Origin of the sequence: Faecalitalea cylindroides ATCC 27803 (genome assembly GCF_000469305.1) — a bacterium.
In the GTDB taxonomy this organism is placed as follows: Bacteria; Bacillota_I; Bacilli_A; order Erysipelotrichales; family Erysipelotrichaceae; genus Faecalitalea; species Faecalitalea cylindroides.
Genome location: NZ_KI270978.1, coordinates 1 through 56190, shown reverse-complemented (window position 1 = coordinate 56190; position 56190 = coordinate 1). Strand labels below are relative to the sequence as shown.

Below are 56190 nucleotides of genomic sequence, written 5' to 3'. Positions count from 1 at the left end.
AACTGGAAGAATTCGAATCGATATATCCATAGAAACCATCATTAGCTGCGGTTGTCTCATCTTCTGAGAATGCGGTTGCGGCATCCGCAAAGCTTCCGTCTTCTAGAGCCTGATCAATATTGTCTTTCTTTTTCTGTTCATCATCTGTTAATTCATCTGCGTCTGTTACACTCATAGAGATGATCGATACAGTTCGAGGACTGACACTTTCTACAGCTTTCTTATATTCGTCAAAATGTTCATCGACATAAGCTTTATTCATTTCTTTTTCTTTTACGCTGGTAAGGCAATAATCATCCAAGTCATCAATAGACTTATAGCCATAACTAGCTAATTCAGCTGCAAGACTTGCTTCATAATCGGTGCTGTTTGATTGTGCATTAGTACGAATTGTAGATTCAAGGGTGCTTGCGTCTTCTCTTAAGCTGTCTGTTGTTTCAATTGTCTGGTTAATAACAGCATTGCGATACATATTGTATAAAAGCGTACTGTCAAAACTTTCAAGTTCATTATAAAGATCGTCAGCCGTAACATCTGTACCATCAATGCTTGCGACAACTTCTTTACCATCCATTGTTTTACCAGATACGTTATAACGATTGGCATCAAAAATAAAGTATCCAATAAATGAAATTAGAATAACGGCAATTACGACAACAAACCAGTTATTCCTTAAAAATTCACCCATATTAGTTCCTCCTTTGAAAATCTTCTAAATTATACGAAAAATCGCTATAAATTGCAATGAAACCCCAAATCGTATTAATTGAGATTTAAAGGAAAGTTTGTTATTATAGTATAACGAAAAGAGGAATACATATGTCAGAATTAGTGATTAAAGATCTACATGTTTCTGTAGAAGATAAAGAAATATTAAAGGGCTTGGATCTAACGATCAAAAGCAAAGAAAGACACGCTCTAATGGGGCCAAACGGAAATGGGAAAAGTACTCTATTAGCTGCCATTATGGGAAATCCAAAATACACTGTCACAAAAGGATCAATTGAACTTGATGGACAGGATGTTTTAAACATGGAAGTGGATGAGCGCAGCAAGGCTGGTTTATTTTTGGGAATGCAGTACCCTAGTGTAGTTTCCGGGGTAACCAATTCAGATTTTTTAAGAAGTGCCATCAATGCTCGTCAGGAAAAACCTATCTCTTTATTCAAATTTATCAAAGAAATGGATAAAGCAATCGAACAGTTGCAGATGAAACCGGATTTGGCTCATCGCTTTTTAAATGATGGTTTCAGTGGTGGTGAAAAGAAACGTAATGAAATCGTTCAGATGATGATGTTAAAACCATCAATTGCGATGTTGGATGAAATTGATTCTGGTTTGGATGTGGATGCCTTGAGAATTGTAAGCGATGCGATCATCAAAACGCAGGAAGAAACAGATATGGGCTTATTGATCGTGAGTCATTATGCTCGCTTCTATGAATATTTAAAGCCAACTCATGCACATGTTTTATTGGATGGAAAAATTGTTGTGTCTGGACAAGCAGATCTTGTTGATAAAGTTGATCAGGAAGGCTATGAATGGATCGAAAAAGAATTTGGTGTTTTTGCTAATAAGGAAGATAAAAAACAACCAATTTCTCTTGGTTCATGCGCCGTTAAAAAGGTGGCGTAGTTATGGAAAGAACATTTCAGGATACATTTAAAGAACAATTAAGTTCTACAAATGAAAAAACAATTCTAAATGTCCTTTCTCAAGCTTCAGGATCTTTGTTTTATGAAATTACAGAAGCAACTGATATAGATTTAGAGATTTGTATTGAATCCTCTGCTAATCTAAAGCTTTTTGTATTGAATCAATCCAATGGGGATGTAAATCTGAACTTAACGATCCACGTTGATCAGGATGCAACTTGCCAGATGGGTCTATTGGATCTTCAAGATGGCAAATTCAATTGGAAACAATATGTGGATTTAAAGAAAGCAGGAGCAGAGTTTAGTATTTTATCTGGCCAGTTGTGTATGCCGGATACGACAAAGATCTGTTCAATGGAAGTATGCCATGAAGATGGCAATACATTTGGACAGATGCAGAACTTTGCGGTTCTTTTTGATCGTGCTCAATATGAAATGGTTGCCAATGGAAATATCAAAAAAGGATGTGCCCAGGCACAGTCTCATCAGACAACAAGAGTTTTAACATTAGGAAAAGACCATACTGCAAAAGTGATTCCTTTGTTGTTGATTGATGAAAATGAAGTAAAGGCAAGCCATGCTCTTTCAATTGGACAGCCAGATGAGGAACAACTTTATTACTTATGTTCAAGAGGTCTTTCTAAACAACAGGCGATGGGTCTGTTGAGCGTTGGGTATTTCTTGCCCGTTCTTGATCTTGTCGAAGATAAAGAACTTTACGAATCCTTAAGAACCTACATGGAAAGCAAGGTGGGATTATATGGACGTCAATAAGATCCGTGAAGATTTTCCCATCCTTTCAAGAAAGATGAATGATAAACCTTTGGTTTATCTTGATAATGGGGCAACTACACTTAAACCTCAATGCGTAATTGATGCAGTATGCAATTATTATACATACCTTGGAGCAAATGCTCATCGAGGCGATTATCAGATGAGTGCTCAAGTGGATGAAGCATTTGAGAATGCTCGTATCACAGCTCAAAAGTTCATTAATGCCAAATATAAAGAAGAAATCGCTTTTACATCAGGTTCTACGATGGGATTAAATGAAATTGCGATCATGTTGACACAACAGGTATTAAAGTCTAATGATGTTGTATTAACTTGTGAGAGTGAACATGCTTCAAATATCCTTCCCTGGCAGCAGGCTGGAATAGCTAAAAATATCCAAGTAGAATACATAGAACTTGATCATGAAGGTAAAGTTACGATCGAGGCGGTTCAAAACGCTATTCATGATGGTGTTAAGATCATTACTTTGGCACATGTTTCAAATGTATTAGGCTTTGAAGCTCCTATTGAAGAAATTTGTAAGTTAGCTCATGAAAAAGGCATTATCGTTGTGGTTGATGGAGCGCAGAGCACCCCTCATATCGACATTGATGTACAAAAGCTGGATTGTGATTTTTTTGTGTTCAGTGCACATAAATTGTGTGGTCCAACAGGTGTTGGTGTGATGTATGGAAAGAAAAAATGGATGGATATGCTTGAACCGGTTTTCTTTGGTGGAGAAAGCAATGCTCGTTTCAATAAATGTGGTGACTTGATTTTGAAAGAGAGTCCACTTAAATTTGAAAGTGGGACCCAGCCAATTGAAGGTGTGATTGGGATGGCTGCCGCTATGGATTACCTACAAAAAATTGGCAAGGATAATATCCATGCCCATGAAGTGATGTTAAAAGAGTATTTCTTGGAACAAGTCAAAGATTTAGACAAAGTAATCATATATAATGCGAATGCTAAAAGCGGAATATGTACCTTTAATATCATGGATAAAGGAAAGATGTTGTTTGCACAGGATGTAGCTGGATACTTAGATTCACTTGGAATTGCAGTACGATCAGGACAACACTGTGCTAAATTATTGCCGGATATATTACATACGCCGGGAACGTGTCGAGCCAGCTTCTATATCTACAACACAAAAGAAGATGTCGATAAGCTCGTTGAAGGATTAAAGAATGCCACAATTGAAAATTGTGTAAATATTTTCTTTTAAAGGAGGCAAAAGTTCTATGGCTTTAGATCCAACAATTTTAAGAGATATAATCATGGATCACTATGAATATCCTAGAAATAAAGAATTAACAGAAAAAGATGGATACATGTCTAGACACATGGCTAGTGATTCATGTATTGATGATATAACAGTACAGTCAAAGATTGAAAATGGGATTATTGAAGATGTACGTTTCGATGGAGTTGCCTGCACGATTTCGACTGCATCCACTTCTATCATGACGGAACTTGTCAAAGATAAGTCCATTGAGGAGGCCAAAGAAATCATCGATAACTATTTTAAGATGATCGATCAACAGGAATATGATGAAGATCTTCTAGAAGAAGCTGTTGCTTTTTCAGGAGTAGGAAAACAGGCAAATCGTATTAACTGTGCTACGATTGGTTGGAAAGCCTTACGTGATATGATCAATGAAAGTGAGGAGAAAGACCATGAGTGATTCAAAGAACCTGGATTTGAAGAATGAATACGAATATGGTTTTCATGACGAAGACGTCAGTGTCTATAAAACAGAAAAGGGATTAAATGAAGAAACTGTACGCATGATCTCTAAGATCAAAAATGAACCGGAATGGATGTTGGATCTAAGATTAAAGGCGTATCATTCTTTCGTGGAACAGAAAAATCCTAACTGGGGACCTGATTTAAGCCAGATCAATTTTGATGATTATACATATTACATCAAACCAAGTGATCGCCAGCAACAAAACTGGGAAGAAGTACCTGAAACAATTCGAAACACATTTGATCGTTTAGGAATCCCAGAAGCAGAACAGAAATATCTTGCCGGTGTTTCCACACAATACGAAAGTGAAGTCGTATATCACAATATGTTGGAAGAAGTGGAAGAAAAAGGGGTAATTTTCTTAGATACGGATACGGCTTTAAAAACCTGTCCAGATATTTTTAAAGAGTATTTTGGAAAAATCGTGCCATATACAGATAATAAGTATGCTGCCTTGAATACAGCTGTTTGGTCAGGTGGATCTTTTATCTATGTTCCTAAAGGCGTAAAACTAGAGAAACCACTACAGTCATATTTTAGAATCAATTCTATGCAGATGGGACAGTTTGAGAGAACTTTGATCATTGTCGATGAAGGAGCAGATGTACATTATGTTGAAGGCTGTACAGCGCCTATTTATTCAAAAGATTCTCTTCATGCTGCCGTTGTAGAAATCTATGTACATAAAAATGCGAAATGTCGTTATTCTACAGTTCAAAACTGGTCAAGCAATATCTTGAATCTAGTAACCAAAAGAGCAAAGGTATTTGAAAATGGGCATATGGAGTGGATTGATGGAAATGTTGGTAGTCATATCAATATGAAGTATCCAGCTTGTATTTTAGCAGAACCTTACGCAAAAGGAACGACGATTTCAATTGCGGTTGCCTCTAAAAACCAGATTCAGGATGCCGGCAGCAAGATGATCCATTTGGCAGATCATACGACTAGTACGATCGTATCTAAATCGATTGCACGCAATGGTGGGGAAGTTAACTATCGTGGATGGGTCAATCATTCACCTAAAGCAGCGCATGCTAAATCTAAAGTAGAGTGTGATACTTTGATCTTAGATAAAGTTTCTCGTTCGGATACAATTCCTTTAAATATCTTTAAGAATGACACTTCACAAATTGAACATGAAGCGACTGTATCGAACATTAGTGAGGAACAGTTATTCTATTTGATGAGCCGCGGTTTATCTAGAGAAAAAGCTACGGAAATGATCATTATGGGCTTCTTAGAACCATTTACACGTGAGCTTCCAATGGAATATGCAGTTGAGCTAAATCAATTGTTGAAATTAGATATGAGTGATTCTATTGGATAGAAAAGTATTGATTCAAAAAAGAAATCAAATTCAATCACCTATAAGAGAAGAAAAAGAAAAGGCCATAGTGGAAACACTGAAGCCTTTTTTAAAAGGAAATATAGGTTTATATGTACCTATAAAAGGCGAAGTGGATATCTTTAGACCATTTAAACATCTATCTGTGTATCTTCCGGTTGTGACATCTAATACAGATATGGAATTTGTTAAGTATGAGGATAACTTACAAAAAGGTTCTTTTGGTGTCCTAGAGCCTGTAGGAACTTTTATAGATAAGAATCTAATGGATGTAATCGTTGTACCTATGGTTGGATTCAATCATACAATTCGAATGGGTTACGGAAAAGGCTACTATGACCGATATCTGAAAGATTTTTGTGGCTTGAAGATCGGAGTTGCCTTTGATATACAGGAGGATCTATCGATCTTAAAAAAAGCGCATGATGTAGAGATGGATATGATCATTACCGAAACAAGGAGGATCTTAAAATGCGAATAATGTTTTTTGGCGACAGCAATACATGGGGATATGATCCAGAAACAAGTCTTCGATTTACAAATCGATATACACAGCTTATTCAAAGCGAGTTAAACGATGATGTGATCATAGAAGAAGGCCTAAATGGAAGAACGCTTTGTCAAAACGATCCCTATGATCCAGATCGTAACGGATGCTTGGATATTAAACGCTGTATAAAATCGCATTTGCCTTTAGATATTCTTGTCATTATGTTAGGTACCAATGATGCGAAAAGAATGTATAATACAAATGTATATTCTTTGGAAAAAGGAATGAATGCTCTTTTGGATAAAGTTTTTGATCCATCACTGTATAAAAAGGGATTTGATATTCCTAAGGTATTGATCGTATGTCCGCCACGAATGAATCCATCCTATATCAAGGATCCTAAAACATTTGCCAACTTTGGTAAAGAAGGATTTAACATGATAGAAGAGGCAAAGGATTATTTAGCTGAAGTGGCCAAATCATACGGTGTTGATTTTGTTGACACAAAGATCATGGCCGGCGATTATGATGGTTTACATCTACAAAGCAAAGAGCATAAAGAATTAGCTGAACAGTTAATCATTAAAATAAGAGGGATGAAATCATGAGCGCATATACGAACTCGATAAAATTTTGGGAAAGTTTTCAAAAGGTACAGGAAGAATTAAAGAAATGTCTTTCTTTAAAGAAATATGAACGATTAAATGAGCTTGTAGAAGGGTTGGATGAAGAAGTCTATAGTTATACAGGCGCTCATTTCTTCGTTGAGAATCTATACGATGAGTACGAAATGACTTTTGACACAGGTCCAAATAAAACAACACAATATCTTTGTTCCTTGTTTTCTAAAACGGCTCCAGAGTCTATTAAAAAGTCTTGGATCATTAATGCCTGTCTTCCACCACTTTCGCAAAAAGCTATACAGGCAGAAGTGCAAATCAAAGATCAGTCTTATACTCTGACAGATTTTCATGTGTTTTATAAAGTTGTAGAAAATACTCAGACCATTGCATGTCAATTATATTGTCCAGCCTATCAACAGATTAAGAATCCAGAAAATAAAAAAGAAATGAGCATGTATTTAATTGAGTTGGCAATTGGGCAATGTGCATATGAAGCTTACTTGTCTTCTGTGGATTTTTTAGATGTTCCACCTGAAGAAGATCAGCCTTTCTGTAATTTGGTGGATTTATTCGAAAAAATAATGGATATCGTAGAAAAGAACGAATGGAAAGAATATAACAGTCCATTGGAAATCTACTCTGTCTATCAGCCAATTCAGGATATTGGACATGATTCTTTACGTAAGGATATGAAATATATCTTTACTACACACCCTTTGTTGATTGAAGAGACAATTGAAAATAAAAAAGATGTGTTGTTGGATCTTTCCAGCAAAGATGGTGAATATGGATTTGTCTATTTTTCCAATATGTTCCACAATAAAGAAGATGCATTGTTTAGACAGAGTCTATCAAAACAATTAGATGATCAGATTTCTAAATTGAATGCAGGAAAGGTGATTGGCGGAGCAATTGGAAAAAGCTATTCTTATATTGACTGGATTGTTTATGACAAGACGAATTTCATAAAGGCTTTGGAAAGTGCAAAAAAACAGCTCAATAAATCTGTTGAGCTGCATTATGAATCATTTAATGATATCTTAGATTAGTTTTGAATATCAGCGCAGGCATCCAGCAGGCGCTGTTTTCTTATACCTTTTAATTCCATATCAGGATTTTCTAAAAAGCGTGCCAGCACATCGGCATCTTTTAATAGTTCACAAAGAGGGGAATCATAGATCTCTTTTTTAGAATGCTGACCAATCGCAAAACAGATATCATCAATTTCGTTGACCTTGAACATCTTTGTTTCACTTAAGTATTTATGGGCATAAATACTGGATAGTTTTGCGTGCTGACTATGAGGACAATTATCGATAAATTGCGCATAATCATGAAACAAGGCGGCAATTTTTGCCTTTTCCGGTTTGATTCCGCGGCTTATTGCCAAAAAGGTGATGCATGTATCGACACTTGCAGTGTGGCTGATAGCAGCTATGCGCAAGGGTTCATATTGAATTTCTGCAAATTTTGAGTATACGTAATCTTTAACTAGTTCATATCGTCTCATTTTGTTCACCTATACTATTATACGATGATTTCTTTTAAAGCGGGAATTTTTTCGTATAAAGTATGTGCGATACCATCGTTTTCATTGGATAACGTAATTTCATCTGCAATTTCCTTGAGTTCATCAACTGCATTTTCCATAGCAATCCCATGTCCGGAATAGGTAAGGATCGAAATGTCGTTTTGACCATCACCAAAGGCTATTACTTCTTCTGGTTTGATGTGGATAGGGCGTAAAATGGCATCAAGTGCTTTTGCCTTGTCGATACCTTTGGCCGTAAATTCAAAATAGAATGGACTGGTAAACATACAAGAAAATTCATCTTTAAAAGGTTCTTTCATCTTTTGATAGTTTTCCAGCAGATAGTCTGGATCAGCAAAGGTTAAGATCTTATTGAGGCGAAAATCTACAAATTCACTTAAATCATCAACTTCGCAGAGTTTATAGTTACCACCTCTAGATTCGTATTCCATGACATTAAATGGTTTGTTATCCAATGTGATCCAACCATCAAATACGTTGGTTACATACATATAATCATCTTTATCAATCATAGGTCGTACACGAACAAAATGTTTAAGATGATCCAATATTTTCTTTGCCTCTTCAATACTTAAAGATTGATTAAACAAGATTTCATCTGTTTGACAATCAAGACCGATGGCTCCATTATATGAGACAAAATATCCATGATTCTGGTCCATTTCTAATTCATGGGCCAATTTTCTCAACCCTTTAGTCGGCCTGCCAGAGGCTAGGATTAATTTGATTCCCATAGCCTGGGCTTTTAATAAGGCTTCTTTTGTCATTGGTGTTATTTCTTTTTTGTCATTTGTTAAAGTTCCGTCAATATCCAGTACGATAGCTTTAATGCTCATTTTTTTGCTCCTTTTAAATAAATAAAAAAGCACTTATGTGCTTTTTGTAGGTTTACTCAGTAACAACTGTTACGTTGTTAGCTTGCTGACCGCGATCGCTTTCAATTACATCGTAGGTAACAGTTTGTCCTTCTTCAAGAGTTTTGAACCCTTCTGCATTGATTGATGAATAATGAACAAACACGTCTTTGCCTTCTTCGTTAGTAATGAAACCATACCCCTTTTCGGCATTAAACCATTTTACTTTTCCTGTGCTCATACATTTACCTCCTGGATTATTGCCATGAATTATGATTGTTTTGATAGATAGGGGTGTATTGTTTATACATATATCTAGGCAATCTAATAAATACTGATAATCCTCTACACACTATTATTTTAGCATTCATAGTCCGTTTTGTCCATGTTTTATGCAGGGGCTTACAGGAATGAAAAGAGTGAGAAATGTTAATAATTTTTTAGAAAAAATAGATAGTCACTTGTGCTATTTTTTACTATAATTAAGATATATGAAGGAGGAATCATTATGTTAATTCCTGATGAAAATCTTGGGTATGTCGTTTCTAGAACTTTACGAGTTAAGCCGCATGAACTGACCCCTGAATTGATGACAAAAATTACACGTTTAGAAGCACCTAATCATGAGATTCGCTCACTAGAAGGACTGCAATTTGCAGAGAATCTTGAATATATGGATGTTTCAAATAATCAGATCGAAACTTTAGATCCTATTCGTGATCTAAGAAACCTTGAAATTCTTGATGTTTCCAGCAACCAGTTAAGAGATATTCAGGCACTTCATGGATTTAGACAATTAAGAAAGTTGAATATTTCCAGAAATAATTTATATACGATGGATGTTTCGTCAATTGCAGCCATGATTGATCTTGAATCTTTGAATCTTGAAAAGGCAAAGGTCGATTCATTAGAATATCTGGAAAGGTGTAAGAAACTTCAGGAAGTAAGTATCAATACGGAAAACGGTCCTTTTAGTTATGCAATCTTAGGAACGCTTAAACAGCTGAAAAAATTGAATATGCGAGGTATGCGATTATTCAATATCGAGGATTTGACATATTTATCAAGTGTAGAAGTATTGGATCTTTCAACAAATTTAATGAGCGATTTATCTCCGCTGTTGTCAATGGAGAGCTTAACAGAATTAAATCTTTCAAACTGTCCTTATATCAGTGACTATTCCGTTTTAACTCAATTTCCAAATCTTAAGAAATTAAATATTTCTTTTAATAAAACAAAAGACTTTAGTTTCTTAAAAAATTTATCTAGTCTGGAAGAACTGGCAATGGAACAAACTGGATTCAGTGATATGACTTTATTGAACCAAATGAGTAATCTAAGAAAACTTGATGTTTCAAAAAATGAATTAAGCAATGTTCATAAATTCAAAAATGCTTCAAATTTAGTTGAATTTAGGGCGAGATTCTGTCAGTTAACAGATATTGATTTTTTGAAGAAAGCTAAGAAACTAGTCACATTGGATTTGTTCTCAAACCGCATTCAAGATATTTCATTATTGAAAGGGGCAAATGAAATGGTGGAATTGAATGTAGGTAGAAACGCAATCAAAGATATCACTTGTCTAAAAGATATGAAACAATTGGAAATCCTTTCCTTAGAAAACAACAATGTTACCGATATTACACCATTAAAAGAATTAGAGAATTTATGTGATGTTGATCTTTACAATAATATCATTACAGATTTAAGACCGTTAACAAATTTGAAACTGATCTCTTATTTAAGATTGGACCATAACGCGATCACAGATTTGAGCCCTTTGGCTAATTTACGCTTTTTACGTTCATTGACATTGAAGGCAAACTACATAACGGATGTAAGTCCATTAAAAGATCTGACTTTGTTAGAGGCTCTTAGATTGGATGATAATCCTATCGAAGATACTTCTGTTCTCGAAAGCATGGAGTTCTATGAAAAGTATACAAAATAATTAAAAAGTCCTTTAAATAAAGGACTTTTTAATTATAAAAATTATTCAATATCTTATTTATGTCTTAAAAATCAGAAATTGCATTTAAAATGTCCCGCTCATCTGTGTCTAATAAATGCCCGTAAATATCTAAAGTTATTTGAATTGAAGAATGTCCTAATCGCTTGGAAATTTTATAAGGATTGATTCCGGCTTCTATCAAATTTGAGACATGACTATGTCTTAATGAATGTATTTTGAATCTATTTATATTTAATTGATCACAAATTATGTTTTTACTTCGCCTTAAAGATTCTGGTTCTAATTGCTTTAGACCGCCGAAAATAAACCACGAATCATCAAATCTTGGCATTACTGAATACTTATCATATTGTTCTTTAATAATATCAATCGTCTTTTGGTCGATAGCAATTTTACGAATTGAATTTTTTGTTTTTGGTGTCTGCCAAGATTTTAACTTTTGAAAATACTGTTTATTAATATGAATAAATTTTCCATCAAAATCTTTAAAAGTTATGGATAAAGCTTCTGAAATCCTGGTTCCAGTCATATATAAAAACCAAAATACATTTGCATATTCTTTCCATAAACCATTTCTATAATCACACATAGCTTTATAGAATAATTTAAATTCTTTAGGTGTTACTATTTCTAATCCAGTTGAAGGCTTTTCCTGTGGTTTTTGTAAAGGATACATTTTTTTAAAAGGATCGTTTTGAACATCCAATTGTTTTTGAGCGAAGTGAAATATAGTTTTGAAGTTTGTTAAGATTGTTTTTTTAGAACTGTAAGTTAGCTTTTGCTTTTTTTTGATTCGAAAAAGGTATCAACATCAACGCTCTTTATGTTTTCGATTTTTATATCATGAAAAGGAGACAACATGTTAATATACACTTTCTTTGTATAGCATGTTGTTGGTTTTAACCTTCTATAATTTTGTTCCATCCAAAGATCACATACTTCTTTGAATGTTAAATTACAATAAGGCTCATCTTTTTTTCTTTGAATAAAAACAGACTCTTCTAAAACAGCTTCTTTTTTTGTATCAAACCATTTAGAATTTTTCTGCTTACGAGACCCATCAATAGCTTTATAGTATGTTCTATATTGCCATTGTTTCTTTCCATTATGCATTCTTGAATAAATTGCCATAAGTACTCATCCTTTCTTTTTCTTGTATATTTTGTTAAAATGAGTACATAAAAAGATATATGGTTGGTACCCATTCTTTTTATGTACAAGGTGTATTGCCGTACACCTCTTTAACAACCTTCAGCATTGCCAGTGCTGGAGGTTTTTTTATTTTGATTTCATTTTTTTGTTAATATCAGGACTCCAGCAATAATGCACAGGATTAATTGAACTCCCACATTTAGAAATGCAGAAGGGAATAATATTATTGAAAGTAGATATAATCCTGCAGCGATGAAAGCTACGATCCAATTTTTTGATAGAGCACCAATAAAGTTTGCGACCGCAGCAATGACTTCACAAATGAAGAATGGTAGCATTGCTCTTAATGCGATATAAGTGCCGAGTTCCGCTCCTGCATCTGCCCATGCATTACCAGTGTCAACAGGCGTGGTCGCAGCGGTGTAGAATATATAGAACATATATACCGCATAACCAATGCTTAGAATTGCTGAAATAACTAGCAAGATAAATGCAGCAGTATGTTTTTCCTTGAAAACTTCTTTTTCCAGTTCTTCAACCGATTCATCATCCACTACAGGTGGAGGAGTTGTGTTGTTTAAAACATTCCTGTTTATAACTTTAATCAATGCTGATGCTTCTTTTTTGAATTGCTCATCAAACGGAATGGTATAAGTAGATACAGTCCCATTTTCATTAATAACACGAGCAATGATTTCTGTTCCGTCTATTTTGATACTTTTTAAATCAGTATAATTTATAGTGATTTGATCAAGGCTTTCTAAAGGAGTGAAAGTAAAACTATCGTCCCTAAAAATGTTTTCTATACCATCATTTAATATTATTCTTTTCATAATCAAATTCTTCTTTCCTTTATCCAAAATTCTTTATATGTTTTGTATGTTATAATCTTATTAGGCTTCGGTATCCCGCGTGGACCGAGGTTTTTTTATTTGCGATTAATATGCAGAAGCTCTGGACATATATGCATCTTGAATTTTGTTGGCTTCGCTCATATAAACATTCTGAAGTTGGTTTGCCCATTCTTCATACACTTCATATTCATCACCTTTGTCATACATGATTTCTGCCATTTCTGATACACCATCATTACAAATTTTAGCTAAATCTTGAACTTTGTTATTGGATATTTCAGCTAATGACTCAATACTGCCATCTGAAGCATCTGCTTCCGTATTAAATTCGTTAATCAAATTAGGTACTGCATTTTGAATCTGAAGTGTATAATCCGATAAAACACTTTCATACGTTTTTTCTACCTTTTCAGGTTCTTGCGTAACTACTTCTCCAGATGTTTCACTTGAATTAGATTCACCACACGCCACCAATGAGAAGGCCAATGGCACACACGTAACTACAATTAATAATTTTTTCATAATCTTATCCTCCTCCGCATTTTCGCGGTTAAAACCTTAGTAATACTCTGATATATCATCTGGGTTCATGCGGTTTATTTATTCATTGCTTTTCTGAGCATCAAAGATTCTCTGTATTGTTCAGCTTCAGGAACATCTTTAATTTCAATCATTTTTTCTTGATGTTTTTTTACTTCTTTTTTGATTTCTTCTAAAGTAACGTTAAAGAATTCTTTTCGGTTATTTACTAGGTTTACTTTTTTATCTTCAAAGGCTTTATGTAACGCATTTTCTAGTGCAGGAGCATCATCAGAAAAAATCATAGCATGAACATCAAAAGTAAACGGAACTGAAGCGTCCCCAAGTTCATCAACACGATCTTGAGGGTCTAAACGACGAGTCATTCCAATTTTATAGATGTTTTCTCCGAAAGATCCAATATTTGAAATAACGTATACATATCCAGCTCTTTGATTCGATTGTCTGTAATCGATATCTTGTAAATTCTTATTTATTTCTTCTAAGTGATTATCAATGTCTTTTATTTTGTTTACAATATCTTCTTTTTGCGAGTCTTCAGCTGTTGTTAATTCTTTTAGATATTTTTCTTTTGCAGTTTGATAATGAGTTTGTTCTTTTTGAATTTTTTTGCGTTCAGCCTCTATTTCTTTTTGAAGTTTTGCCTGTTCACGCTCTTCAGCCCTTTGTTCTCTGAGAATTTCTTTCTCTTCTTGTTTCTTTTGACGATACTCATGAACTAATTCAAGTTCTTGAATTTTTAAATTTATATATTCAGGTCGTATCTCAATTTTATTTCTAATATTTAATTTATTGATAGTATTAGCAGATTTATAGATTTGATCTTTAATTTTTTCAATGTTATTGTATTTTACTTTGTCAATAATTGAATCACATTCATAATTGAAAGCACGCATCACCATCTTCATGTTATCGTTGTTCATTGCACGGCCTTTTGATTTACTACCATCTAATGTCCAACCATCAAAATAATTCATAGCAGTTTTTTCTTTAATCATCTTTTTTTGTAATAATCGGTTACCGGTAATACGTTCTTTATATTGTTCAGATGAAAGACAATCATAGTGAGGTTTATAAATTCCAAAATCCTGTAAATTTATTTCTTCTGAAATGTCAAATAACTCACTTCTTTTTGAATTCACTTCTGAATTTAACGCGTTTATAGATTTTTTTAAATTTTCTATCTTTTTACTGTAATCCGCTAAATTATTTTCAAACTTACTTTTTTCTAATTCATATTCATTTTTTAATTCTGTAATATGATTTTTAATTTTTATAATATCTGATGCACCAAGATCATCAATTATTTTTTGTAATTTTGTATTTTGTTGTTCTAATTCAGAAATACGTTGTAATTCTTTTTTATTAAAAAGTCCCATTGTTTGTCCCTCTTCCTTAATACAAATCAGAAATATTATCTGGATTCATGTGCCAGATCACGCGGCCTAAAATATATATTTGATCTTCATCAGTGTTTATGATAATTGGTTGGTGACCTTTATCCGTACTATCCGGCATCAATGTCACTTGACTATCTCCGGGATATAACCTCTTCACTGTAGCATCTCCATTAAGCCAAGCCACAACGATAGTTCCTTCTTTTAGCACTGTATCTGGAACTTCTTCAGCTACTACGATAGATCCATCCTGAATAACATTGTTCATACTAGTTCCATTTACCTGAAAGGCATGGAGCCTTTTTTTACGATTCTGGAACTTGATTGGAACATACACCACAGCATCTGGTTCTGCTTCTAATAATTCAGTAGGTGATCCAGCTGATAGATTGGTACAGTAATGAAGAGGGAAGTAATCATCAAAGATGATATTTACTTTAGATAAAGTTTCGACTTGGTCCTTGTTTAAGGATTCTCTAGCTTTAGAAATTACATCCAAATAATCTAATCCTATTTGATCACAAATCATTTTTAAAACATCCATTTCGATTCGTGAATTGCCATCTTCATATCTTTTGAGAGTTGATTTTGTTTTAATTCCACCAATTAAATCAGATAGAGTGTCTAAGCTGATGCCTTTTCTTGTTCTGCCTTCTTTTATCTGCTTACCGATAGATACATAGAGCTCCATATCGATTATATTTTTTTCTGGCATTTTATCACTTCCTTATATCTCAATTTCATTGTACCAAAAAAATGGTAAATATCAACAAAATATTGTTGCATTTATTTGAAACAGAGTGTATATTATAAGTGTGCCAAATATATGGCACACAAAAAGAGAAAGGAGAGAATATGTAATGGACAAATATACTCCTGAGCAAGCAAGACGCTTAAGAGGTATTTCTCAAGCAAAAATGGCATCTTTATTAGGTATGTCTGAGAACACATACATAATATACAAAATAAGCTGCTTAGGCAGCTTTTTTTAGTGCTTGATTAAAAATAGTATTATTTTAAACTAGGTACTTGACAATGCAAAGTAGTATGTTTATTATAATAGTGTAAGAGGTGATACATATGAACCCAAGAGCTGTAATATATTGTTCAAAACATGGATCAACAAAACAAATTGCGAAAATGATTGCAGATAAATATAATCTGCCTTTGATCAACATCATGCACATTAATGGTTATTCGTTTCAAGAAGTGCCGGTTATCTTTTGTGGATGGATCAAAAAGGGAAAGATCCAAGGTCTTGTTAAAGCGGAGAATTTGTTCTCCTGCATTGAAATCGTAGCGGTTGGATCAATGCCATCTAACGAGAGCTCAAGACTAAAACTTAAATATGAAAACAATATTGATAAACAAATCTTTACATATGTTCAGTCAAAACCATACATTGAGCCAACATTAAAAGAAAAAATATGGATCTCATTATTTGAACCTACTTTGCAGAAACGATTCATCAGAAAGGAAATCAAGATAGAACATGAATACACAATTTAAAAAAGGTGTTCTAGAATTGATCGTTCTTCAATCAATATCTCATAAAGATCTATATGGATATCAGTTAGTTACTAAAATATCTGAAGTAGTCGATGTGAATGAAGGTACGATTTATCCTCTTTTAAAAAGACTGTTGAACGATCATCTACTAGAGTCATATCTAAAAGAATCAACGGAAGGACCTCCACGTAAGTATTATCATATTACGGCAGCAGGAATTTCCAAATATCAAGAACTTTTGAAGGAATGGAATGAATTCTCAAAACGAGTTAGTGACTTTTTGGAGGAAGAGAACAATGAATAAGCAGGAGTTTTTAAATCAATTAGAAAAGAAATTGGACCGTATCAATGAGACTGAAAGAAAAGATATTCTTATGGAATACGGAACATATATCGATGACAAAATGGCAACAGGTGTCTCGGAAGAAGATGCGGTTTCTGGTTTTGGAGATGTAGATGAATTGGCTGAGGAAATCCTAGATGCTTATAAGATCAATACGGATAATGTGCAAACAAAGGTTGATAAGACACTGGACAAAGTTTATGTTCGTTCAGAAAGTTTATTAAATCGTTTAGGGAATCTCTCAGTGAATGATTTCTTCCATATTGTATTTGATGCTTTCGTACTATTGATTATCTTATTTATAGGAAAAGTCTTGATCGTGGATCTTTTAGGAAATCTATTTATATCGTTATTATTTAGCTTTTCAGGAGGATATTTATATTTTATTGAAAACTTGTTAGAATTTTTATGGGCTGTTGTTTACTTTTTAGCGGGTGTCTTCTTCTTTTTCTCCGTTATGTCTAGACGAATCAATCGTTATAAAAATAAAGCCAGCATTCGTCAGGTCGGTGTTATGGAAGATATAAAGAATACTTGGAATCAGGAATCTCGTACATTAGTAAATGGTAATGATGATAATGAAGAAAAACTCCCACCTTTACCAAAAGATAGAGCTCCTCTTTATCATCAGCGTATGAAAACACCTCCAATTAATAATGAGGGAACTCATATTCTTGCCAAGATATTGATCGTCATGGTAGCTATTCCGGTTGTCATTGCCTTGATTTCATTTAGTGTGATATTCTTCGCAATGATTTTTGTCAGTATCACAGAACAGGCAACAAGCATTGGATTATATTTGATATTCTTAGGTTTGATTTGCGGTTCCATAAGCATACTTTGGTTTTTGATTCATGTATGGCCTAAAAAAAGAGGTGATGACTGATGCGTAAAATAATGATATTATTTGTGGCTTCTATAGTGATTGTATTAAGTGGATGTTTTGTATTCGCTGCTGAAGTAAGCCATATAGATGTAATCGAAACAGTGGAGAAAAGCAAATCTAAAACTGAATCAATTGTTATTAATGAAAAAACGAAGAATGTGGTCTTAGATACGTCGTTATATGACCAGTCCAATTATTCAATTGTCAATGACATCTATATTGTTGAGAGCCGTCAGGATTCAACACTTGCTCCAAATGAAGTAGTTCTAGAATATAATGATAAGTTTGCAACAGAAGTTAGTGAACTAGGAGATACGACCACTATTAAGTTTTCATCTGAACTTACTTGGATCGACATAAATGGTAATAGTATATCGAACTTTCAAGATTATCTAGATGTATGGAAAAACAAAACAGTAACACGAAAAAGTATCGATCCAGAATACTTTAATATTAAAGTTCGTTATGGATCAAATGTGCGAATACTTGACTCAGACAGTCAAGAGTATCAGAATGAATATTTAGATACAGGAGAACAATATTATTGATGATTTGTAGGAAAGAAGAGAAACTGTTAAATAGTTATCTCTTCTTTTTTTACATTCTGTGCTAAAATGTTTCTAGCGAGGTAGTTATGAAAAAACATTCAATGGAAAAGGATTGGCAAAATTTATTAGACAATATCTTGTTTTCTGGAACGAATGTGATTCGTGATGTTTTGGATGCCGGTAAGGATGTATATAAGACCTGGTTCAAAACAGATGCAATCAACAATACTCCTTTGCATAGAAAGAAGGAGAGGAATAGAGCAGATGGAACAGAAGATCTTATCAAGTAGAGCACGATTTGCTCAAATCTTATCCATTCTACATAAACATCATATTGAAAAAGGAATCGATCCTGTAAAGTTTCGTGAGATATTGGAAGACCTTGGTCCAACTTTTGTAAAAATTGGACAAATCATGTCAACGCGACAGGATATGTTTTCAGAGCGTTATTGTAAAGAGTTGATGAAACTTAGAAGTTCTGTTACACCTATGGATTTTGATACAGTACAAACAATCTTAAATGAGGCGTATCAAAAATCTTGGACAGAAATTTATGAAAGCATTGATATGGAACCTTTAGGCTCTGCTTCGATTGCACAGGTTCATTTCGCTCAATTGAAAAATGGACAGTCTGTTGTCTTGAAAATCCAGCGTCCTTATATCTATGAGCGAATGGAACGAGATGTAAGCTTATTACGAAAAGCTGTCAAGGTATTGAATCTTTCTGATATCGTAAGTTCAGTAATTGATCTAAATATGGTGATCGATGAATTTTGGACGGCGGCAAAGCAGGAAATGGATTTTACCAATGAGGCAATGTTTGCCAAACGATTTAAACGTCTTTTTAAAGATTGTAATTTTGTTTATGCACCCAAAATCTATGATGAGTATACAACACATCAAGTTTTGGTCATGGAATATATTGAAGGAATTGAGATATCAGATACAGAAAAGTTAGATAGTGAAGGGTATGATCGAGTAGAGATTGCTGACAAGCTTGCATACAACTATATTTCACAAGTCATTGAGTATGGTTTCTTTCATGCAGATCCACATTCAGGAAACTTGCGAATCCGCGATGATAAAATCGTATGGATCGATTTTGGAATGATGGGAATCTTGGAAAGAAGAGATCGTGAATTGATGAAAGACGCAGTTCGAGCTTTGGCTTTACGTGATACTACTAAATTAGTAGATACGATCTTAACGCTGGGTATTGTAAATCAGGAGATTGATTATCCGGCTTTTACCAATGAAATTGAAAGGTTTATGAATCAATATTTAAATCTTTCTTTTTCGGAAATGGATTTAGGTGTTATGGTTCAAGATGTCTTTACCATTTGTCATCATTATCACATTGCTTTACCAAAGGGGATCTCAATGTTGGCAAGAAGCATGATGACAATAGAGGCAACCTTGAATGATTTGGATCCTTCGTGTAATATGATGAAGATCATCGCAAATCACAAAGCAACCTTAACGCATGTAGATTTAGGAAAAGAAGCTAAAAAAATCGCATCAAAATCAATTGACGCATTTGTAAAAGGACTAGATTTAAGTGTACAATCCAGTGATGTATTAAAGATGGTACAGCGTGGTCAAGTGAAAGTGAACTTAAATCTTATGGGTTCAGAACAACCAATTGCCAAGATTGATAGAATGATCAATAGGCTTATCATCTGTATTTTGATTGCAGCTTTATTGATGGCATCATCTTTGATTTGTACAACGGATATGGATCCTAAGATTTTAGGCATACCGGCTTTGGGATTTGTTGGATTCATGAGTGCACTTGCAATGTCAATTTGGTTATTTTTCAAGATGTTGCAGCTTCATCGAAGAAATAAATCATTTTAAAGGGGAGTTTGAATGAAGAAAAAAATAGGAACTTATATTGTATCGCTGATCATCATTGTTCTTACATTAGGGTATGATCAATGGACAAAGCATATTGTAGAACAGAGCATTCAATTAAATGAGAGAATAGAAGTTATCAAAAACTTCTTTTATCTTACATATGTTCAAAATACAGGGGCAGGCTTTAGTTTATTCGAAGGCTTTGGTATGACGTTCTTTGCGATCGTAACAATCGTTGCCTTGATTTTGATTGGTTATATATACTTTATGGTAAATGACTATCGCTATCAGCTTGCCTTGGCGCTTGTCTTTTCCGGGGCAATAGGAAATTTTATAGATCGCTTAGTGCTGGGATATGTTCGAGATTTTTTTAGTTTTTACATTTTTGGATCGCCTTTTCCTGTCTTTAATGTTGCCGATATATGTATCACGATAGGGTTTGCGATACTGTTGATCATTTATATATATGATGAATATAAGGAGAAAAAAAGATGGAAACAAGGGAATTTATCATAGATGATGAAAATGCCAAGATCCGTGTTGATAAGGCAGTTGCATCGCTTTTAGATTTTTCAAGAAAGCGAGTTAAGGATATTTTGGATGAAGGAAATATTTTAGTGAATGGAAGTCCCTGCAAGGCAAGCTATATATTGCAGGAAGGGGATCATTTGTTAGTTAACATTCCAGAAGTTCAATCTCTGGAAGTGTTGCCGGAGAATATTCCTTTGAATATTGTATATGAAGATGACGATGTAATCGTGATCAATAAACCAAAAGGAATGGTCGTTCATCCTGCCTTTGGACATGTTTCTGGAACATTGGTCAATGCTTTGATGTATCATTGTATAGATCTAAGTGGTATAAATGGTGTTATGCGTCCAGGAATCGTTCATCGTATTGACAAGGATACATCCGGCCTTCTTGTTGTCTGTAAGAACGATAAAGCACATCTGGCTTTAAGTGAACAATTATCGAATAAAACTTGTCATCGAGAATACTTGGCTATCGTTCATCATCCATTCTCTCATGAACATGGAACGATCAATGCTCCAATTGGCCGCGATGAAAAAGACCGCCAGAAGATGGCAGTAACGGCCAATAATTCCAAGGAGGCAATCACGCATTTTACTGTGCTGGAAAACTTTAAAGACTATGCTTTGGTGCGTTGTCGTCTTGAAACAGGACGAACACACCAGATTCGTGTCCATATGCAGTATATAAAACATCCAATTGCCGGAGATCCTAAGTATGGTCACCGTAAGACAATTGATACCAACGGGCAGTTGCTTCATGCTTGTAAACTGGAGTTCATTCATCCAACAACAAAAGAATATATGAGTTTTGAGGCAGAACCAGATCAGACTTTTAAAAATATATTAGAAAAATTAAGGAAAGGAGATTCTGTATGAAACGAACCGATGTATTAAGCTGGGATGAATATTTTATGAGCATGGCTCATTTAAGTGCCAAAAGGTCAAAAGATCCTAGTACGCAGGTGGGAGCGTGTATAGTGAATTCACAAAAAAGAGTTGTCGGTCTTGGATACAATGGTTTTCCTAAAGGATGCGATGATAATGAATTCCCATGGGGTAGAGATGGCGAATTTTTAGATACGAAATATCCTTATGTCGTACATGCTGAATTAAATGCGATCCTTAACAGTATACAGGATCTAAATGGTTGTACGATTTATGTCTCTTTGTTTCCATGTAATGAATGTGCCAAGGCAATTATTCAATCAGGTATCAAATGTGTAGTATATGAAAGCGATAAGTATGCTGGAACTGAAGCTAATATTGCTTCTAAGAAAATGTTTCGAGATGCTGGGGTTGAACTAGTTCAATTAACATATGAAATTACAGTAGACGTAAATGTAAAAAAGAGTGTGCAAAACTTATAACCGCTTTCATAGGTTTTTGGGTAGTATATTTATAAAATCATGTTACAATATTATCATGATTTTTATTACAGGGGATACGCACAGGGAATTGGATATACATACGATAAATCCCAGGGAGTTTGTTGAGGGAAGAACGTTAACTAGAGATGATTATGTAATCATCTGTGGTGATTTTGGCTGTATCTGGGACGGAGGTTCTGGTGATCGATTTTGGTTGAACTGGTTAGAATCTGAAGGTTGGAACACTTTATTTATTGATGGAAATCACGAAAATTTTGATGTATTAAATCAGTATCCCGAAGAAACTTGGCATGGAGGAAAAGTTCATCGTATCCGTTCAAATATTTTTCACTTAATGCGAGGGGAAGTATTTGACATAGAAGGGAAAAGTTTCTTTACGTTTGGTGGTGCCAGTAGCCATGATGCTCAATATCGTACAGAACATCAAACTTGGTGGAAAGATGAATTACCAACAACTTCTGAAATTGAACATGCATATCAAACACTTGAGAAGCACGATTGGAAAGTGGATTATGTATTGACCCATGATATCTATCGTTCTCATCCTTTGGGAAATAAATATACATGTGATATGTCTTTATATGGGGACGGGTATCATAATGTACCCGATTTTTTGGAAAGCATAAAAAATAAGCTTGATTATTCATATTGGTTTAATGGTCATTATCATACCGATGAAGTGCATTTTACAAATCAAAAACCTTGTATAACATTGTTTGATCGAATCATAAATATAGAAAAAGTAGATGACTTTATAAATGAAAAAACAGGATATAAGCTAGATAATTAGACTTATGTCCTGTTTTTCTTAAAAATCAAATGTTAAAGGATTGTAGCTTGTTCTATGGTTTTCGTTCATGCTGTTTAGAATTTGCATATCCTTATCTTCTAATGTGAAATCAAAGACAAAAAAATTTTCTTCTAAACGAGCCGGATTTTTTGATTTTGGTATAGGAATTATATTTTGTTGAATGTTCCATCGCAATAATATTTGGGCTGGGCTCTTATTATATTTTTGTGCTATTTCTTTTATTTTTTGATTTTCCATGTTTCCTCTTAATAATGGCCCCCAAGCCATGGTTATTATATTGTTTTCTTTACAGAATGAAAGCAAGTCTTCATCATGCATCAGTGGTGTATGTTCGATCTGATTTATCATTGGTGCTATGGTACAGTGGGATAATAAATGTTGGAGTTGTTCTTTTTCAAAGTTGCATACTCCTATAGTTTTGACTTTATTTTGTTTATATAGATATTCTAAAGCACGCCATGTTTCCAGTGTTCGGCTTTTATTAAGTCCTGGTCAATGAATTAAAAATGCATCAAGATAATCTGTTTTTAACTTTGACAAAGAATCATAAAAACTTGTAATTGTGTTTTTATAGCCTTGGTTGCTGTTATCAACTTTGCTGATAAGAAAAATATCATTTCTATCTATTAGATTTGCTTGAATAGCATTGCCTAATGCATCTTCATTATGATACATTTGAGCAGTATCAAATAATCTATATCCAATATTATATGCATATTTTATAACGTCATTCATCTGTGCACCTGGTTCGATTTTAAAAACACCAAGGCCAATCTGAGGAATTGATATATTATTCTTTAATTTAATCATATGGATCACCCTTTTAATGAAATGAATTATATATTGTATCTTTTTGTAATTCAATGTTTAAAAAATACAAAAAAAGCTGTATCTTCATTAAAATGATACAGCAAATATTTTTATTATATAATTCCTTCTAGATTGTCATCTATCGTTTTCTTTAGTGTATCGAATGAGTTGTTGAATTTAGCCTGATCATTTTCGTTTAGTGGTAGACAAACAACTTTTTCGATTCCGTTTGAACCCACAACACTTGGTGTACCGATAAAGTATCCTTCACGACCATATTCACCATTTTGGTATGCCGAAACAGGTAAAATAGCACGTTCGTTATTCAATACACAAGTTACGATTCGTCTTAATGCCAAACCAATACCATAGTATGTAGCTTTTTTCTTTTCAATGATGTGATAAGCTTTATCACGTACGCTTACATAAATATCTTGAAGTTCAGCGAGTGAAATATCTTCTTCATCTAAGTATTCTAATAGATGTTTACATCCGATATAGCAATGAATCCAAGGGACGAAACTTGAATCTCCATGTTCACCCATGATATAAGCGTGGATGTTTGTAGAAGCAAAACCAAGTCTTTCAGATAAGGCAAAGCGTAAACGAGCTGAATCTAATACTGTACCAGATCCAATAACGTGGTTTTTAGGAAGTCCACTTGATTTCCATGCGACATAAGTCATGATATCAACAGGGTTGTTGGCAACGATCAAGATACCGTTGAAGTTATTATTTTTTAAAGATTCGCATACGTTCTTTGTGATACCAGCATTGATCTTAACTAATTCAAGACGAGATTGTCCTGGTTTTTGAGCAGCACCTGCTGTTAAAACAACGATATTTGTATCGTGTGAATCAGCTTCATAGGAACCTGCAGTAATTTTCATTTTACCTTGTGCATATAATAGCCCATCACTTAGGTCCATCTGTTCTCCTTCAGCTTTGTCAGTGTTGACATCGACTAAGACTAATTCATCGATTCCTTTTTCGTTCAGTAATGAGTAAGCAAAACTCATACCGACAAATCCGGTTCCTACCAGCATTACTTTACGTTTTGAAATTTTTTCTTGTTGCATAATTATACATATCCTCCTAACGTATTGAATTTAATTATATTATAGCGATTTCATAGTATTTTCACAACAAAAACGATTGGATAAATCGAATTAATTTAATAAAACTTAAATAAAATTCTTATCATATAATACGTTTAAATGAAGAAAAAAATAAAGAAAAATGCAAAAAAAAACAGTAAAACAATCCGTTTTACTGTTGCTGGCTCTGTGATTGAAGTGTAATATTTACTTCCTGTTGTTGACCATCACGTTCAATGACCATCGTTACGGTATCACCGATCTTGTGTTCATTTAAGATGGCTTTTACTTCACTTGAAGAGGTGATGTCCTGTCCATCAAATTTAACGATACGATCATTAACTTGAAGTCCTGCTTGATCAGCCGCTCCACCTTCAACTACTTGGACAATATAACATCCGGCTTCCATATTTCCTTGAGAATAATAGCTTTGTCCTGAGTAATCATATAAGCTGACATTCAGTGCCGGCCTTGAAGTGACAGAACCATGTTCAATCAATTCATTGATGATATCGATCGCTCCATTAATTGGAATAGCAAATCCTAGACCTTCAACACCGGTTGAACTTTCTTTGGCATTTACGATACCAATCAAGTTGCCTGAAGCATCAAATAATCCTCCTCCAGAGTTTCCAGGGTTGATAGCGGCATCGGTTTGCAGCAAGGTCATCGTTGTATCATCGATCGTGATTTGACGATCTAACGCGGAAATGATACCTGTTGTAACGGTTCCACCTAATTCGCCTAATGGATTACCAATAGCGATAGCTGCATCACCAACTTCAAGAGAATCGCTGTCACCGAATGTAGCAGGCGATAAGCCTGTAGCATTGATTTTTAAAACTGCTAAATCAGTTTGTGAATCTGAACCGATAATTTCAGCTGAATATTCTTGACCATCTGTGGTACGAACAGCGATGGCTGTTGCATTTTCAATTACATGGTGGTTAGTAATGATATAACCATCTTCACTCATGATCACACCGGATCCAGCACCTTGTGTGATGTATTGTTGTTGTAACAGTCCTCCGCTTGAAGCAACTCCCTGTGTCGTTATTTCTACAACGCTAGGTCCACATTTTGCAGCTATATCGCTCACATCATTGATAGCGGCTGCAGAAGAGTTTCCGGATTGTTGGTTAATAGTGACTCCAGAAGGTCCTGTCATATTGTTGGCGAGCATGGCTCCACCAAAACCAAAGGCGCCAGCGGCTACAACAAAGGCAGCAGCACCAGCTATATATTTAGGATTGATAGAGTTCTTTTTCTTTTGGAACTCTGGTGGCGTTTGAGAATTTTGATTCATAAAATACTCCTCCTTATTTAATACAACGTTAGTATACGCCAAAAATATGGATTTTTCTTTTCAGATACGTGTGAAATTTTGTTTTTTTTATTAAAAAATCGGTAAAAAAATGGTCTAAATGTAGTTATAAAACGTAAAAAAGTGCTATAATGTGCCTGTTAACAGAAGGAGGTATTTGTTCTATGCCTGTTAAGAAAACAACACAAGTAACGAAAGAAGATAAAACTGTGAAGGCTCCTGCAAAGAAGGCAGCTACCAAAACAACTACAGTTAAGAAGACTGCAGCTAAAAAGAAGGAGACATCTGTTGAAAAAGAAACAAAAACGGTTAAACAAACACCAACTGCGAAAACAACAAAAACAAGCAAAAAAACTGCAGCGGCAAACAAAGAAGTTAAAGCGCCTGCAAAGAAAACAGCTTCTAAAAAGGCTTCTGAAGTGGTATCTAAGAAAGTAGAACAAAAGAAGGAAATGCCTAAAAAAGAAGCACCAAAAAAAGAAACAGTTAAAAAAGCGAATCCAAAGAAAACTTCAAAGGCTGTAAAGCTTGCTCAATATAACAACTTTGCGATTGATACATGTATTGATATGGCAAGAGCTATGGGCGTTGACATGGGCTATGATCAATATGCAAATATGTTGTTGGAAATTACGGATCTAAAGACCATTGCCAACAATATTATTGATAAATATGATTTAAAGACGAAAAAGTTTAGTTTTGATGAAGATGGATATGATATTGATTTGATCGAAGTATTAGTATCAAAAATTGCTGATACAGTTGATATCAAAGCACAGGATTTCATTGAATTAGGTGGTATCGCTAAAGAATGTCTGGCTTATGAACTATCGGATGATGCTAGTGCAAACAATGATGAATATCATAAAGAATTTGATCTAGTCAAGAAGATCTTAATGATTGCTCAAAGAAAGGATCTTCATACAATGGAAGAACTAGCTTCATTGTTGAAGATGGATATGACAGATACTATCCTGCACTATATGGATGTTGCCTATAATGTATTAAAGAACTGGCAGTATGATGATGTTAAGTATTATGAAAACTTTATTTATGCTGTGTTATCTCACTTTACAGATTTACACGATAAATATGCAAATCGTGCAATGATGGATGTCGCTGATCTTTACATTGAACATGGAGATTATGGCTTGGGAGATGCCAACTATGGATACATCATTCGCGAAAATCAAATCAAAGACTATATCTATTATCGTTATGCCAATGTATACGTAGACATTGATCGTGAAAAAGCTCGATCAATTGCTCAGTCAGCATTACAATATGTTGATTCTCGTTATACATACTATCCAAATATTATGAGCATTTTGGAAGACTAAGTCTTCCTTTTTTTTTTAGATATCTTGTTGAATGGTAGTTTTTATCTTGATTTTTATAAAATGATTGGTATTATATTTCTTGCGAATATTATTGAGGAGGTAATTATGGCAACTCAAACAAAAATACCTGAATGGGTTTTTCAATGCTTAGACCAATACGGAAACTGTGCTTGTGGCCGTGCAATTACTAAAAAGTTCGGTAAAGATAAGTTATTATCTGCACTGGAAAAAATGGGATATCCATGCGACCTTGAAGTTTTAAGTGATCAAAAAGATAAAAGCGCTTATCCAAAAGATGGAACATATATCCTAGTTTCAAAAAATCGTCAGGAATTGATTGTAGAGGATGAATAAGAGGTATCTGAAAAGATACTTTTTTTCTTAAGGAAAGATAACAATGAAGAAATTAATAATTACTATTTTTACAGCCGTTTCAATGGTTCTTTGTCTAAGTGGATGTTCATCTGCAGAACAAACAACTTCGATTCAGTCAGTTTCTGTTGAGGATATTCCAGCTTATACAAATAGTCCATATGTAGTCATCAATGAGAATGTGCCGGATTTTGATTTATCGAAAAAGCAGGATAGTTATCAGATCTATAGCGATCTGGATGATTTAGGTCGAACATTAGATGCAGAAGCTTGTTTAAGTAAAGATATGATGCCAACTGAAGAAAGAAATAGTATTTCTTCGATTCATCCTTCGGGATGGCATTCCATTCAAGATGACAGCATTCCAGGTGGTTCTTTATTTTCTCGGTGTCATTTGATAGCATATCAATTGACAGGAGTAAATGATGAAAGAAATTTGATTACTGGAACACGATATTTAAATGTAGAAGGTATGTTGCCTTTTGAAGAGATGGTAGCTGATTATATTCGAGAAACAGACAATCACGTATTATATCGAGTTACACCTTATTATGAAGGAGATAATCTTGTGGCGAGTGGAGTTTTTATGGAAGCCTACTCACTCGAAGATAAAGGAGATGGTATTTGTTTTCATGTATATTGTTACAATGTAATGCCGTCGGTAGAAATTGACTATAAAACAGGAGATGCTGTCATAGAAAACTCAAATATAGATACGCAGACACAAAAAGATTATATCTTAAATATTAAAAGCAAAAAGATCCACCTTCCTGAATGCAATGGAGTGCAAACCATGAGCGATAAGAATAAAAAAGAAGTTCATGCGAGCATTGATGAACTTCAACAGGAAGGATATTCGATTTGCAGCAACTGTATTCATTAGAGCTTTTTAATGATTTCTTGAACGAATTCCTGTGTTGTACCATGTCCTTTTAAATCTGGAGTCAGTACTTTTTTCTCAAGGAATACTTCATTTAAAGCATTTCGGATGTTTTGTGCGACATTTATTTGGCCAAGGTCATCTAACATCATGCATGCCGATAACAACAATGCACTTGGATTTGCGATACCTTTACCTGCAATATCTGGAGCGCTGCCATGAACTGCTTCATACATCGCGTATTCGTCGCCTTTATTACAACTTGGCAATAAGCCTAATCCACCAATCAAACCACTGGTTAGATCCGAGATGATGTCTCCATATAGATTTGGCATGACCATGACATCAAACTGCCAGGGATTCATCACCAACTGCATACATGTGTTATCAACAATCAAGGAGTTAGATTGAATCTGAGGATATTCCTTTGCGATATCTTTAAAGATTTCTAGAAATAAACCATCGGTTTTCTTGAGGATGTTTGCCTTATGAACACATGTTAATTTTTTTCGATTATGTTTAACGCAATATTCAAAAGCCGCCTTGATGATTCGAGAGCTGGCTTTTTTTGTGATGATCTTATAAGCGATTATGGTATTATCGTCGATGACTTCCTCTTTTCCTACATATAGATCTTCGGTATTTTCGCGAAAGGTAACGATATCAATGTCTTTAAAATATGTATCTAATGCAGGATTGGATTTAGCTGGACGTATATTGGCCCATAAATCATATTTGGTTCTTAAAGTTACATTTAAGGAACGAAATCCTTTTCCAATGGGTGTTGTGATAGGAGATTTTAATAAGACTTTATTTTTTTGAAAGGAATCAAGAGCTTGTTGGGGAATATATTCCTGGCATTTGTTAAAGACAGCTTCACCAACATCAAAGATTTCATAATCAAGGTCTGCTTTGGCATGATTTAAAATTTCAATTACGGCATCTGTAATTTCAGGGCCGATTCCATCTCCTCTAAATACTGTGATCGTTTTCATGATTATCATCCTCCAATTTCTTAAGTGAACCAACATAAACGTTGGCTGGTCGTATCAGTTTTCGATTTGATTGACGATTTTCTAGATGATGTGCGATCCATCCAGCTGTACGACTGATACAAAATAATGGTGTAAATAGAGATTCGCTGATGCCTAACATAGAATAGGCAAACCCACTGTAGAAATCCACATTGGCGCAGGCAGTTACACCTTTTTCTTTTTTCATAACGTCAATAGCAGCGTTTTCAAAGGCCTCCAAGGTATAGAAAGTATCCAACTGACCTTTTTCTTTGGCCAGTTTTTTACACTCTGCTTTGATGCATTGACATCTAGGATCGCTGATCGTATAGATCGCATGACCGATTCCATAGATCAAGCCACTTTTATCAAAAAAGTCTTTATTAAGTAATTGATAGGCAATGTTTTTCATAAGCTCAGGGTCTCTTGAATGTTTGGTTACTTTAAGGATTTCTTTCATCTGCTGGTAAACTTTTGTGCTGGCTCCACCATGTCTAGGTCCTTTTAAAGAGCCAATTGCAGCACTGATACATGAATAAATATCAGTTCCAGTACTGGAAATAACGACATTGGCAAATGTAGAATTATTTCCACCACCATGATCAGCGTGCAAGACCAAAAGCGTATCCATGACACGAGCTTCCTGATGAGTGTATATATTGGATCCACGAGCCATTACAAGAATATTTTCCGCAAGACTTTTATTGGGCAATGGGTATTCACAGATTTGTTGCCCAGTAAAAAAAGAAAACGTAATTAAAGGAATCTGTGCCAATATGGAGAGTCCTTTAAGCATTCTTTCTTCTAAGGTGTCTGAATCTGGATTTGGATCTTGTCCATATAGTTTTAAAACTTCGATCTGTACACCGTTTAAAATGCTGGTGGTTTGATACTTAGGATCAATGTTACAAAGATTTCGCTTCTTAAGAAGTTCCTGTGTAAATAAAAATAATTCTTCTGCATTCGGAAGTTTTCCATAGATCAATAAAAAAGCAATTCTTTCATAGTTGCCTAATTGGGCAAAGTTAGGATCATTGATCAAATCTTGGACGGAATAGCCACGATAGATTAGTTTTCCATCAACATTGATCTTTTTTCCATGGATGTATTGATAACCGACAACATCACAGATCTTAGTCAATCCAACTTTGACTCCCGTTCCATTATCGTTTCTTAAACCTGCTTTTACACGATATCTAGGGTATAAAGAAGCATCGATATAATTCTCTTTTTCACTTTCCATATATATAGTTTTCAAAGTTTTCATAGCATTACCTTTCATTTTGTTTCATTATTATATCATAAACTTTCAAATTGTTACATTTTTTGTTATAATTAACGACATTAGGAGGAATGCTCATGAATTTAACACAAAAAATCATTAAAGAACATTTGATAAAAGGAACTTTAGAGCCAGGTAGTCCAATTGAAATTAAAATGGATCAAACATTGACGCAAGATGCGACTGGTACCATGGCATATATGCAGTTAGAAGCTATGGGAATAAAAAGAGTTAAGACAGAGATATCGGTCTCATATGTTGATCATAATACGCTGCAGAATGGATATATGAATGCAGATGATCATGCCTATCTTCAAAGTGTAGCAGCCAAATATGGAGTATATTTTTCTCGTCCAGGAAATGGGATTTGTCATCAGGTGCACTTAGAGCGATTTGCTAAACCATCAAAAACGTTAATAGGATCGGATTCACATACGCCAACAAGTGGCGCCATGGGATGCTTAGCGATAGGGGCAGGTGGTTTGGATGTTGCCAAGGCAATGGCAGGAATCGGATATCGTCTAACAATGCCAAAAGTTGTCCAGGTCAATCTTCATGGAAAACTTTCGCATGGAGTATCTAGCAAAGATATTATTTTAGAATTGCTAAAAAGATTAAGTGTTAAAGGTGGAGTATCTAAAGTTTTTGAATATACCGGAGAAGGTGTTAAAGATCTATCGGTTTATCAAAGAGCAACGATTACAAATATGGGAGCTGAATTAGGGGCTACAACTTCTATCTTTCCAAGTGATGAAATCACACTTGCTTTTTTAAAACAACAAAATAGAGAAGAGGATTATATTGAACTAAAAGCCGATGAGGATGCGACTTATGATGAGTATATTGATATTGATCTATCTTCATTAAGACCAATGGCTGCATGCCCAGATTCTCCAGACGCGATTAAAAACATCAGCGAATTAAAAGGCATTAAAATTGATCAGGTAGCGATTGGTTCATGTACCAATTCTGGATATGAAGATTTGATGAAGGCAGCTACAATTTTGAAAGGAAAAACGATTGCCTCAAATGTAAGCCTGGTTGTTTCTCCAGGATCACGTCAAGTCATGATGAAATTGATTCAAAATGGAGCTCTAGCTACTTTTATTCAAGCCGGAGCTAGAATCTTAGAGTGTGCTTGTGGTCCTTGTATCGGCATGGGACAATCGCCTAAAAGTGATGGTATTTCATTAAGAACGTTTAATCGTAATTTTTATGGACGTTCTGGAACATTAAGCGCTGGCATTTATTTGGTATCTCCAGAAGTTGCAGCGGCAAGTGCTATTGAGGGGAAATTTGTTGATCCAACCGAATTAGATTATGATGATACATTTGAAAAAGAACCTGTTTATATCGATGACAGTATGATCATAGCTCCAGTAGAAAATACAGACGATATAGAAATCATTCGTGGACCTAATATAAAACCGCTGCCAATCAATGATAGAATGGATCAGATCATTGATAAGAAAGTAATCGTAAAATTACCGAATAATATAACGACAGACCATATTGCGCCTGCTGGTGCCGAAGTTTTGCCATATCGTTCGAATATTGAGAAACTTTCTACATTTGTCTTTAAGAATAATAAACCACATTTTGCTGAAATATGTAAAGAAAATCATGGCGGGATCATTGTGGCTGGAGAGAACTATGGACAAGGATCTTCTAGAGAGCATGCGGCTTTAGCTCCAATGTATCTACAGATCAAAGCGGTTATCGCAAAATCATTCGCCCGTATACATTTGGCAAATTTAATTAATTTTGGAATCCTTCCACTCGTTTTTAAAGATAAGGAAGACTATGATTTCATTGATGAAATGGATGAATTAATGATTGAAGATACTTCAAAATTATATGAAACAGATGAAATCAAAGTTTATGATAAAACCAAAGATAAATATTTTACTGCCTTAACTTCTCTTTCAAACGAAGATGTAGATATCTTAATGGCTGGTGGGGCGTTAAATTATATTAAAGACCAACAATAAAAGAGCTGGATTCCAGCTCTTTATTTGTATATATCAAAATAATCCTGATAGATATCGAAGTTTTCATCTGAATGGATCTTTGCGGCAAAGAAAGCATTTTTATCATTTAAAACTTCACGGGATACATTGACGATCGGTTCTTTGAATTTATAGATTCCATCCTCGTTTACACGCCAAATATTTTCATTATGGTGTCTAGCAGGTGAGAATTTTTTTAACATAGTTGCAATTGCAAGTTCTTCTGGATACATACACATCTTAAAGTTATTGGAACAATAGGCAAGGTTTTCTGCTAAGGCAACAGCACTTTCGTGTCTTAATACGAACCATGGATAACTCAATACTAGAACATCATCCAATTTCTTCTGCTTGAAATTATGAATGACACCAGCTGTAAACTTGTTCATACCTTGAATGATCTTTGATTTTTGAAAGTCCATTGAATTTGTAAAGAATGCATACTCTTCAAATCGAGTCATAAGTTCTGGATCTTCTTCACTTGTTTTTTCAACATAGTAGATATCCTGTTCAGGATATTTGTTTAGATAGTCTTCCAAATCCTTTTTCTTAGTAATAGGGATCATCCCATCTGTCAAATTAATGAAGGCATCATACTTAAATCCGTTTTCCTCTTCTTCCTCTAGAGCATCTGCGATGGAAATGATCATACCGCGTGGTAACGATAGATCTCCAGGCAAGGCAGCTTCCTGCTTATGGACTAAGTGCATGCTTGGTTCATTACCATAGGCAAGCATGAGCTCATCTCTTAAATCGTCATCATTCACGATGACATAACAATCATCACCGGCTTCTAAAATTGTATCTAGATTTTCTGTGATTTCATCATAATTTTTTTTCATATAATGTATCAAATATGCTATTTTCATGGTTTTCCTCCATTTTGAATTTTGTCTACAGTAAAACAAGTATAACATATTTTATAGAAGTTGGCTTAATATACTTGTACCAATTGTGTTATCGGGCATAGAGAATCCAAAGTTATCCAGGATCGTAGCTCCAATTGTCGCAAAATTGTTTTGGTCTTCTAATTGCTTTGATTCTTTGAAATGTTTGGAATATATCATCAAAGGTACGATTTCCTTTGTATGGTCACTTCCTTTGTGAGTTGGATCATTACCGTGATCGGCTGTGACAATCAGAAGATCATTTTGTGTAAGCTGATTGATCAATGTCTTTAAGTTTTTATCAAATGCTTCAAGTTCTTTGCCATAACCTATAGGATTTCTTCGATGTCCCCATTTCGCATCAAAATCAACCAGGTTACAAAAACATAATCCTGTAAAGTCTTTTTTTGTCAGTTCGATCGTTTGTTGCATGCCATGGATACTGGAATCTGAATGTAAGCTTTCAGAAATGCCCTGACCATTAAATATGTCACTGATCTTACCAATACCAATTACATCCAGCTTGTTTTCCTTTAGAACATCTAAACAAGTTTTATGAGGTGGTCGTAATGCATAATCTTTACGATTGGAAGTACGAATATATTGCCCGTTTTGGATGATATAAGGCCTTGCGATCACACGTCCAACCTTCCATTCAGGGCGCATCGTCAGTTCTCGAGCAATCTGGCAACAGCGGTAGAGTTCATCGAGTCCCATGATTTCTTCATTGCCACAAATTTGTAATACAGAATCCGCACTGGTATATACGATCATCTTTTTTGAATGGCTCATAGTTTCCTGTGGTGCCAGTTCTTTTAGAATTTCGGTTCCACTGGCTGCCTTGTTTCCGATAATTTCATGTCCGGTCTGTTTTTCTAACTCCTGGATCAGTTCAACAGGGAATCCGGTTTCAGTAAATGTAATGAAAGGTTTATCCACATAGATGCCCATCATTTCCCAATGACCGGTAATCGTATCTTTTCCAACACTGGCTTCAAACATTCTTCCGTAATAACCTGCTGGTTCTGAATCTATTTTGGCATGGATCGTTGGATGTAACTGGCCTAAACCAAGTTTCATCATCGTATCGATGTGAAATGGATTCATGATCAGATCAATGTGTCCAAATGTGTCTGCACCTTCATCGCCATATTCTTTGGCATTTGGCATTGCGCCAATGCCAAATGAATCGACAATGATCAAAAAAATTCGTTTAAATTGAGTCATGTCATTATTATATAAAAAAACTGTGAGTTATTCACCCACAGTTTCCAAAATTGTTTTTTCTAACGCTTTTGCGGCCAAAAGACAAGTGTTTAAACACTTTGTTTCTTTGGTATGATGAATGGGTTTTACATGGGCGCAGTCCATGTTTCCAAGCTCTTCTTTAAAGTTGCGAACACATTTTTGTGTATAGGGCCTAATTTCATCCAACTGGTCGTGTGCTTTTGTCTTTATGACCATTTTTGATAAAGCAGCTACACTGCCTACAAGAGCTCCACATGTAGAGCCAACAAACATACCTCCACCAAAGCCGGCAATCATTTTCATGTCTTCATCATGAAGATCAAGATGATAATATTCATTGGCAGCACGAATGAGTGTTTCAGAACAGTTATATCCAGATGTATAATATTTTTCAACTACGGTTTGAAATTCTGTCATATTAACGGTCCCACCCGAAATCTTTTAAGATTTCTTCTATGTTTTCTTCGAATGTACCAAAAGTGATACCAAGATTTTCTAATTTTGAAGAGTCAAGACGATAGTCTCTGAAACGTTCACTATATCTTTCTTTATTAGGAAGGATGTATTTTTCGATTGCCTCATCGCTTGCCTTAAGTTCTTTGGCGATATAAACTGCTGTTTCATATGTCGTCATCTCGTTTTTGCTGGCGACATGATAAGTGCCTGTATCTAATGCAGTGATCTTTTCAAATTGTTGAGCCAATTTTTTAGCATATGTCATGCATCTTCTTTCATTGCATGTAAACAATGTTGGTGTTTGATGCAACAATGCATTCATAACGTTTTTAATGATACTTGGGCTGGCTTTGACTTTATCAAAGCTTAATCCCATCATCCAGGAAAAACGTAAGATCAAATAGTCATCCAATTGTTCATGGATTAGATCTTCACATTCGATCTTGTTTTTACCATATACCGTTACAGCGCTGACAGATTCTTCTTCATTAAAAGGTCCATGGTTTTCTTTACCATTAAATACTTGTTCCGTTGAACAGAAAATCAAACGGGCCTGATTTTTTTTGCAGGCTTCAATGATCTTTTGTGTGGATTCCACATTGATCTTATGTGCTAATTCCGGATTTTCTTCACATACAGCTGTTGTTGCATTAGCGGCTGTGTGAAAACAGATGTCAAATTGTTTATCTTTTAAGAAAGCTTCGACTTCTTCTGGTTTGCTTAGATCGGCATCTTTTCTTGTCATCGTTATCCAGTTGAATTTATGATGGTTTTCTTTACGAACATAGCTTGCGATATAACCATTCGCTCCGGTTACTAAGATTGTTTTCATTTGTTTTCTCCTTTAACTGGTTGACTTAATAACACGTGTGCACCTTTTTGTAAGGTGATTTCTTTAGCGTTTGCCGGTACAAACATACTATCATAACGTGGTAGTGTGATGGTCGTACCATTCCATATGATATCTGTATCTTCATCCACATTGGTCAAGATTACAAAATGTGTATCACTTGTAATTGTCTGATTTTCTGTAGCAAAGATTTCATCGACAGTAAAGAATGGAGTATCGCCAATTCTTCGTGTTTCTTCTTTCGCTTCTTCAAAATGAGGCTGTAAGGCAAAATTTGTTACATCAAATGATTCTTTTAAATGCAGTGGTCTTGGGTTGCCATTGGCATCTTTTCGATTGTAGTCATAAAAACGATATGTTGTATTGGAATTTGTTCCTACTTCAATGGCCCAGATATCTTTTCCAAGAGCGTGCAGCATACCAGCTGGGATGGTTATATAGTCACCTTTTTTAACCGGCCATTTTTGAAGATATTGCTCTAATGTATTATCCTCTAAGGCTTTTTTGATTATATTGGCATCATCCACATTTGTTCCAGCAACCAATGTAGCACCTGGTTTAGCATCAATGATATACCAGCTTTCATATTTACCAAAATCATTGGAATGCTTTTTTGCGTATTCATCTTCTGGATGTACTTGAATGCTCAAGGCATCTTCTGTATCTAAATAGGCCAGGCGCAGCATTTCATGAAGTGTATATCCTTTTCCTAACATTCCTTCCATATCCTGATCGATCAATTCTTGTAGAGTTGTTTCTTCAGGCAGGTTGGTAATTTTATTTGTACAGTAAGGATGAGCTGAAACTTCCCACCATGTTCCGTATTTTCTATCGTAGTTACGATGTTTGCTGAGATGATCAGACCCCCATATTGTATAGTCTGGGATTGGTTTCAATAATAATGGCTTCATTTTATTCACCTTCAAATTCTTTTAAGATATTTAGAGAAGAACTCGTTCCAATGCGGGTAGCTCCTGCTTCAATCATTTCTTTACAAGTTTTCCAGTCGCGGATTCCTCCTGCAGCTTTTACTTGAACTTCACCATCTACAGCTTCAACCATGATCTTAACATCTTCTACTGTAGCTCCACCAGTTCCAAAACCTGTGCTTGTTTTGATAAAGTCTGGTTTTACTTCTTTGGCGATCAAAGCTAGTTGGCGAATTTCATCTTTTGTCAAATAGCAGTTTTCAAAAATAACTTTTAATAAAACCTGTCCTTCTGTACAGATTTTTTTGAATTCTTCCATTTCATGACGAATAAAGTCCCAATCATGCATCTTAGCTTTACTGATGTTGATTACATAATCAATTTCATCAGCGCCCTGTTCAATGGCCCATTTGCATTCAAATAGTTTTGTATCCAGTCCGCACTGTCCTAATGGGAATCCAATAGCAGCACCTACATGAACATCGGTTCCTTGTAATTGTTCTTTACAGAATTTAGTCCATTCTGTGTTAATAGCGACCATGGCAGCTCCAATTGTCTTTGCTTCCGTACATAGTTTTTCTAAGTCGGCATTGGTTGCATATGCCTTTAAAAAAGTATGGTCAAAATATTTTGCAAGTGATTGTTTTGTTAAGTTTTCTGTTTTCATCACATTCTCCTCCTATTGATAATTTTAATAGAATTAATTCGTAAATTCAAGTAATGTTATAACATTTAAATCGTAAAAAGTATGCTATACTGTCGAGGGTGATAAAATATGACAACTTTAGATAGAAGCATAGAATTTAAAAAAGTTTTAATGGTAATCACAAGAAAAACGATAAAGAGAGAGACTCCATTAAAAGAAGGATATAAATATACACCTTTTAGCAAAGAACTTTTAGATTCATGGTGCAGGCTTCATGTAAAAACAGGCTTATTTGAAACGATGGAACAGGCAAAGAATAAATTAGATGAGATGTTACAACAAGATGAAGACTTCTTTAAAGAGAACTTTCTTTTTGTGGTAAATGAAGCCAATGAACTGGTAGCCAGTGCTGGATTATGGACAGGAAAAGATTTTGATGGAAATCGCCTTCGTTTGCATTACATATCTGTTGATCCAAACGAGCAGCATAATGGAATTGCGCATGCGATGATTTCACGTTTATGCATCAAGTATGATTCGATTCCAGGTAAGTATCCATTGTATTTAGCAACACAGAGCCAGTCTTATGGTGCGATTGCTCTGTATAGTCGAATGGGATTTACACCTTACTTAGGTGAGTATAATGGATGTTCTCAAGAAAAAAATGAAGCGGCATGGGAATATACAACAGAAATTTTAAGAGAAAAGGTTAAACAATAGGGAAGAAAGGCTACTTTTAGCAGTTATATCTTGACTCTGCTAAAGAGTTGCGTTATACTAGCATACGCAAGGCTAGAGTGCTAAAAGGAGTGATATTATGGCCAGAAAAAAACAATTTAAGGCTGAATCAAAACGATTATTAGATTTAATGATCAATTCAATTTATACGCATAAGGAAATCTTCTTACGTGAGTTGGTTTCTAATGCAAGTGATGCGATCGATAAATATTATTATTCAAATGCCGGACATGTAGATCCATCTACATTTGAAATTCGTATTGAACCAAATAAAGAAGCTCGTACATTAACTATTTCAGATACTGGTATTGGTATGTCTAAAGAAGAATTGGAAGAAAATCTAGGTACCATTGCCAAGAGTGGGTCTTTGGCATTCAAAGAACAAATGGAAAACAACAAAGAACATGAAAATGATGTGGATATCATTGGTCAGTTTGGTGTTGGGTTCTACAGTGCATTCATGGTTGCCAAAGAGTTATGCGTAATTTCTAAAAAAGATGGCAGCGATGAAGCTTATAAATGGATCAGTGATGGCGATTCAGGATATACGATTGAACCAGCTGAAAAAGAAACAACAGGTACTACAATTATCTTGACTTTAAAAGATGATACTGAAAATGACGATTATTCTAAATATTTGGAAACATATACACTTAAAGATTTGATCAAAAAATATTCAGATTATATCCGTTACCCAATTAAGATGAATGTTGAAACCAGCAAGATCAAAGCGGAAACAAAAGATTCTGATAAACCAGAATATGAAACTGTTATTGAAGATCAGACATTGAATTCCATGGTTCCATTATGGAAACGTCAAAAATCTAAAATAACCGATGAGGAATACAATCAATTCTATAAGGATCATTTCTATGATTATGCGGATCCAAAACGTGTGATTCATTTTAGCGTTGAAGGAAATGTCAGCTTTACTGCTTTATTGTATATTCCAAGTCATGTACCACAAGGTTTCTATCATCAGGACTATAAGAAAGGCCTTCAGTTGTATTGCCGTGGTGTATTTATCATGGATCATGCAGAGGAATTGTTGCCAGATTACTTGCGCTTTGTCAAAGGCTTAGTGGATTCCCAAGATCTTTCATTAAATATCTCTCGTGAAATGTTGCAGCATGATCATCAGTTAAAGGCGATTGCTTCTCGAATCGAAAAGAAGATATTAAGCGAATTAACAAACATGTTGACAAAAGAACGAGAAACATATGAAGAATTTTGGAAGGAATTTGGTCTAAACATCAAATTTGGTGTATATAACAACTACGGAATGGATAAAGATAAACTTCAAGATTTATTATTGTTCTATTCCAGCAAAGACCAAAAACTTGTTACATTAAATGAGTATGTAAATCGCATGAAGGAAGACCAGAAGGACATCTATTTTGTTTCTGGATCAGATGTAAATTTGATCGATAAGTTACCAATTGTTCAAACATTGAAGAAGAAAGATTACGAAGTTCTATATTTAACAGATGAAGTCGACGAATTTGTTATGCAGACATTGATGACATATCGTGAAAAGACATTTAGAAATGCAGCTCAAGGAGACTTAGATCTAGATTCTGAAGAAGAAAAACAAGAATTGGAAAAAGCTAAGGAAGATAATAAAGAACTATTGAAATTCATGAAAGAGTCGTTGCATGATCAAGTTGCAGAAGTAAAACTCTCCAATCGTTTGATCGATGATCCAGTATGTTTGACTGCTGGAGAAGGCTTATCTTTTGAAATGGAAAAAGTCTTTGCGAATATGCCAAAGGATAATCCAATGATGCCAATGAAGGCTACACGTATTCTTGAAATCAATCCAAATCATCCGATTTTTGAAACATTGAAAGAAGCATTTAGTTCAAATAAAGATAAGGTTGCAGAAATTGCCGATGTTTTATATAATCAGGCTCTATTGATTGAAGGATTCAAAATCGAAGACCCAATTGCATACTCTAGAAAGATCTGTGAATTACTAGTAAAATAGCCGGAATGTATTTTCCGGTTTTTTTGTTATAATTTAGAAAAGGAAACATATATGATTGTTCGAAAATATCAAAGCTTAGATTGTGAAGAAATGGCACAGTTATTTTATGATACCGTTCATACGATAAATAGAAAAGATTATTCTAAAGAGCAGTTGGATGTCTGGGCAGATGGAAAGGTTGATATAGAATCTTGGAATCAACGTTATTTATCATCTCACACACTTGTTGCGATAGAAGATAAAAGGATCGTTGGTTTTGGAAATATCGACGATCAAGGCTATCTAGATATGTTATATGTCCATAAAGAGTATCAAAATAACCAAATTGCGACCAAGCTCTGCGATCAATTAGAAAAGTTTGTAACAGGTAAGATCACAACATATGCTTCCATAAGCGCAAAAGGTTTTTTTGAAAAAAGAGGGTATAGAGTCATTAGGGAAAACGAAGTGATTCGAAAAGGAATCACGTTGACAAATTATTTAATGGAAAAAGAATGAGCATATACATGTTCATTCATCATAATAAGGTTTATACTTAAGTTAAGGAGATGATGATCATGAAAAAAATATTATTTATTGTTGGATCATTGCGCAGGCATTCATTCAATGCTCAATTAGCTGGCTATGTAGAAGATAAAATTAAGGATAAAGTTGAAGTATCATATTTGCAGTATCGAGATATTCCTTATATGAATGAAGATTTAGAAAACCCAGAACCTATTGATATTCGAAGAATTAAGAAAGAAGTTATGGAGGCAGATGGGGTTTGGATCTTTACTCCTGAATATAATGGATTTATTCCTGGCCTTTTGAAAAATCTTCTAGACTGGTTGTCAAGAAGAATCGATCTACAGGCCGAATGGAATCAGACAGCTCTTGCCAATAAACCTGTTACATATTCTGGTGCTGCCGGTAAAAGTGGCTCTGCAAAGGCACAAGCTCAGCTGGAAGTTTTATTACCGTTTATTTTAATGGATGTTGTTAATAAACATACCGCAAAGGTTCAAATCAAACCAGAAGATCATAAAACGCAGATCTTGACGTTAAATAAAGAAGAAGAGGAAATGATTGATTTTCAGATCAATGATTTCTTATCTCATTTAAATGTGCAGAATTAATATTCTGCATTTTTTCTTGTGTATCCTTTAAGTTTTAAATATACTAAGTTCATGGTAAAAAATATTATATTTGATATCGGCAATGTTCTTGCAACATTCAAACCAAAAGATTTTTTAATGGATCTTTTTAAGGATCCTACACTTGTGGATCAATTTTTCGAAGTGTTCTTTACAAAACTTTGGCATGAATATGATCAAGGATTATATACTAAAGAACAGATGGTACAAAAAGGTTTACAGAAGATGCCGGACCAAAAGGAAAAAATTAATAAAATGATGGATGTATGGACATCATATGTCGTTGGGATTCAAGAAAATCTTGATTTGATCCAAATCTATCAAAAAAAGGGATATAAAGTTTTTATCCTTTCGAATCTTCCAGAAGATTCATATATTTACTTGAAAGAACATTATGATTTTATAGATCAAGTTGATGGGGGAATCTATTCATATCAACTTAAATTAATCAAGCCGGATGTAAAGATCTTTGAAGCTTTGTTGGAGAAATACGGCCTAAATGCAAATGAATGTATCTTTATTGATGATACTGAAGTAAATATCAGGGCTGCTGAAAAACTAGGTTTTTATACGATATGGTTAAAAGATCATACACAGCTGGCTACATTGTTAAAGGAGAATTTGAATGAAGTGTAAAGTAGGGAAAATATGTGGAGGATGTGCATATCTTTCAAAAAGTATGGAAGAACAGGCATCCATTAAGAAAGCTCAGGTTGAAGAACTAGCTCAAAGAAATCATCTTAAATTAAGAGTAGGGGATGTCTTAACCGCAAAAAATACGACACATTATAGAAATAAGGTGATTGTTGGCTTTGCGAAGAATAAAGGGAAGGTTTATTCTGGCTTATATGCAGCCAAATCGCATCGTGTAGTGGCTTGTCAAAACTGTATGATGCATCCTGATATTGTGAATAAAATCATTGTTAAGATCGAAGAATTGGTTAGTTCAATGAAAATTGAATTATATAATGAAAAAACACGCACCGGTTTATTGAGACATGTATTGATTCGCTATGCTCATAAGACAGATGAAGTGATGGTTGTTTTTGTCACCAGCAAGAAGATGTTTCCTTCTAGAAGAAATCTTGTCAATGCGCTCGTAAAGGAATTTAAAGAAATCAAAACGATCGTACAAAATGTAAATCCAAGAAACACAAGTATAGTCCAGCAAGATGAAACGATTCTTTTATATGGGGATGGAATGATTACAGATGAATTATGTGGTTTAAAGATTTCTTTCTCAAATCGATCTTTTTATCAAATTCATTCGGAACAGTGTGAAGTACTCTACGATATGGCCCGAAAAATGTGTGATTTAACAAAGACAGACACAGTATTGGATACATATTGCGGTGTTGGTACGATTGGATTGACTTTGGCATCTAGTTGTAAGAGTGTTACTGGTGTAGAAATAAATCCAGACGCTATTGAAAACGCTAAATTGAATGCGAAACAGAACAATATTAAGAATGCCAAATTTATCTCTATGGATTCGACAAGATACATGATGGAAGCAAAGAAATTTAGAAACCATTATGATGTAATTATTTTAGATCCACCTAGAGCTGGTACAACAAAAGAGTTTATTGAAGCATCTACCTCTCTTCAACCAAAGAAGATCTTGTATATCTCTTGTGATCCAAAAACAATGATGCGTGATCTTGTCATGTTTAGACAAAAAGGATATATGACAAATAAGATTGAGCTTGTGGATATGTTCCCGTTTACTGAACATATTGAAAGCATCTGTGTTTTAACAAAAAGAGAAATAGGAAATGTAAATAAAAAGAATTATAAAAGATAGAATATAAATTGTTTAAAAATGATAAAAATCTCATATTACAGATAAAGTCTCGATAGAAGTATTCTTCATCTGTATATGAGGTTTTTTTGCGCAGGAAAAACAAAGCATAACTATTGATTGATGATTTTCAATGATTATAAATCGGAGACAAGATAGCTAATTCTTATTTTATCCTTTGGGTTCTTTTTAAAAATAAGTTTTGAATTTTCATTGATATAATCATAAACATTTGTGGTTGTTTTATAATTTTTTATTAAAGCAACAATATTATTTATATGACTGGTTTTATATAGTAAAAAAGTAAATGATTGTTTTATTTACGTCAAGAATTAAAAAGACTCATTTCTATTATGTCGAATGTGTCTTTTTTTACTATTTCATTTGATTTTGTAAATGTTCTAGGAAAAGGGTAGCACTTTTTGACAAGATTTGATTTTTCTTCCAAATCAAATACATATTAGTTTGTATTTCTGGTTCAATAGGTCTAAAACAAAGAACGCTTTCTAAGCTTGTATTGACAAGATTGTCAAATCCCAAGGCATAACCTACATTCTCTTTGACAAGAATAGCTGCATTATAGATTAGATCAAAAGTTGCAACAATATTAAGTCTACTTTCGTTTTGATTTAACCAGTGTGCCATTTTGTTATAACCTCTTTGGCGAGAAACTAGAAGGGGAATATCGTAAAGATCATCAAGATGAATTGATTTTTTAGAAACAAATGGAGAGTCCTTACGCATGATCAATCCCCATCGATCATGAAAAGGTATATTTATAGAATTATATTTTGAAATATCTAAATCTTGCACTATGACCGCAAAGTCTAACAATCCCTTATCTAATTGATCGCATACACTTGTGGCATTTCCACTATACATATTTAATTGGATGTTTGGATATTCCTTTAAGAGATTCTTTGCGGTTTTGGCAATGTATGTAATTCCTTTTGATTCAGCACACCCTAGATCGACATAGCCACCAGTAAAATCGTGCATAGCTTTAAATTCGTTGGTTGTTTTATCAACCATATTTAAAATATCAGCTGTTCTTTTAGACAATAATTTACCTTCGTTAGTTAGCTGAATATTATGACTGCTTCGAACGAATAGCTGTTGTCCTAATTCTTCTTCCAGGTTTTTTAATTGTCTAGAAAGAGTGGGTTGGGTAATATGCAGATTTTCTGCTGCTTTGGTAATGTTTTGTTCTTTTGCTACTTCTTGAAAATATTTTAATACTCTAAGTTCCATATGTCTTCCTGTTTATCTTTATTTTACGTGCAATAGAAATGCTTATCAAGCATAAGATGTTATGTGATATAAGTATTATACTTTATAAAAAAGAATCCTATAATTAAGATAGGAGGTTAAAAATGAGCAAAAATATTTTGATCATATCAACCAGTCCAAGATTCAACAGCAACTCAGATATTCTGGCACAAAGTTTTGAAAAGGGTGCACTAGAAGCAGGACATCTTGTTGAAAGAGTTACACTTAGAGATAAGACGATTCAATTTTGTAAAGGATGTTTATCTTGTGTTAAAACACAAAAGTGTGTGATCCACGATGATGTTAATGAAATCGTTGAGAAGATGAAAGAGACGAATGTTCTTGTTTTTTCAACACCAATCTACTATTACGAAATGTGCGGTCAGATGAAAACATTATTAGATCGAGCCAATCCATTATTTAATGCAGACTATAAATTTAGAGATATTTATTTTATTGCATCGGCTGCAGAAAATGGAGATCATGTATGGGCAAAAGCTGTGAATGGTTTAGAAGGATGGATAGATTGTTTTGAAAAATCACATCTTTCAGGTGTTGTATTTGCTGGTGGAGTGACAGATCCAGGTGAGATACAAGGCCATCAATCTTTAAAAAGAGCATTTGAAATGGGAAAGAATATCCGGTAAGAAAGAAGGTGTAGTATGAAGACAATGGATAAAAAAGTTTTTGATGAGCAGAATGTATTTGGATTAGGTCAGCCAAACGATGCGTTTGCACAATATTTTATTGGGAATTCATATTTAAATGGATTAACAAATCCAAAAGAATGTGGTCTTGCTTTGGCAAATGTTACTTTTGAACCAGGATGCAGAAATAATTGGCATATCCATCATGCGACAAGTGGTGGAGGTCAGATTTTGATCTGTACTGCAGGAGAAGGTTGGTACCAGGAAGAAGGCAAAGATCCAGTTGAATTAAAGCCTGGAGTTGTTGTAGTGATCCCGCCAGAAGTAAAACATTGGCATGGAGCAAAAAAAGATAGTTGGTTCAGTCATATCGCCTTTGAAGCACCAGGAGAAAACACTTCAAATGAATGGTGCGAACCAGTGGATGACGAAGCTTATCTAGCATTATAAGTGATGAAAAAAGTCAGGTTTCTGGCTTTTTTTCGTTACGAAAAAAGAGCAATTTTTGTAGAAAAATATATTTATATTTTACGTAGATTTTTCGTCATTATGTTTCATATTGTGATAAAATATGTATATTGCAGTGCATAGTTGGAGGTAAGTATTATGTATGAAGATAATGATAATTTGTATTTAGTAAGTGATATGGATGAGGATATCAAAAAACGTAAAGAACTCATCGAAGAAGCTAAAAATATCAATGCCGATAAAAATTGGAATGAAATCTATCGTCAGATTTCTGATTTAAGAAGAAAATGGAGACGAATCTCAAGTTGGGAATCAGCTTATGAAGATTCTCTGAATGAAGAATTTGAATCTTATATTGATGCGTTGTACGCAAAACGTAATGAAGTATATAAAAATGCTTCTGGAATCAAAGAGGAGTTAATCGCTCAAGCAAAGAAAGTAGCTGCATCTAATGATCTTAAACACGCTACTGAAGAAATGAATGAGTTAATGAATCAGTGGAAACAAGCTGGTTCTGCAGGTAAAGACGATGATGCTCTTTGGGAAAGTTTCAACCAGATCCGTCAGAGTTTTTTTGATAAAAAACACGAACAATGGGAACAGATGCAGACTAAGTTCTCTGATGCTGCAGCTGCTAAACAAGATTTGATCCAGCAGGCAAAAGAGCTTGCAAATTCTGAAGAATGGCAAAAGACATCTACTAAGTTTAAAGAATTGATGGATGCCTGGAAAGCTGCAGGAAGCGCAGGAAGAGAAAAAGAAGATGATTTATGGAATGAGTTTAATGAATACCGTCAAACATTCTATAAAGCTCGTAATGCGTATTATGAAAAGCTTCATGTCCTTCAAGATCAAAACCTAGAAGCTAAAAATGAGTTAATTGCTCGAGCTAAAGCTATTAATGAAACGAAATCTTATTCAAGAGAAAATACAAAACAAATGAAAGAACTTGGTGTTGAATGGAAGAAAATCGGTTCTTGTCGAAAAGAAAAAGAAGAAGCGGTTTGGAAAAACTTCAAGGAACAAATGGATCAGTATTTTGATGGCTTAAGACAGGCTAATGAACAAAAACATCTTCAATGGAAACAAAGAATGATGGAAGTTCGTACAAGAAAAGACGAATTGATGCAGGAACAAAAACATCAGATCAAACGCATGCAGGAAGATATCGGTAATGTTCTTGGAGAAAGAGCAATTAGTGAATTAGAACAAAGAATCGAAGATAAGAAAAAATTTATCGAAGAACTTGAAGCTCAAATCAAAGATATTGACTCTCAATTATCTGAATAAAAAATGAGGTTATTCCTCATTTTTTTTGACGATTTCAAGATAATCTCTCTCTTTGCTTTTTTGTCTTGGGACAAATAAAGCGGCAATATTTTTCTTATCTTGGTTTTTAGTATAAAAGAACCCAAATATTGAGAAGATAATTGCGCCTATGAAGTTAACAAATAAATCTTCCATCGTATCAATTAAACCGATGTCTAGATATCCATTGATATTCAATGCCTGCCCATCAATCATTACATTTTTTATGTCTGAAATAGATGTCATAGCACCGCTTGGATCGATGGAAACAGAATTAATTGTATGAATGATCGTATCTTTTTGTGTGTCCATCGCAAAGAATGTGTCCATTGAAAATTCAAAGAATTCCCAGATGACACCGATTGTCATAGAAAAACTGAAAGCTACGATACAGATAAAAATTGGAGATAATTCAAATTTTGCTTTTTTGGATTTATTTAAAATATCAACTAGGGAATATCCAATGGCAGCAGCCAAGAATCCATTCATTGTATGCAGCATTGTATCCCAATTGCTATATTTTAGGTAAAAATCATCAATTTCACCTAAAATTTCTGCAGCGAATATAAATAAAAGAATTATGATCTCCAATGTAATCGGCAATTCGATCTTAAATGTCATTTGAACAACACTTGGTACAATCAATAACAGTAAAGTTAAAAGGGCATAGAAAACATTTTCCCAGTTTTGATTAAATATTTGAAGAATCAAAACAAGGATGACCAATAGCCGTAAAACCATGTATACAAGAAAAGAACTTCTGTGTTCTCTTAACTCCATAGACAGAGCCTCTTTATATTGTTTTATAAATTTCATATATCTTTTCTCCTAATAATAGTACCTATAATACACTAAAATGTTTTAAAAATCATTATTTTTGAATCATTAAATGTTATGGTAAAATTAAGATGTTTTGGAGATGACAATATGAACAAGGATTTAATTAAATATGCATTCATGCAGACTCTTCCTATCATGGCAGGTTATTTAGTTTTAGGAATGGGTTTTGGTATTCTTCTATATGATCATGGCTATTCTGTATTATGGGCCATTTTGATGAGTATTACCATCTATGCAGGAAGCATGCAATATGTAGCAATTGATTTGATAAGTTCAGGTGCCTCAGTCTTAACAACTTTATTAATGACATTGATGGTAAATGCAAGACATCTATTCTATGGTATTTCAATGGTTGATAAATATAAAGATACGAAACCATATAAGCCATATTTGATTTATGCACTTACAGATGAGACGTATTCTTTAGTTTGTGATGCTCATATTCCTGAAGGAATGGATATCAATAAATATTATTTTTTAGTTTCATTATTTGATCAATGTTACTGGGTCATAGGAAGTGTTTTAGGATCTTTGATAGGCAGTGCATTTTCTTTTAATACAACAGGTGTGGATTTTTCAATGACCGCTTTATTTGTAGTAATCTTTGTAGAACAATGGGAGAGTGCTGATAATCATATACCGGCAAGTATTGGAATTTTGGTTTCTGTTATCTGTTTGATCGTGTTTGGAGCGGATAGTTTTCTGATTCCAACTATGATTATCATTACGATTGTTTTATTTCTATTGAAAAATAGGATACTAGGAGGTAAGAAAGTATGATTCATTCATTGGTTTTAGTTATCATAATGAGTGTTATGACAATGATTTTGCGTTTTTTTCCTTTTCTTGTGTTCTCAAATAATACACCAGGTCCAATCTTATACTTGGGCAAGGTTTTACCATATTCCATTATGGCGATGCTGGTGGTCTATTGTTTAAGAAATACAGATTTTTTATCAGGTTCACATGGTGTTGCAGAAGTGTCTGCTACTATATTAGTTATTGTATTGCATAAATGGAAACATAATACGTTGTTATCTATTCTTTTGGGAACTTTATTTTATATGTTTATGGTACAAGTGATTTTTTGATCATTAATAAAAATCAATAAGAAATGTGATATAATAATAACAGGTGATAATATGTTTGTAGAAGAAAGACAAGCCTTGATTTATGAAGAGCTGCAATCAAATGGCAGGGTTCGCGTTAAAGATTTGAGTAAAAAGTTTAATGTAAGTGAAGATTTGATACGCAAGGATCTTAATGTTCTGGAAAAAGAAGGGAAATTAAGAAAAATTTATGGTGGGGCTGTACTGGCGAAAGAAAATGTGCAAAGAAAACTGGCCTCACAACGAAAGAATATTAACTTAGATGCGAAAAAGAATATTGCCAAGAAAGCAATAAATATCATAGAACCGGGCGATATCATTTTCTTAGATATCTCTACAAGTTCTATAGAGATGGCCAAGCTTTTGATCAACGAACAAAAACAAATGACGGTTATAACAAACATGTTAGAGGTTATTAATATCTTAGTTTCTTCAAATATTAATGTAATTTTTATTGGTGGAGAACTGGATTATGGACACGATGGATTTGTTGGTTCTTTGACAAATCAAATGATTGATGGATTTCGCTTTGACAAGGCTTTCTTAGGGGTTGTAGGCGTTGATATCAATGATAATTCAGTTATGACATATATGCCAGCTGATGCGCAAACGAAAAAATTGGTACTCTCACATTCAAAAGAAACGTATATGTTATGTGAATCGGAAAAATTCAATCAAATTGGAAACTATCAATATGCAAAGATTGATGATTTTTATGGATTGATCTGCGATAAAGATTTATCTTTAGGATTGCATAAAGAATTAAAACAATATGATATTAAGGTGATCGAGTGATCATCTTTTTTTGCACAAAAAAAGTAGACATTTCGTCTACTTTGTCCATTTAGCAAATTCTTCATCCGTTGCTAAAACATAATGTTCGCCTTCAACATGGATTTGTTTTCCTTTGCTATAATCAATTCCACTGGTTGCGTAGTCATAGGAGATAGAAGTACGTGTTTTTTCAACCACTGGATTAGGCTTAGGAATAGCGCTCAATAATGATTTAGTATATGGATGAATTGGATTTTTAAAGATTTCATCTGTTGTTCCAGTTTCAACAAGATGACCTAAGTGCATGACACCAATATGATCTGAGATATATTTAACCATGCTAAGATCATGTGCGATAAATAGGTAAGCACAACCTCTTTCTTTTTGGATCTTCTTCATTAGATTGACAACTTGAGCCTGAATAGAAACATCCAGTGCAGAGATTGCTTCATCGGCAATAACAAGATCCGGGTTCATGATCAAAGCTCTTGCAATACCGATACGTTGTCTTTGTCCACCAGAGAACTGGTGAGGATATCTTGATGCATGTTCTTTAGATAAACCCACCATTTCAAGAATGTCATAGACTTTTTGATTACGTTCTTCAATCGTTTCATAAGAATGATGAATATCTAACCCTTGTGCTACGATATCAATTACTTTTTTTCTTGGATTTAGGCAAGCCATTGGATCTTGGAAGATCATCTGCATTTTAGTATGCAGCATGGCTTGAGTTTCTTTGGACATTTTGTCGGAGATATCTGCTCCATTAAATGTTATTTTCCCGCCTGTTGGTTTATATAAACGAATAACACTTCGTCCTGTCGTTGATTTACCTGAACCGGATTCTCCAACAAGACCATATGTTTCTCCTGGATAAATCTTAAATGAAATGCCATCAACTGCTTTAACAGTGAATTTACGACTTACTTTAAAGTACTGTTTTAAATCTTCAACAACAAGGATAGGTTCTTTTGACATGCTATACCCCCTCCTTCTTCATCTTGTCTAATCGTCTTCTTAAAGCTTCCGGCATTTCTACTTTTGGTGCATTTTCATGCATTAACCAGCTAGAAACTTTATGTGTTTTTGAACCTGGAACATAATATGTTGGCGGATCAAGTCTTAGATCAATATTCAAGGCATATTTGTTACGAGGAGCAAATGCATCACCTTTTACTTCGTAAATTAAGTTTGGTGGTGTACCAGGGATCGTATAAAGTTCATCATCGTCTGTGTCTAAATCAGGCATAGCGGATAAAAGACCCCATGTATAAGGATGTCTAGGATCATAGAATATTTCATTGATCGTTCCTGTTTCTACTATTTTTCCAGCATACATAACGTTAACATAATCTGCAACTTTAGCGACGACACCTAAATCGTGTGTAATATAGATTACAGATAAGTTTTTCTTCTTTTGAATTTCCTGGATCAATTCCAAGATCTTAGCTTGAATGGTTACGTCCAATGCTGTTGTAGGTTCGTCGCAAATCAATACATATGGATCACAAGATAGGGCAATGGCAATAACGATACGCTGACGCATACCTCCAGATAACTGGTGTGGATAGTTTTTCATTCTTTTTTCAGCATCTGTAATCCCAACAAGCTCTAACAATTCCAATGCTTTTTGATAAGCTTCCTGTTTGCTTTTTTTATAGTGATACATCATTGGTTCCATGACCTGACGCCCGATTGTCATTGTAGGGTTTAGGGAAGTCATAGGATCTTGGAATACCATGGCGATCTTACGACCACGAATTTCTTTTTGAAGTTCGCGTTCAGACATTTGCACAATGTCTCTTTCTTGTCTTTCGCCAGTATATTCGTCATACCATACATAATCAATCGTTCCGCTATCAATCGTTCCGTTACTTGCCAAGATGCCCATGATAGCCTTGGTCGTAACAGATTTTCCAGATCCAGATTCACCAACGATTGCGATGGTTTCTCCTTTATAAAGGTCAAGGTTTACACCACGAATTGCCTTTACATTTCCGTTATCAGTTTTAAATGAGATATTTAAATCTCTGATTTTTAAAATTCTTTCTCTATCAGCCATCTATTATCTCTCCTTCATCGTAGGGTCAAGTGCATCGCGTAATCCATCACCAAATAAGTTGAAGCAAAGCATTAATAATGAGAAGATCGCAACAGGGATCAACATGATGTATGGATATACTAAGAATGATTTATAACCATCATTGATCAAAGTTCCTAAACTAGCTTCTGGAATAGGCAAACCTAATCCGATAAAAGACAAGTACGCTTCATAGAAGATAGCATTTGGAATGGACATCATGACCATGATGATCATTTGACTATAAATATTAGGAAGAATTTCTTTAAAGATGATAAAGAAATCTTTAGCGCCTAATGTACGTGATGCAAGGACATATTCTTCTTCTTTTACTTTTAAGACCTGAGCACGTGTGATGCGTGACATACCGATCCATTCTGTAAAGGCAAGGGCAATAATAATTGTGCCAAGACTTGGTTTCATGAACATTAATAATATAATAAGAACAACTAGAGTAGGGATCGAGTTAATGATTTCCTGGATTCTTTGCATAATGGAATCGACTTTTCCACCGAAGTAACCAGAAATTAAACCATATGTAACACCGATGACAACATCGATGATAATTGCCGCAACGGCAACGAATAAAGAAATTCTTGTACCATACCATAAGCGAGTCCATAGATCTCGTCCATAAGAGTCGGTTCCAAATAAATGTTCTCCATTAGGAGCAATGTTTTTTAGTGAAGTATTGATTTCGGCATAGTCCCATGAAGAAAACATTGGAGCAAGAATTGCAAACAACGTGATGATCAAAATTAAAATTACAGCAACGACAGCTCCTTTATTTCTGCAGAAGCGTTTTACAGCATCTTTCCATGCGGATGTAGTTGGGATGACTTCATCAATTGTGATATCTCTTTTGTCTCCAACAAATTCAAAATCATTTGGTAAAAATTTATTGTCTTCCATTATCCCTCATCCTTTCCTAAACGAATTCTTGGATCGATGATTCCATATGCGATATCGATAACAAGCATCATAATGATATACATAGCAGCATATAAGAATGCACAAGCCAAAATAATGTTATAATCTGAACTCAAAATACTGTTTACAAGCAATTTTCCTAAACCAGGAACACTACATAACAATTCAACTACCATTGTTCCTGTCATAAGGTTTACCAAGATTGGTCCTAAGATCGTGATAACTGGAATCAAGGCGTTACGTAAAGCATGTGAGAATATTAATGTTTTACGATCAAGACCTTTGGCTTTTGCAAGGATCATATAGTCACTATCAAGCACTTCAATCATTTCGGTTCGAGTAAAACGTGAAACATTGGCTATAACACCTGTGGAAAGGGCAGCCACCGGCATGATGGAAGAATAAATTGGTTGACTGGAACTATATGCTGTAGGTAAAATTCGCAAATAAGATGCAAAGAAAATCAAGATCAGTAATGCAAATACGAAAGATGGGATTGAAACACCAATTACGGATAAAGCTGTTGCAAGTGTATCCCAAATTGAGTTTCTATGTAAAGCAGCGAATACACCTAAAGCCATTCCGATGATCGTACCGATGATAACAGCAGCTAAACCATACAGGAATGAGATTTTAGCAGCATTTCCTACCAGAGAAGCAACAGGCATATCTTTATACAAGTTCATAGATACGCCGAAATTACCTGTAAGCATATCTTTTACGTAGATAACAAACTGAGTAAATATAGGTTTGTCTAATCCGTATTTTGCCTCGATAACTGCTCTTTGTGCTGCGCTTAATTTTTCGTTATTGATTGGAGAACCAGGTAAAAAGCGAACCATCAAGAACAATACAACGAGAATTACAAATAAAGTAATAGCTGAAATAATAAGTCGTTTACCTATATATTTCAAAGTCGATTTATTCATATCTTCACTCTCCTTAAAAAAACAAACACAATATAGCGAAAACCATATTGTGTTCATTATAATTTTCATTTACTAACTATTCAGCAATGTCAACATAGTTGAATGTGTAAGGTACACCAACTGGTTTTTGTACTAGGCCAGTAACACTTGTGTCTTGAAGTGTTGAACTTCCTTTTTCAAATACAGGGATATAGCATAGATCATCCATCATAATCTTTTCTGCATCGATCATTAACTGCCAACGAGCGTTTACATCCGCTTCAACAGCAACTTGATCCATGATTGAATCGTATTCTGTATTAGACCATTTACCATAGTTGTTTGCATTGTCAGAAATACATAAGTTCAAGTAAGTAGTTGGATCACCATAGTCTGGACCCCAACGAGTACATGCGATATCGAAGTCTTGGTTAGCTTGTTTAGTATAAATTCTATCTTGTTTTGTAGTGGCAACCATTTCGATTTCTAAACCATCTAACTGACTGAATGCATCCTGTAGATATGTTGCTAACTGATCCATTGGAGATTCATCAGTACCGTATAGTAGGCGAAGAGAAATTGTATCTTTTCCTAATTCTTCTTTAGCAGCATCTAAATATTGTTGTGCTTGTTCTAAATCATAAGAAGTATAAGATCCAGCATCTGAACGGAAATCTGTTCCACTTGGACTTGTAGATAATCCACTTGGTACAAATCCTGTAGCAGCTGTTGAACCATCTTTCAACACATTGTTAACGAAGTCTTCACGATTGATTGCATAAGATAAAGCTTTTCTTAAGTTAAGATTTTGTAAATCAGAGTTACCGAAATTTAACTGTAGATAGAATAGGTAACCTTCTTTAATGCTCTTATAAGATTCAGAATCTTTATATTTGTCAACCAATTCAGAGTTGATCAAAGCAAACTGCGTTTCGCCATTATCGAATGCTGTAGCAGCAACTTCTGGTTCCTGAACTAAGTTAAGAACTAAGTTATCAAGATTTACAGCATCGGCATTCCAGTAGTTTTCATTTTTAGAGAAAGTTGCCTGTCTTCCTGGTTCCCAAGTTTCCATGATGAATGCACCGTTAGATAGTACATTTTCTGCGCTCTTAGCATATTCAGCGCCTTTTTCTTCACAGAATTCCTGATTAATTGGATAGTAGCAAGGGAATGTCATTAATTCCTCAAAATAAGAAACTGGACTTGTTAATGTAACCTGGAATGTTTTATCATCAACAGCTACTGCCTGAAGTGTGTTTAGATCGTCCTGAGTAAGTTCTTCACCTTCTCCAAGTTCAGCTTGTTTAGCCATCAACTCATCAGCGCCTTTAACCTTAGCTCCATCAGATCCTAACATGTATGCATAGTTTCCTGAATTTTTAATGATTCGCTGCCATGCATAAACAAAGTCGTTTGCGGTTACTTCATCACCGTTAGACCATTGTGCATCTCTAAGTTTGAATGTGTGAGTCAAACCATCTTCACTGACTGTATGCTCTTCAGCAATTGCAGGAACGATGTTTCCTTCTTCATCCACGCCCATCAAACCATCGATACATGCGTGCATTGCGCTAAAAGACATACCGTCATCAGCATCTGATGAATCAAGGTTTTTGATATCCAACTCAGCAGAATATGTATACGTTTTGCCTTCAAGCTGATTGCTACCACAACCTACCAACATACTGGCAGTTAAAGCAGAAGCAACTAGTAATTTTAGTTTTTTCATATACTTCTCTCCCTCTAGTGTTCAAACCGTGAACACGTATACAAGTATTATAAACAAAAAGATCTTTTTTGCAAGTAATTTTCATAAAAATTTTCAAAAACATGAAAATAAAGAAAAACTTAATGAAATGATGTAACATTTGGTATCAATTAGAAATTAACACTATAATATATAGAAAACGGGAATTAATTAATATATAAAATAATCTTGATAATCTTGGAAAGCGATAGATTTGATTATTGTGCAAACTTTTCAAAGTGTAAAAATCCAACGTTGATTTTGAGATTATTATTTAAAGATTATAGATTTATAAATATAAATTAATAAAAGAAACCATTAATGATCTGTTAGGAGTTAGCAAAAAACATTTTTTGAAAGTCTAATAAAAGCTAAATTCACAAAAAATCTTAATAAATAATGGATATTTAAAAAATATAAAAAAAGTGAAAAAAGTATTTGACATGGAAGGGGGATATT

General features: G+C 34.4%; 61 protein-coding genes and 2 pseudogenes (1 of these 63 only partly in view). 35 read left to right on the top strand and 28 right to left on the bottom strand.

What is annotated here, in order from left to right:
• Positions 1–688: the 5' portion of a peptidylprolyl isomerase gene (locus HMPREF0367_RS02660; RefSeq protein WP_035400926.1), read on the bottom strand. It extends 332 nt beyond the left edge of the window; only the first 688 of its 1020 coding nucleotides appear in the window; it begins with the start codon at positions 686–688; its stop codon lies beyond the left edge, outside the window.
• Positions 689–819: 131 nt separating this feature from the next.
• Between HMPREF0367_RS02660 and sufC the strand changes: the two genes are divergently transcribed.
• Genes sufC through HMPREF0367_RS02620 form a run of 8 tightly spaced genes read left to right on the top strand, consistent with a single transcriptional unit; the run spans position 820 to position 7693 of the window.
• On the top strand, positions 820–1635 hold the full coding sequence (gene sufC, locus HMPREF0367_RS02655; protein WP_022355582.1) for a Fe-S cluster assembly ATPase SufC: 816 nt from the start codon (positions 820–822) through the stop codon (positions 1633–1635).
• A 2-nt stretch (positions 1636–1637) separates the two neighbouring features.
• Complete coding sequence (locus HMPREF0367_RS09965; protein WP_051335140.1) at positions 1638–2429, top strand: SufD family Fe-S cluster assembly protein; 792 nt, start codon at positions 1638–1640, stop codon at positions 2427–2429.
• On the top strand, positions 2416–3657 hold the full coding sequence (locus HMPREF0367_RS02645; protein WP_035400922.1) for an aminotransferase class V-fold PLP-dependent enzyme: 1242 nt from the start codon (positions 2416–2418) through the stop codon (positions 3655–3657). Before HMPREF0367_RS09965 ends, HMPREF0367_RS02645 begins: the two co-directional genes overlap by 14 nt.
• A 16-nt stretch (positions 3658–3673) precedes the next feature.
• The gene (gene sufU / locus HMPREF0367_RS02640; RefSeq protein ID WP_015535832.1) at positions 3674–4117 is read left to right on the top strand and encodes a Fe-S cluster assembly sulfur transfer protein SufU; all 444 of its coding nucleotides are present in this window, start codon (positions 3674–3676) and stop codon (positions 4115–4117) included.
• Complete coding sequence (gene sufB / locus HMPREF0367_RS02635; protein WP_015535831.1) at positions 4110–5513, top strand: Fe-S cluster assembly protein SufB; 1404 nt, start codon at positions 4110–4112, stop codon at positions 5511–5513. Before sufU ends, sufB begins: the two co-directional genes overlap by 8 nt.
• Positions 5506–6012, top strand: coding sequence for a 5-formyltetrahydrofolate cyclo-ligase (locus HMPREF0367_RS02630; protein ID WP_049940557.1), 507 nt, complete (start codon positions 5506–5508; stop codon positions 6010–6012). Before sufB ends, HMPREF0367_RS02630 begins: the two co-directional genes overlap by 8 nt.
• A complete protein-coding gene (locus HMPREF0367_RS02625) occupies positions 6003–6629 on the top strand; it encodes a GDSL-type esterase/lipase family protein (RefSeq protein ID WP_035400920.1) in 627 nt (208 codons plus the stop codon). The genes HMPREF0367_RS02630 and HMPREF0367_RS02625 overlap by 10 nt, the downstream gene beginning before the upstream one ends.
• Entirely contained in the window at positions 6626–7693 is a 1068-nt protein-coding gene (locus HMPREF0367_RS02620; protein ID WP_035400918.1) for a hypothetical protein, read from the top strand. The genes HMPREF0367_RS02625 and HMPREF0367_RS02620 overlap by 4 nt, the downstream gene beginning before the upstream one ends.
• Here HMPREF0367_RS02620 and HMPREF0367_RS02615 read toward each other — a convergent pair.
• The 3 genes from HMPREF0367_RS02615 to HMPREF0367_RS02605 are packed head-to-tail and all read right to left on the bottom strand — an operon-like array spanning position 7690 to position 9291.
• Positions 7690–8154: an HD domain-containing protein gene (locus tag HMPREF0367_RS02615; protein ID WP_035400916.1), complete on the bottom strand. Its 465-nt coding sequence runs from the start codon at positions 8152–8154 to the stop codon at positions 7690–7692. The two genes, HMPREF0367_RS02620 and HMPREF0367_RS02615, sit on opposite strands and share 4 nt — an antisense overlap.
• 17 nt (positions 8155–8171) lie before the next feature.
• Positions 8172–9032 (bottom strand): Cof-type HAD-IIB family hydrolase, encoded by an 861-nt coding sequence (locus HMPREF0367_RS02610; RefSeq protein ID WP_035400913.1) that lies wholly within the window; start codon positions 9030–9032, stop codon positions 8172–8174.
• Positions 9033–9084: 52 nt separating this feature from the next.
• Positions 9085–9291, bottom strand: coding sequence for a cold-shock protein (locus HMPREF0367_RS02605; protein WP_022355574.1), 207 nt, complete (start codon positions 9289–9291; stop codon positions 9085–9087).
• Between the two features lie 267 nt (positions 9292–9558).
• On the opposite strand from HMPREF0367_RS02605, the gene HMPREF0367_RS02600 reads away from it, so the two are divergent.
• Positions 9559–11001: a leucine-rich repeat domain-containing protein gene (locus HMPREF0367_RS02600; RefSeq protein ID WP_035400910.1), complete on the top strand. Its 1443-nt coding sequence runs from the start codon at positions 9559–9561 to the stop codon at positions 10999–11001.
• A gap of 64 nt (positions 11002–11065) precedes the next feature.
• Here the strand turns inward: HMPREF0367_RS02600 and HMPREF0367_RS02595 are convergent, their stop codons facing one another.
• The 6 genes from HMPREF0367_RS02595 to HMPREF0367_RS02570 form a co-directional block, all read right to left on the bottom strand.
• A complete protein-coding gene (locus HMPREF0367_RS02595; RefSeq protein WP_148449350.1) occupies positions 11066–11728 on the bottom strand; it encodes a site-specific integrase in 663 nt (220 codons plus the stop codon).
• Between the two features lie 65 nt (positions 11729–11793).
• Entirely contained in the window at positions 11794–12153 is a 360-nt protein-coding gene (locus HMPREF0367_RS02590; RefSeq protein WP_015535826.1) for a tyrosine-type recombinase/integrase, read from the bottom strand.
• Between the two features lie 158 nt (positions 12154–12311).
• Positions 12312–13007, bottom strand: a complete 696-nt coding sequence (locus tag HMPREF0367_RS02585; protein WP_035400905.1) for a hypothetical protein — start codon at positions 13005–13007, stop codon at positions 12312–12314.
• Positions 13008–13112: 105 nt separating this feature from the next.
• The gene (locus HMPREF0367_RS02580; protein ID WP_035400903.1) at positions 13113–13550 is read right to left on the bottom strand and encodes a hypothetical protein; all 438 of its coding nucleotides are present in this window, start codon (positions 13548–13550) and stop codon (positions 13113–13115) included.
• Between the two features lie 74 nt (positions 13551–13624).
• The gene (locus tag HMPREF0367_RS02575; protein WP_035400901.1) at positions 13625–14947 is read right to left on the bottom strand and encodes an SNIPE associated domain-containing protein; all 1323 of its coding nucleotides are present in this window, start codon (positions 14945–14947) and stop codon (positions 13625–13627) included.
• Positions 14948–14963: 16 nt separating this feature from the next.
• Positions 14964–15680: a helix-turn-helix domain-containing protein gene (locus tag HMPREF0367_RS02570; protein WP_015535822.1), complete on the bottom strand. Its 717-nt coding sequence runs from the start codon at positions 15678–15680 to the stop codon at positions 14964–14966.
• A gap of 365 nt (positions 15681–16045) precedes the next feature.
• Between HMPREF0367_RS02570 and HMPREF0367_RS02565 the strand changes: the two genes are divergently transcribed.
• The 10 genes from HMPREF0367_RS02565 (at position 16046) to HMPREF0367_RS02520 (ending at position 22819) form a co-directional block, all read left to right on the top strand.
• On the top strand, positions 16046–16474 hold the full coding sequence (locus HMPREF0367_RS02565) for a hypothetical protein (protein ID WP_015535820.1): 429 nt from the start codon (positions 16046–16048) through the stop codon (positions 16472–16474).
• Entirely contained in the window at positions 16458–16778 is a 321-nt protein-coding gene (locus HMPREF0367_RS02560) for a PadR family transcriptional regulator (RefSeq protein WP_015535819.1), read from the top strand. Before HMPREF0367_RS02565 ends, HMPREF0367_RS02560 begins: the two co-directional genes overlap by 17 nt.
• Positions 16771–17703, top strand: a complete 933-nt coding sequence (locus tag HMPREF0367_RS02555; protein WP_022355571.1) for a DUF1700 domain-containing protein — start codon at positions 16771–16773, stop codon at positions 17701–17703. The genes HMPREF0367_RS02560 and HMPREF0367_RS02555 overlap by 8 nt, the downstream gene beginning before the upstream one ends.
• Positions 17703–18251 carry a hypothetical protein gene (locus HMPREF0367_RS02550; protein ID WP_035400899.1) on the top strand — a complete coding sequence of 183 codons (549 nt, stop codon included), beginning with the start codon at positions 17703–17705 and terminating at the stop codon, positions 18249–18251. The genes HMPREF0367_RS02555 and HMPREF0367_RS02550 overlap by 1 nt, the downstream gene beginning before the upstream one ends.
• Positions 18252–18337: 86 nt before the next feature.
• A complete protein-coding gene (locus HMPREF0367_RS02545; RefSeq protein WP_035400897.1) occupies positions 18338–18541 on the top strand; it encodes a hypothetical protein in 204 nt (67 codons plus the stop codon).
• A complete protein-coding gene (locus HMPREF0367_RS02540; protein ID WP_022355568.1) occupies positions 18516–20108 on the top strand; it encodes an ABC1 kinase family protein in 1593 nt (530 codons plus the stop codon). The genes HMPREF0367_RS02545 and HMPREF0367_RS02540 overlap by 26 nt, the downstream gene beginning before the upstream one ends.
• 12 nt (positions 20109–20120) lie before the next feature.
• Positions 20121–20624, top strand: a complete 504-nt coding sequence (gene lspA / locus HMPREF0367_RS02535; protein ID WP_022355567.1) for a signal peptidase II — start codon at positions 20121–20123, stop codon at positions 20622–20624.
• A complete protein-coding gene (locus HMPREF0367_RS02530; RefSeq protein WP_035400895.1) occupies positions 20600–21517 on the top strand; it encodes an RluA family pseudouridine synthase in 918 nt (305 codons plus the stop codon). Before lspA ends, HMPREF0367_RS02530 begins: the two co-directional genes overlap by 25 nt.
• The gene (locus tag HMPREF0367_RS02525) at positions 21514–22008 is read left to right on the top strand and encodes a deoxycytidylate deaminase (RefSeq protein WP_035400893.1); all 495 of its coding nucleotides are present in this window, start codon (positions 21514–21516) and stop codon (positions 22006–22008) included. Before HMPREF0367_RS02530 ends, HMPREF0367_RS02525 begins: the two co-directional genes overlap by 4 nt.
• Before the next feature lie 55 nt (positions 22009–22063).
• Positions 22064–22819: a metallophosphoesterase family protein gene (locus HMPREF0367_RS02520; RefSeq protein ID WP_022355565.1), complete on the top strand. Its 756-nt coding sequence runs from the start codon at positions 22064–22066 to the stop codon at positions 22817–22819.
• A gap of 18 nt (positions 22820–22837) precedes the next feature.
• On the opposite strand, the pseudogene HMPREF0367_RS10690 reads toward HMPREF0367_RS02520, so the two are convergent.
• The 3 genes and pseudogenes from HMPREF0367_RS10690 to HMPREF0367_RS02505 form a co-directional block, all read right to left on the bottom strand.
• Positions 22838–23650 (bottom strand): annotated as a pseudogene (locus HMPREF0367_RS10690) (aldo/keto reductase).
• A 113-nt stretch (positions 23651–23763) separates the two neighbouring features.
• Positions 23764–24729 (bottom strand): L-lactate dehydrogenase, encoded by a 966-nt coding sequence (locus HMPREF0367_RS02510; protein WP_022355562.1) that lies wholly within the window; start codon positions 24727–24729, stop codon positions 23764–23766.
• A 190-nt stretch (positions 24730–24919) separates the two neighbouring features.
• A complete protein-coding gene (locus tag HMPREF0367_RS02505) occupies positions 24920–26053 on the bottom strand; it encodes a S1C family serine protease (protein WP_015535811.1) in 1134 nt (377 codons plus the stop codon).
• 182 nt (positions 26054–26235) lie between these two features.
• Here HMPREF0367_RS02505 and HMPREF0367_RS02500 point away from each other — a divergent pair, with 182 nt between their 5' ends.
• From HMPREF0367_RS02500 to HMPREF0367_RS02490, 3 genes are all read left to right on the top strand, one after another.
• Positions 26236–27411, top strand: a complete 1176-nt coding sequence (locus tag HMPREF0367_RS02500) for a hypothetical protein (protein ID WP_051335138.1) — start codon at positions 26236–26238, stop codon at positions 27409–27411.
• 105 nt (positions 27412–27516) lie between these two features.
• Positions 27517–27765, top strand: coding sequence for a hypothetical protein (locus HMPREF0367_RS02495; protein WP_022355559.1), 249 nt, complete (start codon positions 27517–27519; stop codon positions 27763–27765).
• Positions 27766–27808: 43 nt separating this feature from the next.
• On the top strand, positions 27809–28666 hold the full coding sequence (locus HMPREF0367_RS02490) for a DNA/RNA non-specific endonuclease (protein WP_035400891.1): 858 nt from the start codon (positions 27809–27811) through the stop codon (positions 28664–28666).
• Here HMPREF0367_RS02490 and HMPREF0367_RS02485 read toward each other — a convergent pair.
• Positions 28663–29658 (bottom strand): isocitrate/isopropylmalate dehydrogenase family protein, encoded by a 996-nt coding sequence (locus HMPREF0367_RS02485; RefSeq protein ID WP_035400888.1) that lies wholly within the window; start codon positions 29656–29658, stop codon positions 28663–28665. The genes HMPREF0367_RS02490 and HMPREF0367_RS02485 overlap by 4 nt on opposite strands.
• On the bottom strand, positions 29636–30919 hold the full coding sequence (locus tag HMPREF0367_RS02480; RefSeq protein WP_248660658.1) for a citrate synthase: 1284 nt from the start codon (positions 30917–30919) through the stop codon (positions 29636–29638). Before HMPREF0367_RS02480 ends, HMPREF0367_RS02485 begins: the two co-directional genes overlap by 23 nt.
• A 110-nt stretch (positions 30920–31029) precedes the next feature.
• On the opposite strand from HMPREF0367_RS02480, the gene HMPREF0367_RS02475 reads away from it, so the two are divergent.
• Positions 31030–32949, top strand: a complete 1920-nt coding sequence (locus HMPREF0367_RS02475) for an aconitate hydratase (protein ID WP_148449349.1) — start codon at positions 31030–31032, stop codon at positions 32947–32949.
• A 20-nt stretch (positions 32950–32969) separates the two neighbouring features.
• Here HMPREF0367_RS02475 and HMPREF0367_RS02470 read toward each other — a convergent pair whose 3' ends face one another.
• Genes HMPREF0367_RS02470 through deoC form a run of 6 tightly spaced genes read right to left on the bottom strand, consistent with a single transcriptional unit; the run spans position 32970 to position 38004 of the window.
• The gene (locus HMPREF0367_RS02470) at positions 32970–33836 is read right to left on the bottom strand and encodes a hypothetical protein (protein ID WP_035400881.1); all 867 of its coding nucleotides are present in this window, start codon (positions 33834–33836) and stop codon (positions 32970–32972) included.
• Positions 33837–33887: 51 nt separating this feature from the next.
• A complete protein-coding gene (locus HMPREF0367_RS02465; RefSeq protein ID WP_035400879.1) occupies positions 33888–35081 on the bottom strand; it encodes a phosphopentomutase in 1194 nt (397 codons plus the stop codon).
• A 27-nt stretch (positions 35082–35108) separates the two neighbouring features.
• The gene (locus HMPREF0367_RS02460; RefSeq protein WP_022355552.1) at positions 35109–35519 is read right to left on the bottom strand and encodes a C-GCAxxG-C-C family (seleno)protein; all 411 of its coding nucleotides are present in this window, start codon (positions 35517–35519) and stop codon (positions 35109–35111) included.
• A 1-nt stretch (position 35520) separates the two neighbouring features.
• On the bottom strand, positions 35521–36390 hold the full coding sequence (locus HMPREF0367_RS02455) for an SDR family oxidoreductase (protein ID WP_035400876.1): 870 nt from the start codon (positions 36388–36390) through the stop codon (positions 35521–35523).
• On the bottom strand, positions 36387–37319 hold the full coding sequence (locus HMPREF0367_RS02450) for a type I phosphomannose isomerase catalytic subunit (RefSeq protein WP_035400874.1): 933 nt from the start codon (positions 37317–37319) through the stop codon (positions 36387–36389). The genes HMPREF0367_RS02455 and HMPREF0367_RS02450 overlap by 4 nt, the downstream gene beginning before the upstream one ends.
• 1 nt (position 37320) lies before the next feature.
• On the bottom strand, positions 37321–38004 hold the full coding sequence (gene deoC / locus HMPREF0367_RS02445) for a deoxyribose-phosphate aldolase (RefSeq protein ID WP_035400871.1): 684 nt from the start codon (positions 38002–38004) through the stop codon (positions 37321–37323).
• 108 nt (positions 38005–38112) lie between these two features.
• Between deoC and HMPREF0367_RS02440 the strand changes: the two genes are divergently transcribed.
• The 6 genes from HMPREF0367_RS02440 to rlmD all read left to right on the top strand — a co-directional run bounded on the left by HMPREF0367_RS02440 (position 38113) and on the right by rlmD (position 43648).
• Positions 38113–38703, top strand: a complete 591-nt coding sequence (locus HMPREF0367_RS02440) for a GNAT family N-acetyltransferase (RefSeq protein ID WP_035400868.1) — start codon at positions 38113–38115, stop codon at positions 38701–38703.
• Positions 38704–38800: 97 nt separating this feature from the next.
• Complete coding sequence (gene htpG, locus HMPREF0367_RS02435; RefSeq protein ID WP_035400865.1) at positions 38801–40708, top strand: molecular chaperone HtpG; 1908 nt, start codon at positions 38801–38803, stop codon at positions 40706–40708.
• 51 nt (positions 40709–40759) lie between these two features.
• Entirely contained in the window at positions 40760–41206 is a 447-nt protein-coding gene (locus HMPREF0367_RS02430) for a GNAT family N-acetyltransferase (protein WP_035400862.1), read from the top strand.
• 59 nt (positions 41207–41265) lie between these two features.
• Positions 41266–41826, top strand: coding sequence for an NADPH-dependent FMN reductase (locus tag HMPREF0367_RS02425; protein WP_035400861.1), 561 nt, complete (start codon positions 41266–41268; stop codon positions 41824–41826).
• A gap of 51 nt (positions 41827–41877) precedes the next feature.
• The gene (locus HMPREF0367_RS02420) at positions 41878–42480 is read left to right on the top strand and encodes an HAD family hydrolase (RefSeq protein ID WP_051335137.1); all 603 of its coding nucleotides are present in this window, start codon (positions 41878–41880) and stop codon (positions 42478–42480) included.
• Entirely contained in the window at positions 42470–43648 is a 1179-nt protein-coding gene (rlmD, locus tag HMPREF0367_RS02415; protein ID WP_035400859.1) for a 23S rRNA (uracil(1939)-C(5))-methyltransferase RlmD, read from the top strand. Before HMPREF0367_RS02420 ends, rlmD begins: the two co-directional genes overlap by 11 nt.
• Before the next feature lie 372 nt (positions 43649–44020).
• Here rlmD and HMPREF0367_RS02410 read toward each other — a convergent pair whose 3' ends face one another.
• Positions 44021–44896: a LysR family transcriptional regulator gene (locus HMPREF0367_RS02410; protein WP_035400857.1), complete on the bottom strand. Its 876-nt coding sequence runs from the start codon at positions 44894–44896 to the stop codon at positions 44021–44023.
• A gap of 122 nt (positions 44897–45018) precedes the next feature.
• Between HMPREF0367_RS02410 and HMPREF0367_RS02405 the strand changes: the two genes are divergently transcribed.
• The 3 genes and pseudogenes from HMPREF0367_RS02405 (at position 45019) to HMPREF0367_RS02395 (ending at position 47319) form a co-directional block, all read left to right on the top strand.
• A complete protein-coding gene (locus HMPREF0367_RS02405) occupies positions 45019–45561 on the top strand; it encodes a flavodoxin family protein (protein WP_035400854.1) in 543 nt (180 codons plus the stop codon).
• A gap of 54 nt (positions 45562–45615) precedes the next feature.
• Positions 45616–46011: pseudogene (locus tag HMPREF0367_RS02400) on the top strand (cupin domain-containing protein); the annotation flags it as partial.
• A gap of 156 nt (positions 46012–46167) precedes the next feature.
• On the top strand, positions 46168–47319 hold the full coding sequence (locus HMPREF0367_RS02395; protein WP_035400848.1) for a DUF349 domain-containing protein: 1152 nt from the start codon (positions 46168–46170) through the stop codon (positions 47317–47319).
• A 9-nt stretch (positions 47320–47328) separates the two neighbouring features.
• On the opposite strand, the gene HMPREF0367_RS02390 is transcribed toward HMPREF0367_RS02395, so the two are convergent.
• Entirely contained in the window at positions 47329–48153 is an 825-nt protein-coding gene (locus tag HMPREF0367_RS02390) for a DUF2238 domain-containing protein (protein WP_022355538.1), read from the bottom strand.
• 111 nt (positions 48154–48264) lie between these two features.
• Between HMPREF0367_RS02390 and HMPREF0367_RS02385 the strand changes: the two genes are divergently transcribed.
• Genes HMPREF0367_RS02385 through HMPREF0367_RS02375 form a run of 3 tightly spaced genes read left to right on the top strand, consistent with a single transcriptional unit; the run spans position 48265 to position 50081 of the window.
• Positions 48265–48957: an AzlC family ABC transporter permease gene (locus HMPREF0367_RS02385; RefSeq protein WP_035400844.1), complete on the top strand. Its 693-nt coding sequence runs from the start codon at positions 48265–48267 to the stop codon at positions 48955–48957.
• Positions 48954–49268: a branched-chain amino acid transporter permease gene (locus HMPREF0367_RS02380; RefSeq protein ID WP_022355536.1), complete on the top strand. Its 315-nt coding sequence runs from the start codon at positions 48954–48956 to the stop codon at positions 49266–49268. The genes HMPREF0367_RS02385 and HMPREF0367_RS02380 overlap by 4 nt, the downstream gene beginning before the upstream one ends.
• A 51-nt stretch (positions 49269–49319) precedes the next feature.
• On the top strand, positions 49320–50081 hold the full coding sequence (locus HMPREF0367_RS02375; protein WP_035400841.1) for a DeoR/GlpR family DNA-binding transcription regulator: 762 nt from the start codon (positions 49320–49322) through the stop codon (positions 50079–50081).
• Positions 50082–50117: 36 nt separating this feature from the next.
• On the opposite strand, the gene HMPREF0367_RS02370 is transcribed toward HMPREF0367_RS02375, so the two are convergent.
• From HMPREF0367_RS02370 to HMPREF0367_RS02350, 5 genes are all read right to left on the bottom strand, one after another.
• On the bottom strand, positions 50118–51041 hold the full coding sequence (locus HMPREF0367_RS02370; protein WP_022355534.1) for an ABC transporter ATP-binding protein: 924 nt from the start codon (positions 51039–51041) through the stop codon (positions 50118–50120).
• 1 nt (position 51042) lies between these two features.
• On the bottom strand, positions 51043–52125 hold the full coding sequence (locus tag HMPREF0367_RS02365) for an ABC transporter ATP-binding protein (RefSeq protein ID WP_022355533.1): 1083 nt from the start codon (positions 52123–52125) through the stop codon (positions 51043–51045).
• Between the two features lie 3 nt (positions 52126–52128).
• Positions 52129–53055, bottom strand: a complete 927-nt coding sequence (locus HMPREF0367_RS02360; RefSeq protein WP_015535731.1) for an ABC transporter permease — start codon at positions 53053–53055, stop codon at positions 52129–52131.
• Positions 53055–54002, bottom strand: coding sequence for an ABC transporter permease (locus HMPREF0367_RS02355; protein ID WP_035400838.1), 948 nt, complete (start codon positions 54000–54002; stop codon positions 53055–53057). Before HMPREF0367_RS02355 ends, HMPREF0367_RS02360 begins: the two co-directional genes overlap by 1 nt.
• A gap of 76 nt (positions 54003–54078) precedes the next feature.
• Positions 54079–55713 (bottom strand): peptide ABC transporter substrate-binding protein, encoded by a 1635-nt coding sequence (locus HMPREF0367_RS02350; RefSeq protein WP_035400835.1) that lies wholly within the window; start codon positions 55711–55713, stop codon positions 54079–54081.
• Positions 55714–56190 lie beyond the last annotated feature (477 nt).

Excerpts from the sequence above, each read along its gene's own strand:
- sufC (WP_022355582.1), top strand. The coding sequence starts at position 820 with ATGTCAGAATTAGTGATTAAAGATCTACATGTTTCTGTAGAAGATAAA.
- HMPREF0367_RS09965 (WP_051335140.1), top strand. The coding sequence starts at position 1,638 with ATGGAAAGAACATTTCAGGATACATTTAAAGAACAATTAAGTTCTACA.
- HMPREF0367_RS02645 (WP_035400922.1), top strand. The coding sequence starts at position 2,416 with ATGGACGTCAATAAGATCCGTGAAGATTTTCCCATCCTTTCAAGAAAG.
- sufU (WP_015535832.1), top strand. The coding sequence starts at position 3,674 with ATGGCTTTAGATCCAACAATTTTAAGAGATATAATCATGGATCACTAT.
- sufB (WP_015535831.1), top strand. The coding sequence starts at position 4,110 with ATGAGTGATTCAAAGAACCTGGATTTGAAGAATGAATACGAATATGGT.
- HMPREF0367_RS02625 (WP_035400920.1), top strand. The coding sequence starts at position 6,003 with ATGCGAATAATGTTTTTTGGCGACAGCAATACATGGGGATATGATCCA.
- HMPREF0367_RS02620 (WP_035400918.1), top strand. The coding sequence starts at position 6,626 with ATGAGCGCATATACGAACTCGATAAAATTTTGGGAAAGTTTTCAAAAG.
- HMPREF0367_RS02615 (WP_035400916.1), bottom strand. The coding sequence starts at position 8,154 with ATGAGACGATATGAACTAGTTAAAGATTACGTATACTCAAAATTTGCA.
- HMPREF0367_RS02610 (WP_035400913.1), bottom strand. The coding sequence starts at position 9,032 with ATGAGCATTAAAGCTATCGTACTGGATATTGACGGAACTTTAACAAAT.
- HMPREF0367_RS02605 (WP_022355574.1), bottom strand. The coding sequence starts at position 9,291 with ATGAGCACAGGAAAAGTAAAATGGTTTAATGCCGAAAAGGGGTATGGT.
- HMPREF0367_RS02600 (WP_035400910.1), top strand. The coding sequence starts at position 9,559 with ATGTTAATTCCTGATGAAAATCTTGGGTATGTCGTTTCTAGAACTTTA.
- HMPREF0367_RS02590 (WP_015535826.1), bottom strand. The coding sequence starts at position 12,153 with ATGGCAATTTATTCAAGAATGCATAATGGAAAGAAACAATGGCAATAT.
- HMPREF0367_RS02585 (WP_035400905.1), bottom strand. The coding sequence starts at position 13,007 with ATGAAAAGAATAATATTAAATGATGGTATAGAAAACATTTTTAGGGAC.
- HMPREF0367_RS02580 (WP_035400903.1), bottom strand. The coding sequence starts at position 13,550 with ATGAAAAAATTATTAATTGTAGTTACGTGTGTGCCATTGGCCTTCTCA.
- HMPREF0367_RS02575 (WP_035400901.1), bottom strand. The coding sequence starts at position 14,947 with ATGGGACTTTTTAATAAAAAAGAATTACAACGTATTTCTGAATTAGAA.
- HMPREF0367_RS02570 (WP_015535822.1), bottom strand. The coding sequence starts at position 15,680 with ATGCCAGAAAAAAATATAATCGATATGGAGCTCTATGTATCTATCGGT.
- HMPREF0367_RS02565 (WP_015535820.1), top strand. The coding sequence starts at position 16,046 with ATGAACCCAAGAGCTGTAATATATTGTTCAAAACATGGATCAACAAAA.
- HMPREF0367_RS02560 (WP_015535819.1), top strand. The coding sequence starts at position 16,458 with ATGAATACACAATTTAAAAAAGGTGTTCTAGAATTGATCGTTCTTCAA.
- HMPREF0367_RS02555 (WP_022355571.1), top strand. The coding sequence starts at position 16,771 with ATGAATAAGCAGGAGTTTTTAAATCAATTAGAAAAGAAATTGGACCGT.
- HMPREF0367_RS02550 (WP_035400899.1), top strand. The coding sequence starts at position 17,703 with ATGCGTAAAATAATGATATTATTTGTGGCTTCTATAGTGATTGTATTA.
- HMPREF0367_RS02545 (WP_035400897.1), top strand. The coding sequence starts at position 18,338 with ATGAAAAAACATTCAATGGAAAAGGATTGGCAAAATTTATTAGACAAT.
- HMPREF0367_RS02540 (WP_022355568.1), top strand. The coding sequence starts at position 18,516 with ATGGAACAGAAGATCTTATCAAGTAGAGCACGATTTGCTCAAATCTTA.
- lspA (WP_022355567.1), top strand. The coding sequence starts at position 20,121 with ATGAAGAAAAAAATAGGAACTTATATTGTATCGCTGATCATCATTGTT.
- HMPREF0367_RS02530 (WP_035400895.1), top strand. The coding sequence starts at position 20,600 with ATGGAAACAAGGGAATTTATCATAGATGATGAAAATGCCAAGATCCGT.
- HMPREF0367_RS02525 (WP_035400893.1), top strand. The coding sequence starts at position 21,514 with ATGAAACGAACCGATGTATTAAGCTGGGATGAATATTTTATGAGCATG.
- HMPREF0367_RS02520 (WP_022355565.1), top strand. The coding sequence starts at position 22,064 with ATGATTTTTATTACAGGGGATACGCACAGGGAATTGGATATACATACG.
- HMPREF0367_RS02510 (WP_022355562.1), bottom strand. The coding sequence starts at position 24,729 with ATGCAACAAGAAAAAATTTCAAAACGTAAAGTAATGCTGGTAGGAACC.
- HMPREF0367_RS02505 (WP_015535811.1), bottom strand. The coding sequence starts at position 26,053 with ATGAATCAAAATTCTCAAACGCCACCAGAGTTCCAAAAGAAAAAGAAC.
- HMPREF0367_RS02500 (WP_051335138.1), top strand. The coding sequence starts at position 26,236 with ATGCCTGTTAAGAAAACAACACAAGTAACGAAAGAAGATAAAACTGTG.
- HMPREF0367_RS02495 (WP_022355559.1), top strand. The coding sequence starts at position 27,517 with ATGGCAACTCAAACAAAAATACCTGAATGGGTTTTTCAATGCTTAGAC.
- HMPREF0367_RS02490 (WP_035400891.1), top strand. The coding sequence starts at position 27,809 with ATGAAGAAATTAATAATTACTATTTTTACAGCCGTTTCAATGGTTCTT.
- HMPREF0367_RS02485 (WP_035400888.1), bottom strand. The coding sequence starts at position 29,658 with ATGAAAACGATCACAGTATTTAGAGGAGATGGAATCGGCCCTGAAATT.
- HMPREF0367_RS02480 (WP_248660658.1), bottom strand. The coding sequence starts at position 30,919 with ATGGAAAGTGAAAAAGAGAATTATATCGATGCTTCTTTATACCCTAGA.
- HMPREF0367_RS02475 (WP_148449349.1), top strand. The coding sequence starts at position 31,030 with ATGCTCATGAATTTAACACAAAAAATCATTAAAGAACATTTGATAAAA.
- HMPREF0367_RS02470 (WP_035400881.1), bottom strand. The coding sequence starts at position 33,836 with ATGAAAATAGCATATTTGATACATTATATGAAAAAAAATTATGATGAA.
- HMPREF0367_RS02465 (WP_035400879.1), bottom strand. The coding sequence starts at position 35,081 with ATGACTCAATTTAAACGAATTTTTTTGATCATTGTCGATTCATTTGGC.
- HMPREF0367_RS02460 (WP_022355552.1), bottom strand. The coding sequence starts at position 35,519 with ATGACAGAATTTCAAACCGTAGTTGAAAAATATTATACATCTGGATAT.
- HMPREF0367_RS02455 (WP_035400876.1), bottom strand. The coding sequence starts at position 36,390 with ATGAAAACAATCTTAGTAACCGGAGCGAATGGTTATATCGCAAGCTAT.
- HMPREF0367_RS02450 (WP_035400874.1), bottom strand. The coding sequence starts at position 37,319 with ATGAAGCCATTATTATTGAAACCAATCCCAGACTATACAATATGGGGG.
- deoC (WP_035400871.1), bottom strand. The coding sequence starts at position 38,004 with ATGAAAACAGAAAACTTAACAAAACAATCACTTGCAAAATATTTTGAC.
- HMPREF0367_RS02440 (WP_035400868.1), top strand. The coding sequence starts at position 38,113 with ATGACAACTTTAGATAGAAGCATAGAATTTAAAAAAGTTTTAATGGTA.
- htpG (WP_035400865.1), top strand. The coding sequence starts at position 38,801 with ATGGCCAGAAAAAAACAATTTAAGGCTGAATCAAAACGATTATTAGAT.
- HMPREF0367_RS02430 (WP_035400862.1), top strand. The coding sequence starts at position 40,760 with ATGATTGTTCGAAAATATCAAAGCTTAGATTGTGAAGAAATGGCACAG.
- HMPREF0367_RS02425 (WP_035400861.1), top strand. The coding sequence starts at position 41,266 with ATGAAAAAAATATTATTTATTGTTGGATCATTGCGCAGGCATTCATTC.
- HMPREF0367_RS02420 (WP_051335137.1), top strand. The coding sequence starts at position 41,878 with ATGGTAAAAAATATTATATTTGATATCGGCAATGTTCTTGCAACATTC.
- rlmD (WP_035400859.1), top strand. The coding sequence starts at position 42,470 with ATGAAGTGTAAAGTAGGGAAAATATGTGGAGGATGTGCATATCTTTCA.
- HMPREF0367_RS02410 (WP_035400857.1), bottom strand. The coding sequence starts at position 44,896 with ATGGAACTTAGAGTATTAAAATATTTTCAAGAAGTAGCAAAAGAACAA.
- HMPREF0367_RS02405 (WP_035400854.1), top strand. The coding sequence starts at position 45,019 with ATGAGCAAAAATATTTTGATCATATCAACCAGTCCAAGATTCAACAGC.
- HMPREF0367_RS02395 (WP_035400848.1), top strand. The coding sequence starts at position 46,168 with ATGTATGAAGATAATGATAATTTGTATTTAGTAAGTGATATGGATGAG.
- HMPREF0367_RS02390 (WP_022355538.1), bottom strand. The coding sequence starts at position 48,153 with ATGAAATTTATAAAACAATATAAAGAGGCTCTGTCTATGGAGTTAAGA.
- HMPREF0367_RS02385 (WP_035400844.1), top strand. The coding sequence starts at position 48,265 with ATGAACAAGGATTTAATTAAATATGCATTCATGCAGACTCTTCCTATC.
- HMPREF0367_RS02380 (WP_022355536.1), top strand. The coding sequence starts at position 48,954 with ATGATTCATTCATTGGTTTTAGTTATCATAATGAGTGTTATGACAATG.
- HMPREF0367_RS02375 (WP_035400841.1), top strand. The coding sequence starts at position 49,320 with ATGTTTGTAGAAGAAAGACAAGCCTTGATTTATGAAGAGCTGCAATCA.
- HMPREF0367_RS02370 (WP_022355534.1), bottom strand. The coding sequence starts at position 51,041 with ATGTCAAAAGAACCTATCCTTGTTGTTGAAGATTTAAAACAGTACTTT.
- HMPREF0367_RS02365 (WP_022355533.1), bottom strand. The coding sequence starts at position 52,125 with ATGGCTGATAGAGAAAGAATTTTAAAAATCAGAGATTTAAATATCTCA.
- HMPREF0367_RS02360 (WP_015535731.1), bottom strand. The coding sequence starts at position 53,055 with ATGGAAGACAATAAATTTTTACCAAATGATTTTGAATTTGTTGGAGAC.
- HMPREF0367_RS02355 (WP_035400838.1), bottom strand. The coding sequence starts at position 54,002 with ATGAATAAATCGACTTTGAAATATATAGGTAAACGACTTATTATTTCA.
- HMPREF0367_RS02350 (WP_035400835.1), bottom strand. The coding sequence starts at position 55,713 with ATGAAAAAACTAAAATTACTAGTTGCTTCTGCTTTAACTGCCAGTATG.